This is a genomic window from Pseudoflavonifractor sp. An176, from assembly GCF_002160435.1.
Taxonomy (GTDB): Bacteria; Bacillota; Clostridia; order Oscillospirales; family Oscillospiraceae; genus Enterenecus; species Enterenecus faecium.
This window is the reverse complement of record NZ_NFKO01000016.1, coordinates 1-49262: the sequence shown is the minus strand read 5'-3', so window position 1 is coordinate 49262 and position 49262 is coordinate 1. Positions and strand designations below refer to the sequence as shown.

The window sequence follows — 49262 nt, the reverse complement described above, 5'->3', positions numbered from 1 at the left end:
ACGCCATCTATGTGACCCTACCAGACTAAGGGCCGAACCGAGAACGATGCACCTTCCACCCAGTACCGCGGGGTGGATTCCACAAGGCGGGGGAAGGCCCCGCCTTTGGCGATTCTTTCCCCTCTTTCTCATCGCTGAGAAAGGGGGCCCAGCGGAGCGTATCCTCTGGCTGGCAAGCCTGAACGATGCCGTTTAGAAGAACAACCCCTTGCACAGGGGGAGCCTTTGGGCATGGCAAAAGCCCCTTCTCTCCACCCTGGGGCAGAGAGAAGGGGCTTATCTTACAGAACTTTGGACAAAAACTCAATGGTACGGGGATGCTTGGGGTTGGCAAAAAACTCCTGGGGCTCGTTCTCCTCCAGGATGTGTCCGCCGTCCATGAACAGCACCCGGCTGCCCACTTCCCGGGCAAAGCCCATCTCGTGGGTGACCACCACCATGGTCATGCCGTCGTCGGCCAGCTGCTTCATGACGTCCAGCACCTCGCCCACCATCTCAGGGTCCAAAGCGGAGGTGGGCTCGTCAAAGAGCATCACCTTGGGCCGCATGGCCAGGGCCCGCACAATGGCAATCCGCTGCTTCTGGCCGCCAGAGAGCTGGTTGGGGTAGGCGTCCGCCTTCTCCTCCAGGCCCACTCGGCGCAACAGCTGGGTGGCGGTGTCGTCCGCCTCCTGCTGGCTCATGCGACGGGTGCGCACCGGAGCCAGGGTGATGTTCTTGCGGATGGTCATGTTGGGGAACAGGTTGAAGTGCTGGAACACCATGCCCATGTGCTGCCGCACCTGGTCGATGTCGCACTTGGGGTCGGTGATGTCGGTGCCGTCAAAGGTGATGGTGCCGGCGGAAGGGGTCTCCAACAGGTTCAAGCAGCGCAGGAAGGTGGACTTGCCCGAGCCGGAGGGGCCCAGCACCACCACTTTTTCACCGGGATAGATATGCTGGTTCAAATTATCCAGCACCAGGTGGTTGCCAAAGGACTTGGATAAGTTTTTAACGTCGATCACTTTGACGCAGCCTCCTTTCCAGTTTACCCTGGAGCCAGGTGAGCACCACCACAATACACAGATACATCACGGCAATGCCGATGTAGGGGGGCATGTAGTCGAAGGTACGGCCTCCGATGGTGCTGGCATAGTACACCAGCTCCATGCCTCCGATGGCCTGGACCAGGGAGGTGTCCTTGAACAAGGTAATCAGCTCGTTGCCCAGAGAGGGCAGAATGTTCTTAAATGCCTGGGGAACCACGATAAAACGCATGGTATCCAGATAGCCCAGGCCCAGAGAGCGGCCGGCCTCCATCTGGCCTCCGTCCACGCTCATCAGGCCGCCCCGGACGATCTCCGCCACATAGGCGCCGGAGTTGATGCCCAGGCCGATGATACCCACCAGAATCTTGTCCCGGATGCTGGGGAAGATGACAAAGGTCCAGATGAGCAGCTGCACCATCATGGGGGTGCCCCGGATGACGGTGGTGTAGATCTTACAAATGAAGTTTAAAATGGCCAGCAGGGGATTTTTCCGCCGTCCGGCCCGCTGTTGGTCGTGGGCAGCTCGTATCACGGCCACCACCACGCCCAGGATGACGCCCATGACCAGGGCCACCAAGGTCATCTCCAGGGTGCGGCCCAGGCCCTGCAAATAAAGCTTCCAGCGGTCTGCTTCGAGAAAGGCTGTGTAAAAACGTGGTCCCAGCTCATTGAGCCAGTCAATCAGCCTATATAACATAAAACCTGCTCCTTTCCTCAAGAAGGAAAGAAGGGCGGCACAGGGGGCCGCCCTTCTTCAATTTCTCTCGTTCTTACTCTGCGGTGATGTACTTGTCCACGATGGACTGAACGGTGCCGTCGGCAATGAGCTCCTTCAGCGCGCCGTTGATGGCATCCAGCAGCTGGGTGTTGCCCTTGTCCACGCCGATGGCGTAGTCCTCCACGGCGAACTCGGTGTCCAGAATCTTCAGACCCTCATTGGCCTCCACAAAGGCCTTGGCGGGCTCGTTGTCGATGACCACGGCGTCCACCTGGTCGTTCATCAGAGCCATGACAGCCAGAGCGCCGCTGTCATAGCCGGTGACATGGTCCTCACCGTAGCCGTCCTCTTCCACAGGAGCAGAGCAGTAAATGTATCCGGTGGTACCCTTCTGGGTGCCGATCATCTTGGCGTTAGCCAGGTCGTCCACGGTCTGAATGGGGGAGCCCTCCTTGACGATGACCACCTGTACGCCGGTGGCATAGCTGTCAGAGAAGTCCATGACCTTCAGACGGTCGTCGTTGACGGTGATACCAGCCATAGCCATATCGCTCTGGCCGGTCTGGACGGCGGTGAGGGCGGCATCAAAGCCCATGTCATCCACCACCAGCTCCAGGCCCAGCTTCTCGGCGATGGCCTGGGCCACCTCCACGTCAATGCCCTCGAAGCCGCCGTCGTCGGTGGTCATCTCATAGGGGGGGAACTGGGCGTTGGTGGACATGTGCAGCTTGCCGCTCTCCACGGTCTTCAGGCCGTTGTCGTCGCCCTCCTGCTTGCTGCTGGTGTTGCCGCAGGCGGCCAGAGAGGCCACCATGCCAATGGCCATGGCCATGGCTGCAATCTTTTTCCAAACTTTCATATTCATCCGTCTCCTCAAATCCATTTCATGTCTTAGCTGCCCCATCCGGGGGAAGTGATTGCCATGATTATATCGCCGAAATGAATATAATGCAAGAGGAAACCGGAATATTCCTGTATTTTATCCAAAATGACCGGATAGATATGAATGTATATTCATTTTTATGCAAGTTTCCTGCACAACCCTCAGTCCAGGGCCAGTCCCAGGTAGCCCCGGCGGGTCTGCTGCCAGAGGGCGGGGGGCTCGGTGAGCCACCGGATGGCCCCAAAGGGGGCCCCTTCCGCCCGGCCGGCGGGGGTGCGCAGCTCGCCCGGGCCGTGGCACAGGTGGGCGACCCGGCGGCCACCCTCCTCCTCGTCTCCGGGCAGGCAGAGCAGCTCCTTGACGATGTGGAACTTCCCCCAGTTCTCCACCACGGCGCAGCCCGGGCCGTGGGTCAAGTCCAGGCGGTAGAGGGCGCCGTGGAGCTGGCCTTCAAAGGCGGCCTGGCCGGGGGTGTGGACGATGTGGGGGATGCCCCCCAGCAGCTCCTCCCGCAGGGCCACATACTCCTGGGGAGTCAGCTCCTGCCACGGCCCCTCCTGGGGGGCGGGGAGGGGAGTGCGCAGGTGGTAAAAGGCGGGCTCAAAGCTGTTTTTGCCGAAAAACTGAAAAAGAGAGGGGGCGGCGGGGACGGTGCACACAAAGTCCATCCCCTGGTCGGCGGTCCACTGGGCGGCGGCGTCCATGAGTTGGGCGGCGTACCCCTTGCCCCGGCTCTGGGGGTTGGTGGCCAGGGCGTACAGATAGGTCCCTTGGCAGGGGGCGACTGCGGGACAGGCCAGGGACACGGGGGTGAGCACCAGCATGCTCTCCACCTGTCCCTCCTCCACCAGCACCAGGGGGCCCTGGGGGGCGCACAGGTCATAGAAGGCCTCTTGGGCCTGGGGCTCGTCCCCGAACACCTTGCGCCACAGCTGGTGGGTCTGTTCCCGCTCCTGGGGCCGGGCGTGTCTGCACTCAGCCATGACTCTGCTCCCGCACGGTGTACTTCTCCAGGAGAAGTTCAGGGTAATAGGACAGCTTGGCCTTCCGCAGCCCCTCCAGGCCCATGTCGTCCTCCCGGTTGAGCCACTTCACCTCCGGGTGGCGCTCCCGCACCATCCGGGCCATCTCCCGGGCGATGGTGGGGTAGGAGCCCTGGATGTCGGCAAAGGCCTTTTCAAAGTGGACGTTGAAGCACTCCGGGGTGGTGAGGCTGCCCAGGGAGAAGGCCACGGGACGGCCTCCGGCGGTGATGACGCCGCCCTCCATCTCCAGGGCGTCCATCTGGTACAGGGCCTCGATGATGGCCACCGTCTCGGCGCTGAGGCTCTTGTCCTCATTGGCGTCCTTGAGGTTGGCCCACTCCTTCTCCATCTCCAGGCACAGGTGCATGTTCTCCTTGGTGATGGGGTGGAACATCCAGTCCGGGTTGTTGTCGTCAAAGCGGCGGATGTGGTTGCGCTTCTGGTGCAGCTTCTTGCCGGGCAGGTCCGCCATCTTGTTCACGTCATACAGGTAGTCGAAGCTGTCCCGGTCCTCCTCAAAGGTGAAGCGGCCGGGGAACTCCGTCTCCAGCTGCTCTTTCTGGTCGGGGGTGACGCACACCATCACCAGGGGCACCCCCAGGGATTTGGCGTTGTCCTCCATCACCTCCAGGGCAGGGGCCAGAGGGCCTGTCCCAGGGGGAAAGAGGAAGCTCTCCCCCAGGCCGCCCAGCAGGCGCACCACCACCCGGTCGCCCACCCGGCAATACTGCTGGGGATAGGCGCCACTCCACAGATACATGCTGTTGAAGTTGTACTGACAGCCCATGCTGCCGGTTTTCTGGAACAGGGGGGCCGCCCACTGGCGGTCCTCCAATTTCGGTGCCACAAATTTACACTCGCAACTCATACAAAAATTACCTCGTTTGTCCGCGTTCAGCGGAGATTTTTCCATTTTCAATATCATAGCATACTTCTAGGAAAAACGCAACCCCACCCGGAGGGATTGTACTCCGCCAACCTCTCAGGTGTAGACCTGCGCCCCCGGTGGGGACGCTCCGCTTATGCCCGATTTCTCCCCGATGAGAAATCGGGGAAAGAATCGCTTAGGGCGTTCCCCCCTAAGGACCTCCCTGGGGTACGAGGCTGGACCTGCGGTAGTTCTCAGGCCGGGCCGAAAGCCAATGCCATACCAAGAAAGAACAACGCTCTATTTTTCTCCATTCCTGCTGGGAGAGTGCACGTTTCTCCAGATTTCGGCCCTTTCTGGTCCACCCGGCCCACGGCGGCCGGGAATCGGCCGCACACCACCCAGACTTGAGGCCCTGGCGATGGAAGGGAGATCTGCCAGCGGAGTAGGACACCCCAGAGATGTTATGTGCCATCTATGTGACCCCACCGGGACCAGGGCCGACTACGGCCCCACCGCACAAAACAACATAAAATCATTGGGGTTTCAAAAGGGGCGGGCCCCTTTTGTGGCTTTTCGTCCATTTTGGCCACTCAAAATGGACCCCCAGCGGGGAGCGCGTCCCCTGGGCTGGCAAGCCCGCACCAGAGAAAAATCAATCGTATGCTTTCCCATATCCATGAAAAAAGTACGGCCAGATTTCTCTGACCGTACTTTTTTACTTGATTGGGAATTAGCTGCGACGGCGGCGCATCGTCACCACAGCAGCCAGTCCGGCGGCGGACAGCACCAGGACGCTGAACACCAGACCCAGCTGGGCATGGTCCCCGGTCTGGGGCACGCCCTCCGGCTTCTGGGTGGCCTGGGGCTTGTCGGTGGTCTCAGGAGCGCCACCGGCGGTGAGGCCGTTCATGGCGGCGTTCAGAGCGGCCACGGCGTTGTCCACGGTGGTCTGGTCGTCCTCGCTCAGGGAGTTGTCCGCCAGCACAGCCTGGGCCTCGCTGAGGGCCTTCTGGAAGGCGGCCACGGACTGGGCGGTGTAGCCGCTGAGGTCCATGCCCTGGGCCTTGCCGATCAGGTCTTCCAGGATGGACTTGTCCGCCTTGAAGCGCTGGGCCAGGATGGCGTCCAGCAGGGCCTGGGCCACAGGCTGGATGTCCTCTTCCATGGCGTCACCGTCCGCGGCCACGTCCTTGGCGTTGGCCAGAGCGTCCACCAGCTGCGGCCAGTGGTCGGCCACATACTTGGTCTCGTCCATGGCCTCGGCTTTGGAAATGAGCAGGTTCAGCTCAGCCTTGTCGCCCTGCACCAGGCCCAGTCCCCAGATGCCCTCCAGCAGGGCGTCCCAAGCGGCGTTCACCTCAGCCTGGGAGGGGTTCTCCTTGGCCAGCACGGCCTGGGCGTTGCTGAGGGCAGTCTCGAAGGCTGCCACAGCGGAGTCGGTGACCCCCTCGGTGGACAGGGTCAGGGCGTAGGCCACCGTCTTCTCCAGCAGGGTGGTGTCCACGTCGGTGGTCTGGTTCTCGTCCACGTTGACCCACACGGGGTTGGCGTAGAAGGACAGGTGAGAGTAGTTGTAGTCGTTGATGTAGTCAAAGCGGGCGGGGCGGTCGTTGGTCACGTCCCGCTCATGGGTGACGGGGTCGCCGTTCTCGTCCACCTCAGAGCTGGACAGACCACGGACACGGAAGTACAGATCGTCGTCGGCCTGGGTGGTGAAGGTGAGGGTGTAGGTGCCGTCCTCGCCCAGAGCGGCCTGGAGCTCCTCACGGGAGAAGGTCTTGACGATGGAGGCGTCGGTGTTGGCGGTGCTGTTGTAGTCGGCCTCGTCCACCTTGCCGGTGACGTGGCCCATAATCAGGTCCACGTGGTCCAGGTCGGGGGTGTTGTCCACGTCAATACCAGTGTCGGTGCCGTAGAGGGTGGCGTAGTTGTTGTGCTCGGGCACCTGGAAGCGGATGGTGACGGTGACGGTCTCGTCGGGGGCTACGGTGAGGTCCTGGCCCATGCCGGCGGTGTTGGCGTCGTCGGAGACGGTGAAGGTCAGGTCAGAGATCAGCTCGCCGTTGACGGAGTAGCTGTTGCCCGAGCGCATGCCCTCCACCACGTCGGCAAAGTCAAACAGGCCATCCTCGCCGGGCTCCACATAGGTCCAGTTGCGGGAGAACTCTCCGGCCCAGTAGCCGCTGGAGTAGTTGCCGTTGGAGCTGATTTTGAAGTGGAAGTCGGAGTTGGCGAAGGTGTAGAAGCGGCGGCCCTCGGAGAGCATGGCGTCCCACACGCCGCCGGTGACCGAGATCATCTCGTCAGCCCCGGACCGGATGTCGTCCATGGGCAGCTCGCAGGAGGGGTCCAGCTGGTTGCCGGGCATGCCCTCGAAGCCAAAGACCACGTTGGGGGCCAGGTCGTTCATGATGCGCAGGTTCTCAAGGGCCACCTCGCCCTGGTCCACCTGGTCGTCCCCATCGTTGTGGCGGGAGGGGTGATTGGGCAGGATGAAGCTGTCGGGGTAGTTCTCTTCCACCCACTCCACGGCGGCGTAGGTGTCGTTGACATCGTTTTTGTCGTTCTGACGGGGGCCGTAGACCTCCTCCTCGTCACCGTAGAAGCGGTCGGTGGAGGTGTCGTAGCTGAACAGCCACTCAAATTCGTGGATGCCCTCCACAGGCACCAGGTTGGAGCCGGAGTCAATGAGGGCCACGGTGGCGTGGTCCAGGGCCATCATGTCCCACTCAAAGCCGGAGTAGATGATCTTGCCGTCGTACTTGCCCTGGATTTGCAGCTTCTCAATCTCCCGCTGCTGGGCGGCAATGGCACTCCACCGGGCGGTGTCGTTGCTGGTGCCGTCGGGGTTACGGGGGGAGTTGCGCAGGTGGTCGGCCAGCATGATGTAGTCAAAGGCCTGGCCGTAGGTGATGTTCTCCACCCGAGCGCCGGACACGTCCTCCAGCTGGTCCATGTCCTCCCGGAAGGGCACGTTGAGGGCGTTCTCCACGGTCATGTAGCTCTCGGAGGCGTCGTTGGACTGGTTGGTGTGGGTGTGGTACTCGCCGGTCATCCACTGGCCCTCGGTCTGGACTTCAGCGGGCTCGTTGGCCATACCGGCAAAGCGGGTGTCAAAGTCGATATTTATCTCTCCCTCGTGGCCGGGGCCGGTGAGGAAGTTCACATCGAAGAAGGTCTTCTCGCTCTCAGGCAGAGAGGCGGCGTAGGGGGAGTAGACGGAGTAGTAGATCTTGTCGGCGCTCTCGTCAAACTCCAGATAGCGGAACCAGCCGTTGCCGCCGTTGTAGGAGAACTGCAGGTCGGTGAGAATGGAGATCACGTCCTGGCCAGCGTCATTCTGGAGCACCTCCACGCCGGAACCGTGGCTGTGGCCGCCCACCATCATGAACACCTGGGGATACTTCTTGACGATGTTCCACAGCTTGGTGCCCTCCGAGCTGAGCTTGATGGAGCTGGGCTGGGTGTCCGAGCAGTTCTGAATGTCGTGGCGGGTGACGATGGTGGGACAGTTGGGGTACTTCTGGAGCATCTCCTCCAGCCATTCCACCTCTCCGGTGGTGGGGTTCCAGCTGGTCTTGCCGCCCTCACAGGCCAGGGAGATGATCATGTAGGTGTAGCTGCCCGCCTCCACGAACATGGCGCCGCTCCAGGCCTTGGGGGTGAGGTAGGAGCTGGTGAGGGACATGTACTCCTTGCTGTCGGCACCGAAGTAGTGCCAGTAGCTGGAGCCGTTGCCCGCCCAGTTGTCGTGGTTGCCGGGCTGGACCAGGAACTTCACCCCGGCCTCGGGCAGCTGGTAGAAGATGTCCTTGGCGTTGTTGTACTGGGTGGCATCGCCGGAGTCGTCCACCACGTCGCCCAGGTGGATGACGCCCTTGATGTTCAGCTCATCCACGCTGTCAATGAGCTCGTCCACGGCGGTGTCCATCACGTCGGGGCGGTATTCCACGGTGTTCTGGGTGTCGGGGATGAGCACGAAGTTGTAGTTGTCCTCGTCCCGCAGCGCATAGGTCTCGTGGCTGCCGAACTCGCCCACATAGTCCTCGGGGTTGGGGACCAGCCACTGGCTCTTGTCCAGGGCGTCCCCGGTGATGCGCACCTGCTGGAGGTTGCCCTGGAGGAACTTGTCCAGGCCGTTCCACCAGCTGGAGCCGATGCGGAAGCGGCCGTCGGCGGGGTCGGCGTACATACCCACCATGTCGTCGGACACGTAGTCCCGGAAGGCCTCACAGCCGTTGACATAGGTGGCGATCTCGTGGCCGTCGGAGACGATGGCGATGTGGTACCACACGCCGCCCTGGTCCATGGACACGGACCAGGCCGCCGAGGACATGGAGTGGTCGCCGTCGGCGTTGCCGGTGACGAACTGAATTTCCTTACAATTGGACACCGAGGCGTACATGGTGCCCTGCTCCCCCTCGGGGTTGCCGCCGCCGGAGCCCTGGCGGCCGATGAGGCTCATCCAGCTGTCTGCGGCGGTCCAGTCCTCGGGGAACTGATAGATAAATTCCAAGGTATAGCCGTCCTGGAACTCCTCGCGGTTGATGGCGGCCCCGGTCTGGGTGATGAAGTCGGCGCCGGTTTTCCCGGTGCTGTCGCCGTCAAAGACCAGGCTGCCCCCGGCTCCGGTCATGGAGTCGGCGGAGAAGGACAGGTAGTCCTCCCAGTTGCCCTGCCCGTAGGTCTCCATCACCAGGTTGTTGCCGTTGCCGCTCTGGTCCTCAATGACCAGGTTGCCTGCGGCGATGGAGCCCTGGGTGTACTGCTGCTCGAACTTCCAGTCGGCCACCACGGGGATGTCAGACTGGGTGGAAGTCTGGGCGTGGACGGTGGGCATCAGGCCCAGCATCATGGTCCCGGCCAGCGCCGCAGCGCCCCAGCGGCGAGCCAGGGCCTTGGGTTTGTGGAACGTCATTTGGTTTCCTCCCTCTTTGTTATGCGGGGCGATGCAAGCCCCATCTCTCAGATTTCTTCAGACGCTTCCACAGTATAACGACAGGTGAGGATACCTTTCCATCAAAGTCCCATCAAGGGAATGTAAAATTTTCATATGTTGGGGGCAACAGCCCCCAACTTCTCCCGTATGTGCGGCGCAGCCTTGCTCCCCTGGAGAGGGGAGACGCGCTCCGCTGGGGTCCATTTTGACTGGCCAAAATGGACGAAAAGCCACTTAGGGCGTTCCCCCCTAAGGACCTCCCTGGGGTACGAGGCTGGACCTGCGTCAAGTCTAAATTCGGCCCGTCACCCTTGCTGCGGCCCCTGTTTGTGCCACCACACCAGGCCACTCTGGGCAGCTGGCCCTATAACTTGGCGGTTTCTACCTCCGGGCCTACCCTGGAGAAGCGGCGTTCCCACCGCCGGGAGTTTTGCCGCACTTCCTGTGGTGCTGTGGTAGGGGCCGTGGCTTGCCCGGCCCGTGGCTACCCTGGAATTGCCCTGGGGAATTCGGGAGGGGCAAGCCCCTCCCCTACGCCCAGCAACGCAAGAAATGCGCAATTTTTATGGGTTTTTTGTGCCAAGCCCTCCAAGAACTGCGCTGCCAAGCTTCCGACCGCTGGGAACAGCGGCTCACCGGGGTAAGGCCCTGGGGTTAGAAGTACATTCAGCCAGAGAAGGAGGCATCTCCGGTAGGATTCCCAATCCATCTATGTGACCCCACCGGGCCAAGGGCCGAACATAGAAGAACGCACCTTCCACCCAGTACCGCGGGGTGGATTCCACAAGGCGGGGGAAGGCCCCGCCTTTGGCGATTCTTTCCCCGATTTCTCATCGGGGAGAAATCGGGCCCAGCGGAGCGTCCCCACCAGGCCGGAGGGCTGGAACGGAAAAAAGAGGAGGGCAATCTATCATAATAGGACACAAAAAAGCCGCCGCAGCGATACGCTGCGGCGGCAAATGGGTCTCTATTATTTGGCGTACTCGATGGCCTTGGTCTCCCGGATCAGGTTGACCTTGATCTGGCCGGGGTACTCCAGCTCGTCCTCGATCTTCTTGGCGATCTCCCGGGCGAGAATGACCATGCGGTCCTCGGAGACTTCCTCGGGCTTGATCATCACCCGCACCTCGCGTCCGGCCTGGATGGCGTAAGCCTTGTCCACTCCGGGGAAGGAGGAGGACAGCTCTTCCAGCTTCTCCAGACGCTTGATGTAGTACTCCACATTCTCTTTCCGGGCGCCGGGACGGGCGGCGGAAATGGCGTCGGCCGCCTGCACCAGGCAGGCCACAATGGTCTTGGCCTCCACGTCGCCGTGGTGGGCCTCGATGGCGTGAATGACGGCCTCGCTCTCCCGGTACTTCCGGGCCAGCTCCACGCCGATCTGCACGTGGGAGCCCTCCACCTCGTGGTCAATGGACTTGCCCAGGTCGTGGAGCAGGCCAGCCCGCTTGGCCTGGTTGACGTCGGCGCCGATCTCGGCGGCCAGCAGACCAGCCAGCAGAGCCACCTCGATGGAGTGGTTGAGCACGTTCTGGCCGTAGCTGGTGCGGTAGCGCTGGCGGCCCAGCAGCTTCACCAGCTCGGGGGACAGGCCGTGGACATTGGTCTCGAACACGGCGCGCTCGCCCTCGGCCTTGATGGTGGCGTCCACCTCGCGCTTGGCCTTCTCCACCATCTCCTCGATGCGAGTGGGGTGGATGCGGCCGTCCAGAATCAGCTTCTCCAGGGCCAGCCGGGCAATCTCCCGGCGCACCGGGTCGAAGCAGGACACGGTGATGGCCTCGGGGGTGTCGTCGATGATGAGATCCACCCCGGTCATGGTCTCCAGGGTACGGATGTTGCGGCCCTCACGGCCAATGATACGGCCCTTCATCTCGTCGTTGGGCAGGGGCACCACGGACACGGTGGCCTCCGCCACGTGGTCAGCGGCGCAGCGCTGGATGGCCAGGGCGATCTGCTCCCGGGCGTAGGTGTCGGCCTCCTCCTTGAAGCGGGCCTGAATCTCCTTGATCTTCAGGGCCTCCTCGTGGGTGACCTCCTCCTCCAGCTGTTCAATGAGGTAGCGCTTGGCCTCCTCGCACGTCAGGCCGGAGATCTGCTCCAGCAGCTGGGTCTGACGCTCCTTGATGGTGTCCAGTTCCGCACGGTCCTGGTCCAGCTCGGCGCTGCGAGCGGCCAGCACGTCCTCCTTGCGCTCCAGGTTCTCCATCTTGCGGTCCAGATTTTCCTCTTTCTGGTTGACCCGGTTCTCCTGGCGCTGGAGTTCATTGCGGCGGTCCTTGACTTCCTGCTCGAACTCGTTGCGGGCCTTGAGGATTTCCTCTTTGGCCTCCACGGTGGCCTCACGCTTCTTGCTCTCTGCGCTCTTGATGGCCTCGTTGATGACACGACGGGCCTCCTCCTCCGCAGAGCCGATCTCACGCTCGGCCACGGCCTTGCGCCGGTTATAGCCCACAGCGATGCCAACGCCTCCGCCAATGACCAGAGCCACCAGCACCGCAATCACAACAACAACAATGTTTACGTTCATGAATGTTCCCACACCTCCTTGTTTTTAGATTTTTTACAACAAAAAGCCAAAATAAGACGCGATGCACCCGCAGGGCACACCGCGATAATCGAAAAACCGCCCACCCAATTTGGGCGCAGTATTTGAGTGTCATATAGCTTGCCAACGTACATATATGAAAGCACCCGAATCCAACAGGGTGCAGCAATTCCTCAAACAGGCGATGACTCGCCCGGTTTTCCAAAATTATCTCCTGTTATTGTAAATGGAACTGTGCAATCTGTCAAGAGGAATTCTGTCCCTTTGTCTCCCCTCGGGGAGACAAAGGGACAATGAATAATGATAAATGAATAATGAAGAATGCAGGCCCTCAAGCTTCTGCTTCGAATGATAATCTGTGCCGCTATGCGGCACACCATAATTATTCACTATTCATTTTTCATTTGCGTAATGTGCGCAGTTTTTATTCTTCGTCCAGTTTCAGCACCGCCATAAACGCCTCCGAGGGCATTTGGACCGTGCCAAGGCTCCGCATTTTCTTTTTGCCTTCCTTCTGCTTCTCCAGCAGCTTCTTCTTTCGGGTGATGTCGCCGCCGTAGCACTTGGCCAGCACGTCCTTGCGCAGGGCCTTGATGGTCTCACGGGCGATGACCTTGCCGCCGATGGCGGCCTGGATGGGAATCTCGAACATCTGGCGGGGGATGTTCTCCTTGAGCTTCTCGCAGATCCGACGGGCCCGCTTATAGGCCTTGTCCCGGTGGGCAATGAAGGACAGGGCGTCCACCTGGTCGCCGTTGAGGAGCAGGTCCACCTTCACCAGGTCGGAGGGCCGGTAGTCGGCCAGCTCGTAGTCCAGGGAGGCGTAGCCCTTGGTGCGGGCCTTGAGGGTGTCGAAGAAGTCGTAGATGATCTCGTTGAGGGGCATCAGGTAGTGGATTTCCACCAGGTTGGTGTCCAAATACTGCATGTCCTTGTACTCGCCCCGGCGGTCCTGGCACAGGGGCATGATGTTGCCCACATAGTCGGGGGGCGCAATGATGGACACGTTGACGTAGGGCTCCCGGGCCTCGGCGATGGTGCCGGGGTTGGGGTAGTTGTGGGGGTTGTCCACCCGCACCACGGTGCCGTCGGTCTTGGTGACCTCGTAGATGACGGAGGGCAGGGTGGTGATGAGGTCCAAATCAAACTCCCGCTCCAGACGCTCCTGGATGATCTCCATGTGGAGCATGCCCAAAAAGCCGCAGCGGAAGCCAAAGCCCAGGGCGATGGAGGACTCCGGCTCAAAGGACAGGGAGGCGTCGTTGAGCTGCAGCTTGTCCAGGGCGTCCCGGAGGTCGGGGTACTTGGAGCCGTCCTCGGTGTACACACCGCAGTACACCATGGGCTGCACCGGGCGGTAGCCGGGCAGAGCCTCGGCGGTGGGGTTGGTGGCCTCGGTGATGGTGTCGCCCACCCGGGTATCCTTCACGTTCTTAATGGAGGCGGTGAAGTAGCCGACCTCTCCGGCGGACAGCTCCTTGGCGGCCTCCATCCCCAGGGGACGCAGGTAGCCGCACTCCAGCACGGTGTGCTCCACCCCGGAGGCCATCAGCCGCACCTTCATCCCCGGGCGGATGGTGCCCTCCATGACACGGAAGTACACGATGACGCCCAGATAGGGGTCATACTGGCTGTCGAAAATGAGGGCCTTCAGCGGGGCCTTGGGGTCGCCGGTGGGGGCGGGGACGTTGTGGACAATGTCCTCCAGCACGGACCGGATGTTCAGGCCCATCTTGGCGGAGATTTCGGGGGCGTCCATGGCGGGCAGGCCGATGATGTCCTCAATCTCCTGCTTGACCCGGTGGGGGTCGGCGGCGGGCAGGTCGATTTTATTGAGCACCGGGCGAATCTCCAAGTCGTGGTCCAGGGCCAGATAGGTGTTGGCCAGAGTCTGGGCCTCCACGCCCTGGGCGGCGTCCACCACCAGCACCGCACCTTCACAGGCGGCCAGAGAGCGGGAGACCTCGTAGTTGAAGTCCACGTGGCCCGGGGTGTCAATGAGGTTGAGGCAGTAGGTCTCTCCGTTGTCGGCGGTGTAGTCCATGCGCACGGCACGGGCCTTGATGGTGATGCCGCGCTCCCGCTCCAGGTCCATGTTGTCCAGCAGCTGGGACTCCATCTGCCGCTGCTCCACCGCGCCGCAGATCTCAATCATGCGGTCCGACAGGGTGGATTTGCCGTGGTCAATGTGGGCGATGATGGAAAAATTGCGAATGTGATCTTGTTTGGTCATATTGGTATCGCTCCTCCCTGGGATGACAGGCCGCCCCCGTGGGCGGTGCTGACAAAACGAATTATTTTACCCGATCTCGGTGGCTCTTCATGTCGCCGTTGAGCCGTTCGCCACAGGCGTGGATGATTTGCAGCAGGGACTGATAGGTGCCCGGATAGTTGTCCATCATCTGGTCGTGGGACATGTCGGGGAATTTGTGCTTGCCCTTGCTCTGGGTCAGGGCCTCCAGGTAATCCGCCTCGTTGAGAATCAGGTCCACCCGGGGCAGACCGGCCATGAACTGCTCCTTGGGCACCGAGAACAGGCTGTCTCCGCTGTCTGAGCCGGTGCGGCGCAGGTGGCGGAAGAGGATATACACCGAGGTGGACAAAAAGTTGGTGGCCGCCCGAATGGCCTTCTTGTTGTCCAGCTTACCCAGCAGGTCAAAGAGCACTCCCACCGAGTTCACCACCAGCTTTTTGGACAGGGTGGCCATCACCGAGCCCTTGAGTAGATTGTCGGGTTGGGCGGAGGCGTCAAAGAGGGTATCCACGTCCAGAATGGTGGTACCGTCCCGGCTCAGGGTACGGCCCAGTAAAAAGTCGGCGGACACATTGTAAAAATCACAGGCCCGCACCACAAAGGCCAGTCCCGGCTCCCGTACCCCGTTTTCGTAGTGGGACAGCAGCGCCTGGGAGATGCCCAGCGCTCCGGCGGCCTGCCGCTGGGAGATTCCCTTTTCCTGCCGTAACAGGGACAAAGAACGTGCAAAATCAGCATGGATCATGTTATACCCTCTCTTTTCGTTCTCCAATCGCATTATTTATAGTATACCCAAGTGATTACAAGATGTAAATAATGTGTTCCCACGGAAGGAGGAAAATTGCACAGAGTATTTTTGTACTTTTCCACCATATGGATGGTGGGACGACAAATTTCATTGTTTGAGATTTTTTTAACAAAGATTGTCAGAATATCCGGGCAAAACCCTGCAAATGCTTTACATTTCTCTTTCCAGACCCTTGCAATCTGACTGGGATGGTGCTACATTAATAGGCGATATGACTCGGAACACAATTTGTATTGTATGGAGGGAACCCAACTCATGTTTGGTCAATTGATTGAAAAACTGAAAGCCAGCCCCAAGACCATCGTCTTCACCGAGGGCACCGACGCCCGTATTCTGGAGGCCTCTGCCCGTCTGCTGTCCTCCACCTTCCTCAAGCCCATTCTGATTGGCAACGAGCAAGAGGTGCAGGCTGCCGCAGAGAAGACCGGCTTCAACATCAACGGCGCTATCATCATGGACCCCACCAAGTACGACAAGATGGAGGAAATGGTGGCTGCCATGGTGGAGCTGCGCAAGGGTAAGATGACCCCCGAGCAGTGCCGGGAGCTGCTGCTCCAGGGCAACTACTTCGGCACCATGCTGGTGAAGATGGGCGTGGCCGACTGCCTGCTGGGCGGCGCCACCTACTCCACCGCCGACACCGTGCGCCCCGCCCTTCAGCTGATTAAGACCAAGCCCGGCAACAAGATCGTGTCCTCCTGCTTTATCATGGTGCGGGCTGCCGCCACCGGCTCCAACGAGGTGCTGGCCATGGGCGACTGCGCCATCAACATCGACCCCAGCGAGGACGATCTGGTGGAGATTGCCCGGGAGTGCGCCCACTGCGCCCGGGTGTTTGGCATCGACCCCAAGGTGGCTCTGCTGAGCTACTCCACCAAGGGCTCCGGCAAGGGTCCCGACGTGGACAAGATGCGCAACGCCACCGAGAAGCTGCTGGCCACCAACCCCGACTTCGCCGTGGACGGCGAGCTGCAGTTTGACGCCGCCGTGTCCCCCGCCGTGGGCGGCCTGAAGTGCCCCGACTCCCCCGTGGCTGGCTACGCCAACACCTTCATCTTCCCCAACATCTCCGCCGGCAACATCGGCTACAAGATGGTGCAGCGCCTTGGGAATTTTGACGCCTACGGCCCCATCCTGCTGGGCCTGAACGCCCCCATCAACGACCTGTCCCGTGGCTGCAACGCCATGGAGGTCTATTCCATGGCCATCATCACCGCCGCTCTGGCCTAACCCAGATACATAAAAATCCCCTTGGTGCACGCCACCAAGGGGATTTTTTGTATCTGGGTGAGTGAATAGGTAATAGTGAATAGGGAAGAAGTAAGGTGTGCCGCAAAAGCGGCACGTTTTTTGTCTTATAGCTCCTCCAAATCCGCCACCAACTGTGCCACCTGCGCATCGGTGGTGCACCAGCTGGTGCAAAAGCGCACGGCGGTGTGGTCTGCGTCCACCTTCTCCCAGAAGGACCAGACGTGGCGGTCTGCCAGCTTGGCCAGATGGGCATCGGGCAGAACGGGGAAAAGCTGATTGGTGGGGGAGTCGTAGCGCATTGGGTAGCCCTTGGCCTGGAAGGCCTGGGACAGCTTGCGGGCCTGTTCCACGCCGTTTTCTCCCAGGCGGAAATAGAGGCCGTCCTCCAGCAGGGTCTCAAACTGGACCCCCAGCAGGCGGCCCTTGGCCAGCATCCCGCCCCGCTGCTTGATGAGATAGCGGAAGTCCCGGGCCAGGGCGGGGTTGGAGATCACCACCGCCTCCCCGAACAGCGCCCCCACCTTGGTGCCGCCCAGGTAGAACACGTCGCACAGCTCATAGAGCAGGGGGAGGGTGACGCTCTTCTCGGCCGCCAGGCCGTAGGCCAGCCGGGCCCCGTCCACAAAGAGGGGGAGGCCAAACTCCCGGCACACCTGGGAGATAGCGGTGAGCTCCTGGGCGGTGTACACGGTGCCCTGCTCGGTGGGGTGGGAGAGGTACACCATGCCCGGCTGCACCACATGCTCGTGGGTGGCATCCTGCCAGTGGGCCTCCACCGCTGCCCGCACCTGCTGGGCGGTGATTTTCCCGTCCTCCGAGGGGAGCGGGAGCACCTTGTGGCCGGTAGACTCGATGGCTCCGGTCTCGTGGCAGTTGATGTGGCCGGTGTGGGCGCACAGCACCCCCTGGTGGGGCCGCAGAGCGGCGGCGATGACGGTGGTGTTGGTCTGGGTGCCCCCCACCAAAAACTCCACCGTGGCCTCCGGGGCCTGGCACAAGTCCCGGATGAGCCCCCGGGCCCGGTCACAGTGCGCGTCCACCCCGTAGCCGGGGGTCTGCTCCATGTTGGTGCGGGTCAGGGCGTCCAGAAGGGCGGGGTGGCACCCCTCGGCGTAGTCACATTCCCATCGAATCACGGCAAGACACTCCTTTTGAGAAACATAAAAGCCGTCTGCATAGCAGACGGCTTTTTGTGCTTTGGTTTCAGCGATCAGACGCCACTTGCTCAGGCCAGCTTGTTGAGCTTCACAGTCATGGCGCTCTTTTTGTGAGCGGCATTGTTCTTGTGCAGCAGACCCTTGGCAGCAGCCTGATCCACGGCCTTAACGGCCACCTTATAAGCGGCATCGGCCTCGCTGCGGTTGCCTTCGGCCACCGCGGCCTCAAACTTCTTCAGGTCGGTCTTCAGCGCGGACTTCTGAGCCTTGTTCTGAGCCGCCTTGGTAGCATTCACCAGAACACGCTTTTTGGCAGACTTGATATTGGGCAAACCAAACACCTCCTCCGATGTGATTTTATGTTTTTGCGCAGTTTCCCGTCGCAGATATGTATTCTAGCATGAAACTCCGAAAAAAGCAACACTTAATTTACTATTTGTATAAAATTTTTTTCCAGGGCAAAAAATAGGGAGACATGTTCCCATTTTGCACAACATGTAGTGGAAGGAGAGAGGGTATGACAGGCATTCGCACGGATTTGGCCCTGGAGGCCCACCAGCTCCACCGGGATGTGGAGGGGGTGGAGTGCCGGGACGAGACCTGCCATGGGTACGAGGCCCACGTGGTGCAGGTGCGCACGCCAAAGGCGGCCCAGGTGCTGGGCAAGCCGATAGGCACCTATGTGACGGTGGAGCTGGACGGGCTGCTGAGAAGGGAAGAGGCGGGGTTTTCCCGGGCGGTGGAGGCCATCGCCGGGCTGTTGACCCCCATGCTTCCAGCTGAGGGGCTGGCCCTGGTGGTGGGGCTGGGCAATCGGGCCATGACTCCGGACCTGGTGGGGCCAAGGGCGGTGGATTTCACCCTGGTGACCCGGCACCTGGTGGAGGCCCTGCCCCAGTTTTCCCACCTGCGAGCGGTGGCGGCCCTGGCCGCCGGGGTGCTGGGCACCACGGGGGTGGAGAGCGGGGTGCTGGTCCAGGCGGTGGTGGACAAGCTCCACCCCAGCTGTGTCATCGCCGTGGATGCCCTGGCCTCCCGGTCGGTGGAGCGGCTGTGCCGCACGGTGCAGCTGTCCGATGTGGGCATCGTCCCCGGTTCCGGGGTGGGAAATCACCGCTACGCCCTCAGCCGGGACACCTTGGGGGTGCCGGTGCTGAGTCTGGGGGTGCCCACGGTGGTGGACGGAGCCACCCTCATCCAGGACCTGCTGGGAGAGCGTGCTCCAGAGGAGACACCGGGGCGGGAACTGTTTGTCACCCCTCGGGAGGTGGACAGCCGGGTGGCAGATTTGTCCCGGGTGCTGGGGTATGCGGTGAGTTTGGCTTTGAATCCGTCTCTGAGCGTGGAGGAATTGAATATGCTCGTAGAATAATGATGAATGAAGAATGAATAATGAATAATGAAAAATGCAGGACCTATGGTGCGGTGGTGATGACCGGCGGCGGGAACGCCGCTGGGGCAGGGTAGGCCCGGAGGTGGAAACCACCCAGCCATAGGGCCAGCTGCCCAGGGTAGCCTGGTGTGGTGGCACAAACAGGGGCCACAACAAAGGGTGACGGGCCGAACCTAGACTTGACGCAGGGACAGCCTCGTACCCCAGGGAGGTCCTTAGGGGGGAACGCCCTAAGCGATTCTTTCCCCAATTTCTCATCGGGGAGAAATTGGGCCCAGCGGAGCGTCCCCGGTGGGGGCGCTGGTTTCCGCCTGAGAAATCGGAGAAGAGCAAGCCCGCTCCTCTCTAGCCCGGACGAGCGGCCGCCTTCCCCAGAGCAAGACAGCCTCTGGGACAAAATTCCCGTTGTCCTGCCTTTTCATCTTGTGTTATACTGAGAAGTAGTTTTTTCGGTACAAAAGGAGGTGACTTGCCGTGAAACGCCTGTGGGAGAATGCTCGGCAGGTTCCGCCCGTGGGATTTGTGGCAGACGTGGTGGAGCTGTATTTTGTCCACCGGGTCAGCCGCTCCGCCGCCGAACTGGCCTATTTTCTGCTTCTGACCTTTTTCCCCATTCTCATCTGCGTCTCTGCCTTCGTCTCCAAGCTCAACCTGGAGATGTCCGCGCTGCTGGAGGAGGCCAGCTACGTGCTGCCCCAGGAGGTTTTGGCCATTTTCCAGGATTATTTGCACTATCTGGACACCCACCAGTCCGACGCCATGCTGGTGGCGGGCGTGTTTATGTCCGCCCTGTTTGCCTCCGCTGCCGTGCGGGGATTGATGAACATCATGCACGAAATTTACGGCAGAGCCACCTTCCAGGGGATTTTTCAGCTCATTGCCAGTCTCATCTTTTCCGTGCTGCTGCTCATTACCATCTACCTGTCCATCACCGTGGTGGTCACCGGAAACTGGTTTTTCCGCGTGGTGGGACAGCTGCTGAAACTGGAGGACCTGGTGGCCAAGGTGGACACCTGGCAGTGGTCCAAGTATCTGATGCTCATTGCACTGGTGTTTTTGTTTATCCTGCTGCTGTACCGGTTTTCTGCCCCATTGGGCCACCCCCGGCCCCCGGTGATTCCCGGTGCGTTGGTGGCGGCGGTGGCGCTGACCGTGGCCTCCATGATTTTCTCCGCCTTTATGGAACACTCCACCCGGTACTCCCTGGTGTACGGGTCTTTGACCTCGGTGATCATCCTGTTGGTGTGGCTGTACCTGTGCGGCAACATCCTCATTGTGGGCAGCCTCATCAACTACGTCATTCACCAGAGAAAACACAGATAAGGGTATAATTTTCCCCCAAACAGCCATTCTAAGGGCAGATCATCCGGGAGGTGGCGGACATGTGGCAAGTGGGCGTGTGGGAGCCGGAGGAGCCGGTGAGCCCCCTGCTGGTGGAGCTGGCAGAGGGGGCAGGCTGCCTCGTTCGGGCCTGCTGCGCCCCCCATCCCACCTGGAATACCCCTCTGGACCTGCTGGTGGTGGCCCCCCACGGGCCCCGGGCGGTGTGTCTGCCCCGATGCCGGGCCGCCCTGGTGCCCGGGGACGTGGCACCGCCCCAGTGCTCCGCCCCGCCCCCCATCTGGGTCAGCTACGGCTGTGCCAGCTGCAACACCCTCACCCTGTCCAGCCTCACCGCCCACTCCGCCGCCGTGGCGGTGCAGCGGGAATTTCCACACCTGGGGGGCGGCATTGTGGAACGTCAGGAGCTGGTGCTCCCCTATTCCGGCCCCGCCCCGCTGCCTTTTTTGGCCCAGGTGGGGACGGCGCTGCTGTTGGGTCTGCTGCCCTGAGAGGGGGAGCATTTTTTCTTCCGGGCTTTACGTCTCCAAAATCATATGATATAATTTTCGGCATAAGATTGGAGCTGATACTGCCATGGAAGAACTGGTAGAATTAAAAGAAAATATCACATCCCAACGGCCGGACAGCTGGGACCGCCTGCCGGACATTCCCCTCTATATGGACCAGGTGGTGTCCTACCTCACCCGTCAGATGGTGTGTTTTGAGGAGGGGGACGGTCTGACCTCCGCCATGATCAACAACTACATCAAGGACGGTCTGCTGGCCCGGGCCAACGGCAAGAAGTACGGCAAGGAGCATTTGGCCTATCTCACCGCCATCAGCGACCTCAAGCAGGTGCTCAGCGTGCGGGAGATGCGCACCCTGGTGGCCATTGGAAAGAATGTGGGCACCAGCCAGGAGCAGTACGACTATTTTTGCCGGGTGCTGGACCAGGCTCTGGACCAGGCCGCCGGACAGCTCAACGAAGAGGCAGCGGAGGAGAAGCTGCCCGGTATGGTGCTCACCTACGCCTTGCAGAGTTACGCCCACGGGCTGGTGTGTCGGCGATTGCTGGAGATCATGGCCCAGAAGTCGGGGTGTTCCGACCTGTTGAAGGGCGGGAAAAAGAAGTAACCACATAAAGGAGGAATTATCTCATGTCAAACTACGTCATTGTCACCGATTCGTCCTGCGACCTGCCCGCCCACCTGGTGGAGGAGCTGGAATTACATACCGTGCCCTTGGCCTTCCTCTTTGGGGAGAAGACCTACTACAACTACCCCGACAACCGGGAGATGAGCCCCAAGGCCTTCTATGACCGCCTGCGAGGGGGGGAGATGGCCACCACCAACGCCATCAACGTGGGACAGGTGACGGATTTCCTCACCCCCTTCCTGGAGGAGGGCAAGGACATTCTGATTTTGAGCTTCTCCTCCGGCCTGTCTACCTCCTTTAACTCCTACACCATCTCCGCCCAGGACCTGGCCGAGCAGTACCCGGACCGCACCATCCGGGTCATCGACACCCTGTGCGCCTCTCTGGGCCAGGGTATGCTGGTGTACCAGGCCGCCCAGCTGCGCCAGGCGGGGAAGCGCCTGGACGAGGTGGCCCAGTGGGTGGAGGACAACAAGCTGCGCCAGTGCCACTGGTTCACCGTGGACGACCTGTTCTTCCTCAAGCGGGGCGGGCGGGTGTCTGCCGCCACCGCCGTGGTGGGCACCATGCTGCAAATTAAGCCGGTGCTCCACGTGGACAACGAGGGCCACCTCATCAGCGTGGCCAAGGCCCGGGGCCGCAAGGCGTCCCTGCAGGCTCTGGTGGACAAGGTGGGCCAGCTGGGGGAGGACGTGGCCAATCAGACCATGTTCATCAGCCACAGCGACTGTGAAGCGGACGCCCAGTTTGTGGCCGACCAGATCAAGCAGAAGTATGGCACCAAGGAGATCATCCTCAACGATATCGGGCCCGTCATCGGCGCCCACACCGGACCCGGCTGCGTGGCCCTGTTCTTCATGGGCAAGCACCGGTAAGGGCAATGAAGAATGAATAGTGAAAAATGAAGAATGAAGGAGTGCCGCTTGGGCGGCACGACTCAAAAGAAAAACCGGCGCATATGCGCCGGTTTTTTGCTTTGAAATCGGTGCTGCTCAAAGCAGCACACCATACTTCTTCACTATTCACTATTACTTATTCACTAGCAGCTAAACGGCTGCTTTTTGGCAGCCGTTTAGCTGCTCTGCCGCTCCACCAGTTCCCAGGGCGCCACCATGGACTCCCCCTTCTTGCCGTGGAACAAATCCACCAGCAGCTGGGCGGCCATCTGGCCCACGTTGTAGGTGCCGTGGGACAGGGAGGTGATGGGCACGGGGGCCAGCTGGCTGTAGGCGCTGTTGTCGAAGCTCACCACCGCCACGTCCTGGGGCACCCGTTTGCCCCGCTGGACCAGGATGCTCACCAGGCGGGAGGCCACCTCGTCGTTGTAGCACACCGCCGCCGTGCACCCCTCCAGGGTCTTGAGCACCTGCTCCCAGGGCTCGTCCTCTTGCAGCAGGTCGGTCTTGGTCTCGGTGTTGTACCAGAACACGTGCTGCTGGTCCAGGGGCAGCCCCAGGTCCCGCAGCCCTTCCAGGTAGCCGGAATACCGCTGCAAGCCCTGGATGTCGTCGTTTTTGAACAGGCCCATAATGGCCCGGTGTCCCTTATTATAGAGGTACTCCACCAGCATCCGCCCGCCCCGGTAGTTGTCGTCCAGCACCGACAGGCAGTCGGGCATCTCCCGGTAGTAGCCGTGGAGGAACACCATGGGAATGCCCCGGGCCGTAATCTCCTGATACAAATCCAGGTTGGGGTTGGGCAGACCCGTCTTGATGCCCTCCACCAGAATGCCGTCGGGCACGTGCTCGTCCAGCAGGGAGGTGAGGATCTTCCGCTCGTTGGCCACCAGGTTCTGGGTGGCGTACAGGGTGAGGGCGCAGTTGTTGGCGGCCAGCACCGTCTCAATCTCCCGCAGAATGCTGGGGAAGATATAATTACTAATGTAAGTGGTGATAACGGCCACGGTGCGGCGGCCACCCTTGTCCCGCTTGGCCAGATGGGAGCCGCTGCCCTGACGGCGCTCAATGAGTCCCTCGGAGGCCAGCAGGCTCAGCGCCTGCCGCACGGTCTGGCGGCTGACCTGGAACTGGCCGCACAGAGCCTGCTCGGTGGGCAGAAGCATGGTTTCATCGTATTGTCCAGACTGGATTTCCCGGCGCAGGGTGTCTGCGACCGTTTGATATTTGGGGCGCACAATGTCCCCCCCTCTCTCGTAGTTCTCTGGGATTGGTCCGTTGGATTTGTGATCGAAAGTATACCATATTTGTACGTACGGTGCAACACATGTTCGGGATATTTGTTTTAAATTTTGCGAAATGGTATGTACCTTTTCAAAACAAGTCTCGGCAATATTCCAATACCACCAGTCAAATTCAGAAAATAAAAGCCCAGAATCCGGCAAAAGAATTCGCGGCTCGATGGATTTTGAAAAAATCCACCGGGGTGTTTTGGTGGGATTTGTGCACAATGCCCGTTTTCTGGAAGAGCGCTTTTTGCGTATATTGATTAAATATTCCAGGCGTTTCGGAAAAACTGGAACCGATTGGGAGTCTTTCTCGTGGTTATCACCAATTTCTCAGAATGTTTTCACAAATTTGTATTGTTGTAAACCTAGAAATGAATAGTTGTTCGTACATTTACTTGACATTTGAGATTTTGTTGGTATACTGAAATCACAAAGCACCGAACGGCAGCGGAACAAAACATCTGCCCCGGTGGAACAAGCGAAATATTTGAACGGAGGTCACTACAATGAAGAAGAAATTACTTGCACTGTCCTTGTCCCTGGCCATGGCGTTCTCCCTGGCAGCTTGCGGCGGCAACGGAGGCACCGCAAACTCCAATACTCCCGCTGGCGACGGCTCTGACGATGGGCCGATTCAGGTGGGCTTCGCTCAGGTGGGACACGAGTCCGACTGGCGCACCGCTTCCACCAAGTCCGCTCAGGACGTGTTCTCCGAGGAGAACGGCTACGAGCTGTCCTTTGTGGACTGCGACAACGACTCCGCTGTTCAGCTGGATGCTGTGCGTAACTTTATCCAGCAGGGCATGGACTACATCATCATTGACCCCATCGTGGATACCGGCTGGGACGCAGTGCTCACCGAGTGTGAGGACGCTGGCATTCCCGTCATCATCATCGACCGTACCATCACCGACTCCGACAAGTACACCGCCTGGGTTGGCTCTGACTTCAAGGTTGAGGGCCTGGCCTGCGGCGAGTGGCTGAAGGCATTCGCTGCCGATAAGGGGATTGAGGAGATCAATGCCCTGGTGATCGAGGGCTCCACCGGTGCTTCCGCCACCATCGGCCGTACCGATGGCTTCAAGGAGATCGCCGACCGTGAGGGCTGGACCATTCTGGATTCTCAGAGCGGTGACTTCACCGAGGCTGGCGGCCAGGAGGTCATGGAGTCCTACTGCCAGAGCTACAAGGGCCAGTTCAACGTGGTGATCTGCCAGAACGATAACGAGGCTGCCGGTGCCATGACCGCCATGGATGCCGCTGGCGTCAGCTACGGCGTGGACGGCGATGTGATTCTGGTTTCCTTCGATGCCAACAAGCCCTATGTCCAGCTGGTTATGGACGGCAAGATCAACGCCAACTTCGAGTGCAACCCCATGGCCGCACCCATGGTGGATGAGATCATCAAGCAGCTGGAGAACAACGAGACTCCTGAGAAGGAAGTGTACGTCACCGAGTCTTGGTTCGCCGCTGAGGACAACATCAAGACCATCACCGTCAACGGTGAGGAGCAGGAGATGGTCCACGTGACCCAGGAAGTCTTGGACGCTCGTCCCTACTAAGGATTTTCCGGAAAAACTCCATAGAAAATAAACATCCAGGGGGACCCCGGCACTTCCCGGGGTCCTCTTTTCAACCCAAAACTCTGTGAGGTGAACCACTTTGGAAGGTAATATCGTACTCACTGCCCGAGGCATCACCATGACCTTTCCCGGCGTTAAGGCGCTGGACGGGGTGGACTTGACCCTGCGTAAGGGTGAGATCCACGCCCTGATGGGAGAAAACGGTGCAGGAAAATCCACCCTCATCAAGTGCCTGACCGGCATCAACGATTTTGAGGCCGGAGAGATCCGCATTGACGGCATTGACGGGCCGGTGAAGAACCACTCTACTTTGGATGCCCAGAAGGTGGGCATCTCCACCGTGTATCAGGAGGTCAACCTGTGCCCCAACCTCAGCGTGGCCGAGAACCTGTACATTGGCCGTGAGCCCAAGACTTTCATCGGTACCATTGACCGCAAGAAGATGTACCGGAAGGCCGAGGAACTGGTCAAGCGTCTGGAAATTGACGTGGATGTGTACCAGAACCTGGAGAACTACTCCCTGGCCATCCAGCAGATGATCGCCATCGCCCGTGCGGTGGATATGGATTGTAAGGTTTTGATTTTGGACGAGCCCACCTCTTCTCTGGACGACGTGGAAGTGGACAAGCTCTTTGTTATGATGAACCAGCTCAAGCAAAATGGCGTGAGCATCGTCTTCGTCACTCACTTCCTGGAGCAGGTATACGCCGTGTGTGACCGGATTACCGTGCTGCGCAACGGTACCTTTGTGGGTGAGTACCCTGTGGACGAGCTGCCCCGGGTCAAGCTGGTGGCTGCCATGATGGGTAAAGATTTCGATGATTTGGCCAGCATTAAGCCGGAAGGATTTGATACCCTCAAGGACGCTCCCATGCAGATTGAGGCACAGGGGCTGAGTCACAAGGGTACCATCAAGCCCTTCGATTTGAACCTGCGCAAGGGAGAGGTGATTGGCCTGACCGGCCTGCTGGGTTCCGGCCGTTCCGAGCTGGCCCGTGTGATCTACGGCGCGGACAAGGCCCAGACCGGTACCTTGAAGGTGGCGGGCAAAGAGGCCAAGATCAACCAGCCCATTGATGCCATGCAGATGGGCATGGGCTTGCTGCCCGACGACCGCAAGGCTGAGGGTATCATCGGCGACCTGTCTGTGCGTGAGAACATCATCTTGGCCCTTCAGGCCAAGCGTGGTATGTTCCACCTGATTCCCCGGGCACAGCAGGACAAAATGGCCGACCACTACATCAAGATGCTCCAGATTAAGACCGCCTCTCGGGAGACTCCCATCAAGCAGCTGTCCGGCGGCAACCAGCAGAAGGTGATTTTGGGCCGCTGGCTGGCCACCGACCCGGATTTCCTCATTCTGGACGAGCCCACCCGTGGTATCGACGTGGGCACCAAGACCGAGATTCAAAAGCTCATCATCCACCTGGCCCAAGAGGGCAAGAGCATTATGTTTATCTCCTCTGAGATCGAAGAGATGCTGCGTACCTGTAACCGCATGGCGGTGCTCCGTGACGGTGCCAAGGTGGGCGAGCTGGAGGGCGAACTGACCCAGGAGCGGGTTATGAGTGCCATTGCAGGAGGTTTTGACGAATGACAACTCTCAAGAAATTTTCCCGCCAGCAGCTGTTCCTTCCAATCGTGTGCGTGCTGCTGGTGCTGGCCGTAAACATCGTGTACGATGTGGCAAACGGCGATGTATTTTATAACTTTTTCAAGATTTCCATGACCAACGGCATTTTCCAGGGCCGTCTGGTAAACATCCTCAACCGTGGCAGTGAGGTTGCCATTCTGGCCATCGGTATGACGTTGGTGGTCTCCGCCTCCGCCGGTACGGATATTTCCGTGGGCTCGGTGATGAGCCTGTGCGCCTCCTTCTGCTGTATGCTCATTGCCGGATTCGGCGTTTCCTCTGTGGATTCCGTCACCCCCGCCTCTCTGGCTCTGGGCTTTGCCGGTGCCATCCTGATGGGCTGCCTGTGCGGTGCCTTCAACGGCGCTCTGGTGTCCTACTTGGGCATTCAGCCCATGGTGGCCACGCTGATTCTCTGGTCGGCGGCCCGTGCCATCGGCCTGCTGCTGTGCAACAACCTGATTGTGTATGTGCGTGTGCCTGAGTACGGCGTGCTGGGTGGCTACCTGTTCGGCATTCCCACCCCCCTCATCGTGGTGATCGTATGCGTGCTCATTACCACCCTGCTGCTGAAGTACACGGCCCTGGGTCTGTACATCCAGTCGGTGGGTATCAACAAGCGGGCCAGCCGCATCGCCGGCCTGAACTCCAAGCGCATCATCTTCCTGTGCTACCTGGTGTGCGGCCTGTGCGCTGCCATCGCTGGCCTGGTGGCTTCCTCCCGAATCACCAGTGCAGACTCCAACAACATCGGCTTGAACATGGAGCTGGACGCCATCCTGGCCGTGGCTCTGGGCGGCAACGCCCTGAGCGGCGGTAAGTTTAACCTGGCTGGCTCCATCATCGGTGCCTATACCATTCAGGCCATTACCACCACGATGTACAACCTGGGCGTGTCCACCGAGGTCACCCCTGTGTTCAAGGCTGTTGTGGTAATTATTATCGTGGCCATCCAGGCACCCCCTGTGAAGGCCTGGTTCAACAAGCGCAGTGCCGCTAAGGCCGCTGCCAAGAAGGAGGTGGCCAAGGTATGAGCAAGAAACCTGCCAATGCCTTGAAAAGCGTCAAAGAGATGAACAGCAACACCATGTTGCTGATGATCACCATTATTTTGTTCTTTGTGCTCTATGCTGGCGGCTGCGTGGCCTATGCCAGCAGAGGATTCCTCACCGTTCAGACCTTCCTCAACGTGCTGCGCAGCAGCGCCGGCCTGATCTGTGTGGCCAGCGGCATGACCTGCGTCATGCTCACCGGCGGCATTGACATCTCGGTGGGCTCTCTGGTGGCTCTGGACTGTATGATTCTGGCCTATGGCATGACCGAGATGAACATGAGCGCTCCTGTGGCTGTGATTCTGGTGCTGGTGCTGGGCCTGGTCTTTGGCCTGGTGCAGGGCTTCTTCATCGGATACCTGCAGATTCAGCCCTTCATCGTCACCATGGCTGGTATGTTCTTCGCCCGCGGCATGGTGGCTGTCATCTCCACCGCCCAGCTGTCCATCACCAGCGGTGCCTTCTATGATCTGGCTACCTTCCGCATCTACCTGCCCTTCGGCGGCACCATCAACCGGGCTGGAAAGATGATTATGCCCTACTTCGGCGTGGGTGTTATCATCGCTGTGGTGGTGCTGATCCTGGTGTTCCTGATGCTGCGTTACACCAAGTTTGGCCGCTCCCTGTACGCGGTAGGCGGCAATGAGCAGTCCGCTGCCATGATGGGTCTGAACGTGAAGCGGACCAAGATGATGGCCTATGTGCTCTGCTCTCTGCTGTGCTCCATCGGCGGCATTTGCTACTTCCTCAATACCACCAGCGCCAGCGTCAACCAGGCCACCGGCTTGGAGATGGACGCCATCGCCTCCGCGGTTATCGGTGGTACGCTGCTGACCGGTGGTGTTGGTAACGTCATCGGCACCCTGTTCGGCGTGCTCATCAACGGTACCATCGCCAGCATCGTGCAGTTCAACGGTAAGCTGGCCAGCTCCTGGCCCAACATTCTCACCGCTGCCTTGCTGTGCTTCTTCATCGTGCTGCAGAGTGTGTTTGCCCTGCTGAAAAACCGCAAGAAATAAGTTTGAAATTTCTCACAGGAGGGTTGCTCCATGGATATGAAAGAATTTCTCGCAAACGGTCAGGCCTGTCTGGGCATCGAGCTGGGCTCCACCCGCATCAAGGCGGTGCTCATCGGCCCTGACCACGCCCCCATCGCCTCCGGCGACCACAGCTGGGAGAACCGCTATGAGGGCGGCTACTGGACCTACTCCCTGGAGGACGTGTGGGCCGGGCTGCAAGACGCCTACGCCCACCTGTCCGCCGATGTGGAAGCCCGCTACGGGGTGAAGCTGACCCGTGTGGCCTCCATGGGCTTCTCCGCCATGATGCACGGCTACCTCCCCTTCGGCCATGAGGGCCAGCTGCTGGCCCCCTTCCGCACCTGGCGCAACACCACCACCGGGCAGGCCGCTGAGATTCTCAGCGAGCGGTTCAACTTCAACATTCCCCAGCGCTGGTCCATTGCCCACCTGTACCAGGCCATCCTCAACGGCGAGGACCACGTGCCCGATGTGGCCTTTATCACCACTCTGGCAGGCTACGTGCACTGGAAGCTCACCGGGGAGAATGTCCTGGGTGTGGGCGACGCCAGCGGCGTGTTCCCCATTGACTCCAACACCTGCGACTACGACCAGGCCATGGTGGACAGCTTTGACGCCCTGGTGGCCGACAAGGGTTACTCCTGGAAGCTCCGGGATATCCTGCCCCGGGTGGCGGTGGCTGGCGACAACGCCGGAACCCTCACCGCCGAGGGCGCCAAGCTGCTGGACCCCACCGGGACCTTGCAGCCCGGCGCCATCCTCTGCCCCCCCGAGGGGGACGCTGGCACCGGCATGGCCGCCACCAACGCCGTGGCCAAGCGCACCGGCAACGTGTCGGCGGGTACCTCGGTGTTCTCCATGATCGTGCTGGAGAAGCCCCTGAGCCGCCGCTACGAGGAGATCGACATGGTCACCACCCCCGACGGGGCTCCCGTGGCCATGGTCCACTGCAACAACTGCACCAATGAGATCAACGCCTGGGCGGAGGTCTTCTCCGGCCTGCTCACCGCCCTGGGCCATGAGGTGGACAAAAACGCCCTGTACACCGCCATGTTTACCTCCGCCCTGGAGGGCAAGGCGGACGGGGACGGGCTCCTGCTCTATAACTACCTGTCCGGCGAGCCGGTCACCGGCCTCAGCGACGGCCGGCCCCTGCTGGTGCGTGGCCCCGAGGCGCACCTGAACTTTGCAAACTTCATGCGCACCCAGCTCTATTCCGCCCTGGCCACCTTGAAGGTGGGCCTGGACATTCTGGGTGAGGAGCATGTGGCGGTGGACCGCCTCATGGGCCACGGCGGTTTCTTCAAGACCCCCGTGGTGGGCCAGCGCATTCTGGCCGCCGCCGCCAACAGCCCCGTAGCCACCATGGAGACCGCCGGAGAGGGCGGACCCTGGGGCATGGCCCTGCTGGCCGCCTATGCGGTACATAAGGCCGATGGCCAGTCCCTCCAGGACTACCTGAACACCCAGGTCTTTGGCGACCAGAAGGTGTCTGTGGTGGAGCCTCAGGCCGAGGACGTGGAGGGCTTCACCAACTTTATGGTGCACTACAAGGCGGGCCTGGCTGTGGAGCGGGCCGCCGTGGAACACGTATAATAAAAACTTGACATAACGGAGGTTATGAACATGAACAACAAAGAATTTTGGTTTGTTGTGGGCAGCCAGTTCCTGTATGGCCCCGAAGTGCTGGAGATCGTGGATCGCCGTGCCGCCGAGATGGTGGACACCCTCAACGCCACCGGAAACCTGCCCTGCAAGCTGGTATACAAGGTCACTGCCAAGACCAACAAGGAGATCGCCGACGTGGTGAAGGCTGCCAACTATGACGACAACTGCTGCGGTATCGTCACCTGGTGCCACACCTTCTCCCCCTCCAAGATGTGGATCAACGGCTTTGTCAACCTGCAAAAGCCCTACTGCCACCTGGCCACCCAGTACAACCTGGAGATCCCCAACGAGGAGATCGACATGGACTTCATGAACCTCAACCAGGCTGCCCACGGCGACCGGGAGCACGGCTTCATCGCCGCCCGCCTGCGCATGCCCCGCAAGGTCATCGCCGGCTACTGGAAGGACGAAGAGGTCCAGAAGCGTCTGGGCCGCTGGATGCGCACCTGCCTGGGCGTGGACTTCTCCCGCAACCTGAAGGTCATGCGCTTCGGCGACAACATGCGGGAAGTGGCCGTCACCGAGGGCGACAAGGTGGAAGTGCAGGCCAAGCTGGGCTGGCAGGTGAACACCTGGGCCGTGGGCGATCTGGTGGAAGTGATGAACCAGGTCACCGACGCCGAGATCGACGAGCTGATGGAGGTCTACAAGGCCAATTATGATATCGCCACCGACAACGTGGAGGCCATTCGCTACCAGGCTCGGGAAGAGATCGCCATGAAGAAGATGATGGATGCAGAAGGGTGCAAGGCCTTCTCCAACACCTTCCAGGATCTCTACGGCATGGAGCAGCTGCCCGGCCTGGCCAGCCAGCACCTGATGGCTCAGGGCTACGGCTACGGCGGCGAGGGCGACTGGAAGGTGTCCGCCATGACCGCCATCATGAAGGTCATGGGTGAGAACGGCAACGGCGCCTCCGGCTTCATGGAGGACTACACCTACCACCTGGTGCCCGGCCACCAGTACTCCCTGGGCGCCCACATGCTGGAGGTGTGCCCCTCTCTGGCCTCTGCCCGGCCCCGCATTGAGACCCACCACCTGGGCATCGGCATGAACCGCAAGGACCCCGCCCGCCTGGTGTTCGAGGGCAAGGAAGGGGACGGCATTGTGGTCTCCCTCATCGACATGGGCGGCCGCCTGCGCCTGATCTGCCAGGACATCCACTGCGTCAAGCCCATCATGGACATGCCCAACCTGCCCGTGGCCCGTGTCATGTGGACCGCTGAGCCCTCTCTCACCACCGGTGTGGAGTGCTGGATCACCGCTGGCGGCGCCCACCACACCGTCCTCAGCTACGACGTCACCGCCGAGCAGATGAAGGATTGGGCCAACATCATGGGCATCGAGTTTGTCCACATCAGCAAGGATACCACCGTGGAAGGCCTGGAGAAGGAGCTGTTCTGGAACGACCTGGCCTGGAAGCTGAAGTAATCAGCCATACGCAATCATACATGATTCCTTCCTCCCTCAAACCTGTGCCCCAGGGGTGTGCGTGGCACGCCCCTGGAGCCAATCCGGCAAAGAAGTCCACGGACTTCTTTACCAAAAGGATTGCATGAATTTGTCTATGCCCCAAGGGTGCGTCTGGCATACCTCTGGGGTTTTCTGATATGAAAAGGAGTTTGAAACTATGACCGCAGCTGAAAAAAAGCAACTGGCGGTGACCGCCTGCAAGGTGCGTATGGGTGTCATCGAGGGCGTCCACGCCGCCAAGGCCGGACATCCCGGCGGCTCTCTGTCCGCCGCCGACCTGTTTACCTATCTCTACTTTAAAGAAATGCGCATCGACCCCGCCAATCCCCGCTGGGAGGATCGGGACCGCTTTGTTCTCTCCAAGGGCCACACCGCCCCCGGCCTCTACGCCGCTCTGGCCAACCGGGGCTACTTCCCCGTGTCCGACCTGCTCACCCTGCGCCAGATTGGCAGCCACCTCCAGGGCCACCCCAACATGAACCTGACCCCCGGTGTGGATATGTCCACCGGGTCCCTGGGCCAGGGCCTGTCCGCTGCCGCTGGCATGGCCAAGGGCGCCAAGTTCCTGGGCAAGGACATCAACGTCTACAGCCTGCTGGGCGACGGCGAGCTGGCCGAGGGCCAGATCTGGGAGGCCACCATGTTTGCCGCCCACTATAAGCTGGACAACCTGTGCATCATCGTGGACATCAACGGCTTGCAAATTGACGGTCGCACCTGCGACGTGATGAACACCGAGCCTGTGGATGCCAAGTTCGCCGCCTTCGGCTGCGACGTGGTGAAGGTGAACGGCCACGACTTCCAGGAGCTGGAGGACGCCTTCGCCAAGTTCCACGCCAACCACGGCACCGGAAAGCCCACCGCCATCCTCATGAAGACAACCAAGGGCAAGGGCGTGTCCTATATGGAAAATCAGGCCGGGTGGCACGGCAAGGCCCCCAACGACCAGGAGTATGAGCAGGCCATGGGCGAGTTGAAGGCCCAGCTGGCAGAAGTGGAGGGGATGTAACATGGCAGACGTGAAGAAAATCGCAACCCGTGAGAGCTACGGCAACGCCCTCAAGGAGCTGGGCGAGACCCACGCCGATCTGGTGGTGCTGGACGCCGACCTGGCCGGGGCCACCAAGACGGGCATCTTCAAAAAGGCCTTCCCGGACCGCCACTTCGACTGCGGCATTGCCGAGGCCAACATGGTCAACGTGGCTGCGGGTCTGTCCACCATGGGCCTGGTGCCCTTCGCCGCCACCTTCGCCATGTTCGCCGCCGGGCGGGCCTATGAGCAGGTGCGCAACACCATCGGCTACCCCCATCTGAACGTGAAGATCGGCGCCACCCACGGCGGTATCTCCGTGGGCGAGGACGGCGCATCCCACCAGTGCTGTGAGGATTTCGCCCTCATGCGCACCATCCCCGGCATGACCGTCATGTCTCCCGCCGACGACGTGGAGGCCCGCAAGATGGTGAAGGCCGCCTACGAGATGGAAGGCCCCGTATATATGCGCTTTGGCCGTGCTGCGGTTCCCGTCATTCACGACGAGGACTATGAGTTCCAGATTGGCAAGGGCGAGGTGCTCACCGATGGCACCGACGTGGCCATCATCGCCAACGGCCTGCTGGTGGCTGAGGCTTTGGAGGCCGCCGAGACCCTGGCCCAGGCCGGTATCTCCGCCCGGGTCATCAACATGGCCACCATCAAGCCTCTGGACGAGGAGCTGGTGCGGAAGGCCGCAAAGGAGTGCGGCAAAATCATCACCTGTGAGGAGCACAACGTGCTGGGCGGCCTGGGCGAGGCCGTGTGCGGCGTGCTGGCCGAGCAGTGCCCCACCCCCGTGCGCCGCATCGGCGTCAACGACGAGTTTGGCCACTCCGGCCCCGCCGGAGCCCTCCTCAAGCAGTTCGGCCTGTGCGCCGACCACATTGTGGAGGTGGCCCGGGACTTCGTGGGTAAGTAAAAAATTGCTGCTACCATTTTCTCCCCTGCCTGCGGGCAGGGGAGATTTTTTGTTTTTCTCTCCTATGCCAAAATAGTTTTTAGTAAAAATATGCCTGACAAAAAACTGGAATTGGAAACATTTCCAATTGAATTTCAGCGATTTTTCAGAGTTTTAAAGAAAACATACCACTTTGTACAATTTCACATGGATGCGAAATGGAATCTCTTGTGTTTTCGCATAAAGCATGTTACACTTATCCTGCGTATTTGTGCAGAGGGGTGTTTTGCGCCCTTCGGCACGCCGGACCGGATTTTTACCGGGAATGAAAAGAAGGAGGAATATCATGTTCCAAAAGAAACGGCTGCTTGCAGGCGCTTTGGCCCTGGTGATGGGCGCAAACCTGGTAACGGTTGGCGCATTCGCCCGTGGCGAGAGTCGCTCGACCAGCACACAGACTTCCTCTCCTGAGGAGACGGTCTACGTCAACACCTACGGCGGGGACAGCCGCACTGTGGACTTCAATGACCACTGGCGGTTCAACCTGGGCAGCGGCGACGCAGACCCCAACTACAACGACTCCTCTTGGCGGGACGTGGATCTGCCCCACGACTACAGCATCGAGCAGGAGTACAGCAAGAGCGGCGAGGCTGAGAGCGGCTACTTGCTGGGCGGCACCGGCTGGTACCGCAAGACCTTCTCCATCACCCCTGAGTGGAAGAACAAGGTCGTATCTGTCAATTTCGGCGGCGTGTACATGAACGCCACCGTGTACCTCAATGGCCATGAGCTGGGCTTCCACCCCTATGGCTATACCTCTTTTGCCTTCGAGCTGCCCCAGGAGTACCTGAACTATGAGGGCGACAACGTGCTGGCCGTGAAGGTGGAGCACCAGACTCCCTCCAGCCGTTGGTATTCCGGCAGCGGTATCTACCGCTCCGTGCACCTGACCGTCACCGATCCCGTGCACGTGGACCGCAACGGTACTTACATCACCACCCCCAATCTGGCTGACAGCCAGGGCAAGGACGGCACCGTGAACGTGGTCACCACCGTGGCCAACCAGAGCGGTGAGGCCGCCAACGTGGTGGTGCGTCAGAGCATCTACGAGCTGGGCGGCGAGCAGTCCGTGGCTTCTGTCACCGGCGAGACCGTCACCGTGGACGCCAACTCCACCAAGGACGTGACCCTCACCACCAAGGTGGACAGCCCCAAGCTGTGGGACACCGACAACCCCAACCTGTACACCGCCGTCACCGAGGTGCTGGTGGACGATCAGGTGGTGGACACCTATACCACCGAGTTCGGTTTCCGCTGGACGGAGTTCAACAACACCACTGGTTTTGAGCTCAACGGCGAGCCCACCCGTCTCAAGGGCGTGTGTATGCACCACGACCAGGGCGCTCTGGGCTCCGAGGCCTGGTACCGCGCCATCGAGCGCCAGGTGGAGATTCTGAAGGAGATGGGCTGCAACGCCATCCGCGTCACCCATAACCCCGCCGCTCCTGAGCTGGTGGAGATCGCCAACCGCAAGGGCATCATGCTCATCGACGAGGCCTTCGACACCTGGACTCTGCCCAAGAACGGCAACACCCAGGACTACTCCAAGTGGTTCAACGTGACCATCGCCGAGGGCAACAACATCCTGGGCGGCGAGACTGGCATGACCTGGGCTGAGTTCGATGTGAAGGCCATGGCCAACCAGGACAAGAACGCCCCCTCCGTCATCATGTACTCCCTGGGCAATGAGATCTTCGAGGGCGTATCCTACGCTGGCTACAGCAACTATCCCACCATCGCCCAGAACCTCATTGACTGGATCAAAGAGGTGGACACCACCCGTCCTCCCACGTTTGGCGACAACAAGCTCAAGGAGAACTGGGACATCGCCAACAAGGTCGCCGCTGTGGTGGCCGAGAATGGCGGCATCATCGGCTACAACTACTCCACCGCTGCCCACCTGCAGACTGGTGTGAGCAAGGGCTGGCTGGTGTACCACTCTGAGACGGCCTCTGCCGTCACCAGCCGCGGCGTGTATGACCGCAAGGGCAACCGTGTGGATGTGGGCGGCGACCGCCTGCTGACCTCCTACGACAAGAGCACCGTGGGCTGGGGCGCCGTGGCGGCCGATGCCTGGTGGCGTGTGCTCCAGCTGGACGCCTCCATGGGCGAGTTTGTGTGGACTGGCTTTGACTACATCGGCGAGCCCACCCCCTGGAACGGCACCGGCACTGGCGCTGTGGGCGGCTGGCCCTCTCCCAAGTCCTCTTACTTCGGCATCATCGACACCAACGGCCTGCCCAAGGACAGCTACTATCTGTATCAGAGCCAGTGGAACGAGGACGTGACCACCCTCCATGTGCTGCCCACCTGGGACGAGGACGATGTGTCCAAGGACAGCAACAACAAGGTGGAAGTGGTTGTGTACTCCGACGCTCCTGTGGTGAAGGTCTACCTCAACGGTGAGGAAGTGGGCACTGCCACCTCCACCGTGACCACCACCGATGCCGGTTACACCTACCGCACCTTTACCTCCGGCACCGGCACCTATACCCAGAAGTCCGGCTATGAGAGCCTGTATGCCACCTTCATGGTGCCCTATGCCGCTGGTACTCTGGAAGTCAAGGCCTTTGACGAAAATGGCGACCAGATCACCGAGACCGAGGGCCGCAGCGTGGTGAAGACCACCTCCGGCGCCTCTCAGCTCACCCTCTCCGCTGACCGTGATTCCATCGTGGCCGACGGCGACGACCTGAGCTACATCACCATCGACATCAAGGACGCCAACGGCAACCTGGTCAACACCAACGACGTGAACGTCCAGCTCTCCATCGAGGGCGAGGGCACCATCGTGGGCGTGGACAACGGCCGTCAGATCGACCACACCTCTTATCAGAGCCTGTCCCGCAACGCTGCCGCTGGCCAGCTGGTGGCCATCGTGCAGTCCACCGACAAGGCCGGTGAGTTTACCGTCACCGCCACCGCCAACGGCGTGAAGGCTGGCTCCGTCACCGTCACTACCACTCCTGTGAAGGACGAGGGCGGCAACAACCCCGTCATCAGCTATGACATCTCCCGCTATCACTATGTGAAGGTGGGCAACGCCCCTGTTCTGCCCGACACCGTGGAGGTTACCTACAAGGACGGCTCCACCAAGGAGCTGGGCGTGACCTGGAACGCCTACAACGAGGACCTCATCCAGGAGGTTGGCGCCTTCACCATCAGCGGCGTCATCGATGAGGTGAACGTCACCACCACCGTCAACATCAACATGCTGGACCAGGTGGCTGCTCTGCTCAACTACTCCGCCGCCGTGCGTAAGGACGGACAGGTCACTCTGCCCGCGTCCCGTCCCGCTGTTCTGGCTGACGGCACCATCCTCAACGCCGAGTTCCCCGTGGAGTGGAACGTTCCCGAGGACCTCACCGCCACCGTGGGCACCAAGACCGTGCAGGGCACCAGCCAGGTGTTCGGCGAGGAGATCTCTGTCACTGCCTCCATCCGTGTGGCTGAGGGCGACGTGACCATCGGCAACAACGTGGCCGCCAACGCCGCCGAGCTGACCCAGGACATTCCTGCAGAGCTCCAGAGCGACACCCTGGAGGCCATCCGGGACGGCTCCACCGAGGTGGACCCCAACCTGGATGGTGGCCCCAACGAGAGCACCTGGAGCAACTACGACTCCGCTCAGGCTGGCAACAAGTCCGCTTCTATTGCTTTCCGCTATGACACCGCTCAGTTCCTGGGTCAGGTGGTGCTGTACTTTGCCACCGACAGCTTCTCCGCTGCTCTGCCCTCTGATGTGAAGATGGAAGTCAGTGGCAACGGCATTGAGTGGACCACTCTGGACATCACCAAGGGTGAGGCCACCAATCCCCACACCAACGTCACCCGCATCCCCTACACCTTCGAGCCCCAGGATGCCGTGAACTTCCGCATCACGGTCACCAACAAGGAGGGCGATCCCGCTTCCGCCGCTTCCTCTTACTGCGTCAGCCTCACCGAGGTGGAGCTGAACCTGGCTCAGACCAGCTTCCCCATCAACAGCTCTGACGCCCTCACCGGCATCACCGTCAACGGCAAGGCCTGGAACGACAGCCAGCTGGCTGCCCGCACCTATGACACCCAGGCTCTGCTGGTGGATACCCTGGAAGTGGACAACGGCAACAACGTTGCCTACACCGTCATCCCCGCCCACGACAACGTGGTGAAGATCCTCACCGAGTCTGAGGACCACGCCACCCGTGGCACCTACACCATCAATCTGGCCGTCAGCGGCTCCACCAACAACGATCCCACCGATGGCAGCCGTGACTACGACTACACCAAGACCACTGCCACCGCTGCCAGCCAGCAGCTGCCCCAGTCCGGCAGCGAGGGCCCTGTGGAGCTGGCTTTGGACAACAACTCCACCACCTTCTGGCACACCAAGTGGAGCGAGTATCTGGAGAACAGCCCGGAGAAGCGCTGGATTCAGCTGGAGCTGGCTGAGGCCACCGTGCTGGACGCTGTGCGTTACCTGCCTCGTCCCGCTGTGGCCAACGGTATTGTCACCGAGTACCGGGTGGAAGTGAGCATGACCGGCGAGGACGGCTCCTGGACCACCGTGGCCACCGGCACTTGGGGCCACAACACCGATTGGAAGATCGCCGTGTTCAATGAGCCCGTGGAAGCCAAGTTCGTGCGTCTGTACGGCGTGCAGACCCGCGGCGGCACTGGCGACGTGGCCAACCGCTTCATGTCCTGCGCCGAGCTGCGCGTGCGTGTGGCCGAGGAGAAGATCGACCTGTCCGACGCCACCGTCACTCTGGAGAAGGACGTGTTCGCCTACACTGGCTCCGCCATTGAGCCCATGCCCACCGTGGTTCTGGGCGACAAGACCCTGAAGTACGGCGTGGACTTCGCTGTGGACTACGCCAACAATGTGGAGCCCGGCACCGCCACCCTCACCGTGCGTGGTATCGTGGACTACTCCGGCACCGTGGAGAAGACCTTCACCATCACCAAGGACGTGGAGCCCACTCCCGAACCCACTGTGGAGCCCACTCCTGAGCCCACCGTGGAGCCTACTCCCGAACCCACTCCTGAGCCCACCCCCGAGCCCGGCGATGTCAACAAGACTCTGCTGGAGAAGACCGTGGCCTATGCCGACACCCTGTCCACCGACGGTGTCACCGACACCGCCAAGAAGGCCTTTGAGGACGCTCTGGCCAACGCCAAGACCGTTCTGGCCAAGACCGACGCCACCCAGGACGAGGTCAACGCCGCTTGGAACCAGCTGCTGGAAGGCATCTGGGGCCTGGGCCTGGTTCAGGGCGACAAGGACGAGCTGAACAAGCTCATCGCCAAGGCTGAGGACATGATGGCCAACGCCGACAAGTACGTGGAGACCAACTGGCAGCAGCTGGTGGACGCTCTGGCTGCCGCCAAGGAAGTGGCCGCTGACGGCGACGCCATGGACTCCGACATCAAGCCTGTGGCTCAGGCTCTGCTGGACGCCATCCTGGCTCAGCGCTTCAAGGCCAACAAGGACATCCTGGAGGATCTGCTGGCTGAGGCGGAGACCGTGGACACCACCGGGGCCAGCGAGGCCGCCGTGGCCGCCTTCCGCACCGCTCTGGCCAACGCCAAGGCCGTGATGGCCGATGCCACCCTGTCCGTGGACGACCAGGCCAAGGTGGACGAGGCCGTGGCAGCTCTGAAGTCCGCCATGGAGGGCCTCACCGCTGGTGGTGCTCCCGAGACCACCGACAAGCCTGAGGCTACCGATAATCCCCAGACCACTCAGAAGCCCGACGCCACTCAGAAGCCTGAGGGCGAGAAGCCCGCTCCGACCGGCGACACCAACAACGTGATGGTGCCCGTGATCGTGGTGGTTGTCTGCGTGGTGGCTCTGGTGGCTGTGGTTGTGGTTGCCCGTAAGCGCAAGCACTAATTCACAACCCGCTGAGCACAAAACCTCATAGGGAACCGAACACCCCCGGACCGATTGGTCCGGGGGTGTTTTTGCGTCTGGGGATACTCCGCTGCCCCCGGTGGATTCCAGGCCCAATGCCTCCCTTGTGTAAAGGGAGGTGGCCCGGCGTCAGCCGGGTCGGAGGGATTGACTTTCTCCGAGGACTCGGGTCCGGCTTGCCAGCCTGGCAGGGACGCTCCGCTGGGGTGACTTTCTGCCGCCAGAAAGTCACCAAAGACCGCCAAAGGCGGGGCCTTCCCCCGCCTTGTGGAATCCACCCCGCGGTACGGGGTGCCCCTGCGTCCTCCTCTTTTCGGCCCTTGGTTCGGCGGGGTCACATAGATGGCATGGCAGTTCTTTTGTAAGTGTCAGCTTCTACGACAAAGAAAACTTCTACTTCCAGGGCCTTACCCTGGTGTGCGGCGTTTCCGCCGCCGAAAGTCCGGCTTCCGGTGATTGCCAGACTCAAAGCCTCCCTTGTGTAAAGGGAGGTGGCCCGGCGTCAGCCGGGTCGGAGGGATTGACCTTCTCCGATTTCTCAGGCGCACCCTTGCGCCCTTGCCAGGGACGCTCCGCTTATGCCCGATTTCTCCCCGATGAGAAATCGGGGAAAGAATCGCCAAAGGCGGGGCCTTCCCCCGCCTTGTGGAATCCACCCCGCGGTACGGGGAGCCCCTGCGTCCTCCTCTTTTCGGCCCTTGGCCTGGTGGGGTCACATAGATAGCGTGGAAATCCTACAGATAGTACCTACTCCTCTGACAAACAATACGTCTATCACCAGGGCCTTACCCTGGTGAGCCGCTGTTTCCAGCTATCGGCGGTATGGCTCTCGGCGGCGGAAACGCCGCTTCTCCGGGGTGAGGCCCTGGAAGGAGAGGCACCATCTCACAGAGAAGGGGGCGCTTTCCATAGACTTGCCAGGCCACCCATGTGACCCCACCAGGGCCTGGGCCGACCATAGGATTGACGCAGTTCCAGCCTGGTACCCCAAGGGAGGTCCTTAGGGGGGAACGCCCTAAGCGGGTTTTGGTTCCTTTTGCCCGCCCAAAAGGAACCCCCAGCGGGGAGCGTCCCCACCAGGCTGGCAAGCCTGAACGAGGCCTGTTAGAAGAACAACCCCCTCAGTCTCGTCGGTGCGGACTGAGTATCCCTCGCCTCGCCCCTGGGAGGCGGGGCAAGTCTCGCTCACACCGTCGCACCTCCTCTCCCCACCAAACCCGCTTGCGCTGGGCTTTGGCGGGGACCCCATAATGCAGCCAGCTCCCCTTGCACAGGGGAGCCTTTGGGCATGGTATGGCCCCCAGCGGAGCGCGTCTCCCCTCGCCAGGGGAGCAACTTTGCACCAGAGAAATGGGAGAAGAACCATCTTCTCCGCTTGCCAGCGCCTTTTTCAGGCACAAATAAAAAAAGGCTCCGGGGCACCGCTGCCCCGGAGCAAAAAGAAAGAAGAAAAAGGAGAAATGAAATGAAAAGAAGAAATCACTCTTGCTTGCAAGAATAAGGATACCCGCAATTCATTACAAATATTCATGTCCAATTGTTACAAAAGAATGAAATATTTTCCTATCTCTTCATCCGCCGAATGTCGTCCCCGTAGAAGGTCAGCTCCTGGTAGGCACCCGCCAGCCGGGACACCACCTGTGGAGTGTACCGGGCGGAAATCTGCTCCATGGACAGATTGGTGGAGATGATGGTGTGTTTGCCCCCTTGCAGGCGACTGTTCACCACCTCGTACAGGGTGGACTGGGCCAGGGGAGTGGTGAGCTCGCTGCCCAAATCGTCCAGGATGAGCAAGTCACAGTTCAGATACCGCCGGGTGTCGTCCCGGGCCTGCCGCTCCTGGCCCAAATCCCGGGAAAACTTCTTGGCCTCAAAGGTGGAAAACAGGCTGATGGCGGTGTCGTACACCACCGAGTACCCACGCCCCGACACCTCCCGGGCGATGCACCCGGACAGGAAGGTCTTGCCCAGTCCGGTGCCGCCGGAGAGCAGCAGGTTGTGGAGGGGATAGTCGGGGAAGCGGCGGGCGAAGCCCTCGCACACCGTTACCACCCGCTTCATGTTCTCCCGGGGGGAGCGTTTCCCCTCCCAGGGCTGGTCGGAGTACACATCCAGGCGCAGGCGGTCGAAGTTCTGCTCGTCGGTGAGGTTCAGAAGGGCGGTGAGGGCCTTCATCTGCTCCTGGGCACACAGCTCCTTGAGACAGGTGCACATCTCCGCCCCTGCCCATCCACTGTCCCCGCATTTGGTGCAGGCGGGGGTGGGGTCCAGGGCGTCGGGCTCATAGCCCAGGGTGTGCAACAGCTCCGCCCGCTGGGCCTGGAGCTCCAAGTTGCGCCGCCGAATGTCGGCAATCTCCGGGCCGTCGGCCTGGATGGGCTTGCCGGAGATGGCCAGCCCCGCCAACTCCGCCATGGTGCCCCCAATGGCCCGGTCCAGCTCCCTCAGCCGGGGCTGGCGGCGGTAGAGCTCCTGTTCCAGGTCCCAGCGGCGGCGCTCCCGAATCTCCTTCCGCCGGGCCAGCCGGGCAGAGGCCCGCTGGACAATGGCTGCATCGTAGGACATTTAGTTCCCACCTTTCTCCTGTTCCTGCAAGAATTGGTCCAGCCAGTCCGCCTGCTGCTGGATGCGGCTGGCGCTGGGCTGGTAGTTCTCCTGGGGCCTGGCCCCCTGGGTCTGGGGCTGGGCCTTGCGGGTCTGCCCGCCCCGCTCCTGCTCCACCTGCTGGGGGGTGGTATAGCCGGACTTTTTCCAGGACTCCAGAATTTTATTCACATAGGGCCAATTCATTTTCCCCTTGCGGTAGATGGTGCGCTCATAGGCCAGGTGAATCATCTCATCCGAGAAGCCCCACTGGACCCAGCGGTGGATGTACTCCCGCTCCTTGTCGATGGCAGGCCGCTGCTGGGTGACCCCCACGGCGGACAGCACCCCCCATTCCCGCTGGTCGATGCTCTCCTGGTCGCGCAGGTATTCCTCCGCCCGCTCCACCGTGGTGATGCCCAGCCGCTTCCACCGGAAGGCCTCTCGCTTCACCTCGGTCATCCGGGGCAGGGGGGAGGCGTCCCCCTTTTGGCGGCGGCTGGCGCGGACGACGTACCCGGCCAGCATGAAGATGACCTCCACAGGCAGGGCCAGATAGTCGTAGATGGTGTACAGGCTCTTCAAGTCGGTGTCCGAGAACACCCGGCCCAGCAGCCGCTCCATCTCCCGGGACAGCCCATAAAAGCTCTGTTCCCGCTCCAGGGCGTCGGCGATGTCCCCGCGGGTGTATTCCGGGGGGCGGTCGTCCTGCACCGGGGCGGCCTGAGGGGCAGGGGAGACACCGGGGCAACTGCCCTGGGCCAGCCCCATGGCGGTGAGCCGGGCAAAGGCGGCGCTCATGCGGCCGGGGTCCCACCCCAGCTGGGTGGCGGCCTGGTCCGGGTTGCTCCCCGCCTGGAGCAGGGCCAGATATAGAAGGGCGCAGTCCCCGTCCCCTGCATCCACCAGACGGCGGGCGGCCTGGGCGGTCATGGACAGCACCTCATTGGGCAACAATAGCACGGACATGGGACTCACCTCCTTGTTTTTTCTCGTGTACCGTCTATTTTACATGAAATCCCCGAACCTGACAACAGAAAAATCCCGGCAAGTCCAGAGACTGCCGGGATTTCATGGGACCAGTTACAAAAACTGTGCAAACACCGAGGCGGACACCACGGTGAGCACCCCCGCCACCGCAATGGCCAGGCTGCTCATGGCGCCCTCCACCTCCCCCAGCTCCATGGCCTTGGCGGTGCCAATGGCGTGGGCGGAGTTGCCCAGGGCCAGGCCTTTGGCGATGGGGTGTTTGATGCGGAAGATAGAGAAGATGAAATCGCCAATGACATTGCCCAAAATTCCCGTGACAATGATGACGGCGGTGGTGATGGCCACCACGCCCCCCAGCTCCCGGGACAGCTCCATGCCGATGGCGGTGGTCACCGACTTGGGCAGCAGGGTCACATACAGCTGGTGGTCAAGGCCAAAGAGCACCGACAGGGCCAGAATGCCCAGCCCTCCGGCGATGATGCCCGCCCCCAGGCCGCAGAGAATGGCCAGCCAGTGGGTTTTCAGCAGCTTCAGCTGCCGATACAGGGGCACCGCCAGGGCCACCGTGGCGGGCGTGAGCAGGTAGGACAGGTACTGAGCTCCCTCGTAGTAGTCGTCATAGGGAATATTCAGGGCCTTGTTGAACAGGATGACACAGCAGATGGCAATGAGCAGGGGATTGAGGATGGCCAGGGCGAACTTGCGCCGCAGCAGCAGCCCCACCTCATAGGCGATGAGGCTCACACCCACCCCGAAAAACAGGGAATTACCCAGAAACTCAGTCATGCTTCTCCCTCCATTTCATGACAAACTGGGTCACATGACCCGTGACCACCATCACCAGCACCGTGGTGAGCACCATGATGACCAGCATGGGCACCAGCACGCCGCGCAGCTGCTCCCAGCTCTCGGTGAGCCCCACGGCGGCGGGCACGAACATCACCGGCATGATCTCAATGAGAAAGTCCGAGGCCCGCTCCACCTGGTCCAGGCGGAGAATCCCGGTGCACAGGCACAGAAGCATCAGCACCAGGCCGTACACGCTGGCCGGAACCGGCAGAGGCAGCAGGGCGTGGAGCCCTTCCCCCACCAGGGACAGCAGCAGAATGATGAGAAATTGACGCAATAGTTTCAAGGAGACCCCTCCAAGCATGGAAATATACGTTCCAAATAGTAGCCTTCCCGGCCCAAGTTGTCAATCTTCAAAGTGTATAAAACCCCAACGCTTCGGTTCCATCTTTCTTGCCAGATTCCCCCGATTCCACCTTGACAGGGGAGGTGGAGGTGTGTATACTTGTATTAAGTCAATAATACAAGGAGGTGGACGGATGGGTTGGAATGTAGAGGGCAGCGGCCCCATCTGGATGCAGCTGCACCGGCAGCTGATGCAGCGGATTTCCTCGGGAGTGTATCCCCGGGGGAGCAAAATTCCCACCGTTCGGGAGCTGGCCGCCGAGGCTGGGGTGAATCCCAACACCATGCAGCGGGCGCTTTCTCAGCTGGAGGCGGACGGACTGGTGGTGACCAACCGGACGGCGGGACGCACCGTCACCGAGGACGGGGAAGTGCTGGCCAGAATGTGCCGCCAGCTGGCCCGAGAGCAGATTCAGGCCTATTTTGACGGCATGAAGCGGCTGGGATTTACCACTCAGCAGGCCAAAGAGTTTGTGCAAACCTGGAAGGAGGAAGAGAGATGAACCAAGATCTGATTGTATGTCAAGGGCTGGGCAAGACCTTTTCCCACACCAAGGCCCTCACCGATGTGAATCTGAACATCGGGCGAGGAAAGCTGGTGGGGCTGCTGGGGCCCAACGGCTCGGGCAAGACCACCCTTATCAAGCTCATGTGCGGGCTGTTGCAGCCCAGCTTTGGGGAGCTGACCATCAACGGCTACACCCCCGGGGTGGAGACCAAGGCCCATGTGAGCTATCTGCCCGACCGGATGTACTTTGCCGACTGGATGAAAACCCGGGATTTGGTGGACTTTTTCACCGACTTTTACCCGGATTTTGACTGGAAGAAGGCCAACGAGATGTGTAAGAGCCTAAAAATTGCCCCCACCGACCGCATCAAGTCCATGTCCAAGGGCACCAAGGAGAAGTTGCAGCTGTGTCTGGCCATGAGCCGCCAGTCCTACCTGTATCTGTTGGATGAGCCCATCGCCGGGGTGGACCCGGCAGCCCGGGACTTTATTCTCAACACCATTCTGACCAATTATAACCCCGAGGCCACCGTGCTCATCTCCACCCACCTCATTGGAGACGTGGAGCGGGTGCTGGACGAGGTGGTGTTCCTCCAGCAGGGCCGGGTGTTGGGCCACGAGGCCGTAGACGACATCCGGGCCCGGGAGGGCAAGAGCGTGGACGACGTGTTCCGGGACATGTTCCGGGCCAATCCTCAGGGAGGTGACTACTATGCTGGCTAAACTGCTGAAATATGACTTCAAAGCCATGTTCAAGATTTTCCTGCCCCTGTGGGGGGTGCTGCTGGTGGTGTCCGGGGTCAATCGGCTCATTTCCGGCTCCCCTCTGGCCGAGGGGGGCGGCATGGGCATCTTCACCTCGCTGTTGGGTGTGATGTATGTGCTGCTCATCATGGCGGTGATGGTGGTGACCACCGTCATCATCATTGCCCGGTTCTACCAGGGCCTGTTGAAGGATGAGGGCTACCTCATGTTCACCATTCCGGTGAAGCCCTGGCAGCTGCTGGCCTCCAAGCTCATCAGCGCCATGGTGATCTCCATCATCAGCGGCGTTGTGGCCCTGGCCTCGGTGGCCATCATCGCCTATTTCCCGGAGATGGGCCAGGTGCTGGCGGAACTTTGGAAGATGGGCATGAAAAATGTTCCCAACTTCCTGCCCCTGGTCATTTTGTTGGTGGTCTCCCTCTTTGTGGGTATCATCTGCTCGGTGTCTCAGGTGTATGCCTCCATGGCTCTGGGCCATCTGGCGGGCAGCCACCGGGTGGGCTTTGCCGTGCTGGCCTTCATTGTGCTCAGTGTCATCTGGTCCACCGTGGGCTCCGTCATCGGCCTGTTTGGCTATCCTGATCTGACCTCCACCATGATTAGCATCAATGAGATTGAGGTGTCGGTGGATGTGGCCGGGATTTCCAATGTTCTGTTGACAGCCACGGTGTGGGGCCTGATCCTGGACGTGGTGCGCTGCGTGGTCCACCTGGGCATCACCAACTACATCCTCAGCCGTCGGCTGAACTTGGAGTAAACCATCCGAGAGAGGAGTTTTCCCCATGCAGTTGATTCTTGACCAAATTTGCAAGTCCTTCGGCACCAAAGAGGTGCTGAAAAACGCCAGCTTTACCTTTGAACAGGGAAAGATTTACGGCCTGTTGGGCCGCAACGGTTCGGGCAAAACCACCCTGTTCAACTGCCTGTCCGCCGAGTTCCCCGCCGACGGGGGCACGGTGTCCCTGGTGGACGAGTACGGCCAGACCCGCACCCCCAAGCAGGGGGACATCGGCTATGTGCTGTCCACCCCGGTGGTGCCGGAATTTCTCACCGGCACCGAGTTTGTCAAGTTCTTTCAGGAGATTTCCCAGGACAAGAGCGGCCGCACCCCGGACCAGTGGCTGGAGCTGGTGGGGCTGGAGCCCGACGACCGAAACCGGCTCATGCGGGGCTACTCCCACGGCATGAAGCACAAGATTCAGATGCTGTGCTTCCTCATCGGCAGACCTCCGGTGATCTTGCTGGATGAGCCCCTCACCAGCTTTGACGTGGTGGCGGCTCTGGAGATGAAAAACCTGCTGCGGGAGATGAAAGGGGACCATATCATCCTCTTTTCCACCCACATTCTCCAGCTGGCCCAGGATTTGTGCGATGAAATTGTCCTGCTCCACCAGGGAGAGCTGGAGGGGGTGGACAACGCCAAAATCCATACTCCGGAGTTTGAGTCCTACATCGTGGACCTGCTCACCCAGGAGGAGGACGGGGAGGAGGTGGCACCGTGAACCTCACCTGTGCCTCCCAGATCTACCGCATCCGCTCAGCCATAGCGGGCAATCGGCTGGTGTACTGGCTGGGCCGGGTGCCCCTCTTGAAGCGGATTTTCACCGACAAGCTGTACGCCGCCACCGAGGGCAAGCTGGTGCTCTCCATCCTGGTGTCCCTCTATCGGGGAGTCACCGCCCTGCTGGGTAAGGCCATCTACCTGGCCCTCATTTGGCTGGTGCCTATGTCTCTGGCGGATGTGAAGTTCTTGTCTCCCGACGGGTTTGCCATGTCGGTGTGGATTTTCTTCTGGCTCAGCTTTGTGGCGGGTACCATGATACAGCCCATATCCGTGGAGCCCTCCCAGCTGAAGTACACCTGCGTGCGCCAGATGGGCATGGACGCCACCCAGTACCAGACCACCGAGATGGTCACCCACCACCTGGCCATGTTTGCGGGCTTCACCCCCTTCCTCCTGCTGTGGGGCGGGCTCACCGGGGCGGGGGTGCTCCGGGGGCTGCTGCTCTCTCTGGCCCTGGCCGGGGTGCGTATGATGGCCGAGTGGTTCCACCTCATGCTGTACGCCAAGTTCCACGCTCTGCCCAGCGGCAAGGTGGGGTACATCCTGGCCTTGACGGTGGCCTGCCTGGCCCTGGCCTATCTGCCCATGCCCTTCGGGGTTATCCCGGCCCTGGACCAGGTGCTGCTCTATCCCGCCACGGTGACCCTGCTGTTTGCCCTGGGCAGCCTGTGCGCCCGGGCCATCTCCCGCTACCCCTGCCACTATGAGCTGATTTTGGAGACCTGTCGGGCGGACAAGATCCCCGGTCAGGCCGCCGTGAAAAATGCCAACCAGGCCCAGTTTGAGCAGGTGAAGCTGCGGGACAGCGATTTGGACACCCGTGTGGACTTCTCTCACCTCCACGGCTGGCGGTATCTCCAGGCGGTGTTTTTCCGCCGCCACCGCCGGATGCTCCTCAAGCCCTTCTTTGTGGTCCTGGCCATTTTGGGAGGACTCACCGTGGTGGGATGTGTTGGAATCGTGTGGTTTCGGCTCCAGGGGCAAGAGCAGGAGATGGGGGAGGTGCTCTCCTATGTGACCAAGTCTTTGCCCATCTGTGTGTTCCTGCTGTACCTCATGGACAACACCGTGGGGGAGCGCATCTGCAAGGCCATGTTCTATAACTGCGACCTGGCGCTGCTGCGCTACGGCTGGTACCGGGAGCGGGACGCCATTTTGAAGAACTTCTTCCTCCGCTGGCGAATGCTGTGCGGGGTGAACCTGCTGCTCAGCGGTGCCGTGTGCGTGATGTTTGTCCTCCTCACCTTCCTGGGCGGGGGGCGGCCTCCGGTGGGAGAGTTTATCCTGTTTTTGCTGGCCCTTCTGTCCCTGGGTGTGTTTTTTGCCACCCACTCCCTGGGCTTGTACTACCTCTTCCAGCCCTACACCTCGGATTTGGACACGAAAAACCCCATATTCAAATTGTTGAACATCGCCATGTATGCGGTGTGCTGGGCGCCCTCACAGATCAAGAGCACGCCTACCTGGTTTGCCCTGCTGGTGTTCGGGGTGACCGCCGTGTACTCGGTGGGGATGCTGGCGCTGGTGCTGCGCCGGGCACCCAAGACCTTTAGAGTGAAATAACAGCCTGCCGGAGAGATGCTGCGTGCGTCTCTCCGGCGGTTTTTTATATCCCTTGGGCAAAGGAAGGGGGGTGTCCGTCTAACCACCCAAGGTTCCGGCTTGCCAGCCTGGCGGGGACGCTTCCCGCTGGGGGTTTCTTTTGAGCGGGCAAAAGAAACCAAAACCCGCTTAGGGCGTTCCCCCCTAAGGACCTCCCTGGGGTACGAGGCTGTCCATGCGTC

Annotated in this window: 36 protein-coding genes; 20 read left to right on the top strand and 16 right to left on the bottom strand. The window is 60.7% G+C overall.

Annotation, left to right across the window (positions count from 1 at the left end; all coding sequences use genetic code 11):
- Window positions 1–281: 281 nt before the first annotated feature.
- The 9 genes from B5F12_RS08015 to B5F12_RS07975 all read right to left on the bottom strand — a co-directional run bounded on the left by B5F12_RS08015 (window position 282) and on the right by B5F12_RS07975 (window position 15011).
- Entirely contained in the window at window positions 282–1004 is a 723-nt protein-coding gene (locus B5F12_RS08015; protein ID WP_087232931.1) for an amino acid ABC transporter ATP-binding protein, read from the bottom strand.
- Window positions 991–1725 (bottom strand): amino acid ABC transporter permease, encoded by a 735-nt coding sequence (locus B5F12_RS08010; protein WP_087232928.1) that lies wholly within the window; start codon window positions 1723–1725, stop codon window positions 991–993. The genes B5F12_RS08015 and B5F12_RS08010 overlap by 14 nt, the downstream gene beginning before the upstream one ends.
- Window positions 1726–1798: 73 nt before the next feature.
- Complete coding sequence (locus B5F12_RS08005) at window positions 1799–2605, bottom strand: transporter substrate-binding domain-containing protein (protein ID WP_087232925.1); 807 nt, start codon at window positions 2603–2605, stop codon at window positions 1799–1801.
- A 185-nt stretch (window positions 2606–2790) separates the two neighbouring features.
- The gene (locus B5F12_RS08000; RefSeq protein WP_087232922.1) at window positions 2791–3612 is read right to left on the bottom strand and encodes a GNAT family N-acetyltransferase; all 822 of its coding nucleotides are present in this window, start codon (window positions 3610–3612) and stop codon (window positions 2791–2793) included.
- Window positions 3605–4522, bottom strand: a complete 918-nt coding sequence (locus tag B5F12_RS07995) for a phosphatidylglycerol lysyltransferase domain-containing protein (protein ID WP_158096780.1) — start codon at window positions 4520–4522, stop codon at window positions 3605–3607. The genes B5F12_RS08000 and B5F12_RS07995 overlap by 8 nt, the downstream gene beginning before the upstream one ends.
- 733 nt (window positions 4523–5255) lie before the next feature.
- Window positions 5256–9443, bottom strand: coding sequence for a LamG-like jellyroll fold domain-containing protein (locus B5F12_RS07990; protein ID WP_087232916.1), 4188 nt, complete (start codon window positions 9441–9443; stop codon window positions 5256–5258).
- Between the two features lie 991 nt (window positions 9444–10434).
- Window positions 10435–11994 (bottom strand): ribonuclease Y, encoded by a 1560-nt coding sequence (gene rny, locus B5F12_RS07985; RefSeq protein WP_087232913.1) that lies wholly within the window; start codon window positions 11992–11994, stop codon window positions 10435–10437.
- A gap of 442 nt (window positions 11995–12436) precedes the next feature.
- A complete protein-coding gene (gene lepA, locus B5F12_RS07980; RefSeq protein ID WP_087232910.1) occupies window positions 12437–14245 on the bottom strand; it encodes a translation elongation factor 4 in 1809 nt (602 codons plus the stop codon).
- 61 nt (window positions 14246–14306) lie between these two features.
- Window positions 14307–15011: a helix-turn-helix transcriptional regulator gene (locus B5F12_RS07975; protein WP_206020599.1), complete on the bottom strand. Its 705-nt coding sequence runs from the start codon at window positions 15009–15011 to the stop codon at window positions 14307–14309.
- Between the two features lie 318 nt (window positions 15012–15329).
- Between B5F12_RS07975 and pta the strand changes: the two genes are divergently transcribed.
- Window positions 15330–16304, top strand: coding sequence for a phosphate acetyltransferase (pta, locus tag B5F12_RS07970; RefSeq protein WP_087232907.1), 975 nt, complete (start codon window positions 15330–15332; stop codon window positions 16302–16304).
- A gap of 125 nt (window positions 16305–16429) precedes the next feature.
- Here pta and B5F12_RS07965 read toward each other — a convergent pair whose 3' ends face one another.
- A complete protein-coding gene (locus B5F12_RS07965) occupies window positions 16430–17461 on the bottom strand; it encodes an aminotransferase class I/II-fold pyridoxal phosphate-dependent enzyme (RefSeq protein WP_087232904.1) in 1032 nt (343 codons plus the stop codon).
- An 89-nt stretch (window positions 17462–17550) separates the two neighbouring features.
- Window positions 17551–17814 carry a 30S ribosomal protein S20 gene (rpsT, locus tag B5F12_RS07960; protein ID WP_087232901.1) on the bottom strand — a complete coding sequence of 88 codons (264 nt, stop codon included), beginning with the start codon at window positions 17812–17814 and terminating at the stop codon, window positions 17551–17553.
- Between the two features lie 185 nt (window positions 17815–17999).
- On the opposite strand from rpsT, the gene gpr reads away from it, so the two are divergent.
- The 5 genes from gpr (at window position 18000) to B5F12_RS07935 (ending at window position 22228) form a co-directional block, all read left to right on the top strand.
- On the top strand, window positions 18000–18854 hold the full coding sequence (gene gpr / locus B5F12_RS07955; RefSeq protein ID WP_087232898.1) for a GPR endopeptidase: 855 nt from the start codon (window positions 18000–18002) through the stop codon (window positions 18852–18854).
- A 495-nt stretch (window positions 18855–19349) separates the two neighbouring features.
- Window positions 19350–20198, top strand: coding sequence for a YihY/virulence factor BrkB family protein (locus B5F12_RS07950; protein ID WP_204221511.1), 849 nt, complete (start codon window positions 19350–19352; stop codon window positions 20196–20198).
- A gap of 59 nt (window positions 20199–20257) precedes the next feature.
- Window positions 20258–20707, top strand: coding sequence for a hypothetical protein (locus B5F12_RS07945; protein ID WP_087232895.1), 450 nt, complete (start codon window positions 20258–20260; stop codon window positions 20705–20707).
- Between the two features lie 85 nt (window positions 20708–20792).
- Complete coding sequence (locus tag B5F12_RS07940; RefSeq protein ID WP_087232892.1) at window positions 20793–21332, top strand: DUF1836 domain-containing protein; 540 nt, start codon at window positions 20793–20795, stop codon at window positions 21330–21332.
- A 23-nt stretch (window positions 21333–21355) separates the two neighbouring features.
- Window positions 21356–22228: a DegV family protein gene (locus tag B5F12_RS07935; protein ID WP_087232889.1), complete on the top strand. Its 873-nt coding sequence runs from the start codon at window positions 21356–21358 to the stop codon at window positions 22226–22228.
- A gap of 197 nt (window positions 22229–22425) precedes the next feature.
- Here B5F12_RS07935 and B5F12_RS07930 read toward each other — a convergent pair whose 3' ends face one another.
- Window positions 22426–23487: a GntR family transcriptional regulator gene (locus tag B5F12_RS07930; protein ID WP_242954923.1), complete on the bottom strand. Its 1062-nt coding sequence runs from the start codon at window positions 23485–23487 to the stop codon at window positions 22426–22428.
- A 557-nt stretch (window positions 23488–24044) separates the two neighbouring features.
- On the opposite strand from B5F12_RS07930, the gene B5F12_RS07925 reads away from it, so the two are divergent.
- The 9 genes from B5F12_RS07925 to B5F12_RS07885 all read left to right on the top strand — a co-directional run bounded on the left by B5F12_RS07925 (window position 24045) and on the right by B5F12_RS07885 (window position 39853).
- The gene (locus tag B5F12_RS07925; RefSeq protein WP_087232886.1) at window positions 24045–25100 is read left to right on the top strand and encodes an ABC transporter substrate-binding protein; all 1056 of its coding nucleotides are present in this window, start codon (window positions 24045–24047) and stop codon (window positions 25098–25100) included.
- A gap of 139 nt (window positions 25101–25239) precedes the next feature.
- Window positions 25240–26718: a sugar ABC transporter ATP-binding protein gene (locus tag B5F12_RS07920; protein ID WP_343219395.1), complete on the top strand. Its 1479-nt coding sequence runs from the start codon at window positions 25240–25242 to the stop codon at window positions 26716–26718.
- Window positions 26715–27788 carry an ABC transporter permease gene (locus B5F12_RS07915; protein WP_087232880.1) on the top strand — a complete coding sequence of 358 codons (1074 nt, stop codon included), beginning with the start codon at window positions 26715–26717 and terminating at the stop codon, window positions 27786–27788. Before B5F12_RS07920 ends, B5F12_RS07915 begins: the two co-directional genes overlap by 4 nt.
- Window positions 27785–28825: a sugar ABC transporter permease YjfF gene (locus B5F12_RS07910; RefSeq protein WP_087232877.1), complete on the top strand. Its 1041-nt coding sequence runs from the start codon at window positions 27785–27787 to the stop codon at window positions 28823–28825. The genes B5F12_RS07915 and B5F12_RS07910 overlap by 4 nt, the downstream gene beginning before the upstream one ends.
- Before the next feature lie 30 nt (window positions 28826–28855).
- Window positions 28856–30442 (top strand): FGGY-family carbohydrate kinase, encoded by a 1587-nt coding sequence (locus B5F12_RS07905; protein WP_087232874.1) that lies wholly within the window; start codon window positions 28856–28858, stop codon window positions 30440–30442.
- A gap of 24 nt (window positions 30443–30466) precedes the next feature.
- Window positions 30467–31945, top strand: a complete 1479-nt coding sequence (araA, locus tag B5F12_RS07900) for an L-arabinose isomerase (RefSeq protein WP_204210583.1) — start codon at window positions 30467–30469, stop codon at window positions 31943–31945.
- A gap of 199 nt (window positions 31946–32144) precedes the next feature.
- Window positions 32145–32996 carry a transketolase gene (locus B5F12_RS07895; protein WP_087232867.1) on the top strand — a complete coding sequence of 284 codons (852 nt, stop codon included), beginning with the start codon at window positions 32145–32147 and terminating at the stop codon, window positions 32994–32996.
- A 1-nt stretch (window position 32997) separates the two neighbouring features.
- Window positions 32998–33939: a transketolase family protein gene (locus tag B5F12_RS07890; protein WP_087232864.1), complete on the top strand. Its 942-nt coding sequence runs from the start codon at window positions 32998–33000 to the stop codon at window positions 33937–33939.
- A gap of 325 nt (window positions 33940–34264) precedes the next feature.
- A complete protein-coding gene (locus B5F12_RS07885) occupies window positions 34265–39853 on the top strand; it encodes a discoidin domain-containing protein (RefSeq protein WP_158096779.1) in 5589 nt (1862 codons plus the stop codon).
- Window positions 39854–41437: 1584 nt separating this feature from the next.
- On the opposite strand, the gene B5F12_RS07880 is transcribed toward B5F12_RS07885, so the two are convergent.
- The 4 genes from B5F12_RS07880 to B5F12_RS07865 form a co-directional block, all read right to left on the bottom strand.
- Entirely contained in the window at window positions 41438–42439 is a 1002-nt protein-coding gene (locus B5F12_RS07880) for an ATP-binding protein (RefSeq protein ID WP_087232858.1), read from the bottom strand.
- Complete coding sequence (locus B5F12_RS07875) at window positions 42440–43426, bottom strand: DnaD domain protein (protein ID WP_087232855.1); 987 nt, start codon at window positions 43424–43426, stop codon at window positions 42440–42442.
- A 114-nt stretch (window positions 43427–43540) separates the two neighbouring features.
- Complete coding sequence (locus B5F12_RS07870; RefSeq protein ID WP_087232852.1) at window positions 43541–44233, bottom strand: LrgB family protein; 693 nt, start codon at window positions 44231–44233, stop codon at window positions 43541–43543.
- On the bottom strand, window positions 44226–44582 hold the full coding sequence (locus B5F12_RS07865) for a CidA/LrgA family protein (protein WP_087232849.1): 357 nt from the start codon (window positions 44580–44582) through the stop codon (window positions 44226–44228). The genes B5F12_RS07870 and B5F12_RS07865 overlap by 8 nt, the downstream gene beginning before the upstream one ends.
- Before the next feature lie 193 nt (window positions 44583–44775).
- Here B5F12_RS07865 and B5F12_RS07860 point away from each other — a divergent pair, with 193 nt between their 5' ends.
- The 5 genes from B5F12_RS07860 to B5F12_RS07840 are packed head-to-tail and all read left to right on the top strand — an operon-like array spanning window position 44776 to window position 49041.
- Complete coding sequence (locus B5F12_RS07860) at window positions 44776–45144, top strand: GntR family transcriptional regulator (protein WP_087232845.1); 369 nt, start codon at window positions 44776–44778, stop codon at window positions 45142–45144.
- A complete protein-coding gene (locus tag B5F12_RS07855; RefSeq protein WP_087232842.1) occupies window positions 45141–45872 on the top strand; it encodes an ABC transporter ATP-binding protein in 732 nt (243 codons plus the stop codon). Before B5F12_RS07860 ends, B5F12_RS07855 begins: the two co-directional genes overlap by 4 nt.
- On the top strand, window positions 45862–46671 hold the full coding sequence (locus B5F12_RS07850) for a hypothetical protein (protein ID WP_087232839.1): 810 nt from the start codon (window positions 45862–45864) through the stop codon (window positions 46669–46671). The genes B5F12_RS07855 and B5F12_RS07850 overlap by 11 nt, the downstream gene beginning before the upstream one ends.
- Window positions 46672–46696: 25 nt before the next feature.
- Window positions 46697–47416 carry an ABC transporter ATP-binding protein gene (locus tag B5F12_RS07845; RefSeq protein WP_087232836.1) on the top strand — a complete coding sequence of 240 codons (720 nt, stop codon included), beginning with the start codon at window positions 46697–46699 and terminating at the stop codon, window positions 47414–47416.
- Entirely contained in the window at window positions 47413–49041 is a 1629-nt protein-coding gene (locus tag B5F12_RS07840; RefSeq protein WP_087232833.1) for a hypothetical protein, read from the top strand. Before B5F12_RS07845 ends, B5F12_RS07840 begins: the two co-directional genes overlap by 4 nt.
- Window positions 49042–49262 lie beyond the last annotated feature (221 nt).

Coding starts and splice junctions, on each gene's coding strand:
- B5F12_RS08005 (WP_087232925.1), bottom strand. CDS start 2,605: ATGAAAGTTTGGAAAAAGATTGCAGCCATGGCCATGGCCATTGGCATG.
- B5F12_RS07915 (WP_087232880.1), top strand. CDS start 26,715: ATGACAACTCTCAAGAAATTTTCCCGCCAGCAGCTGTTCCTTCCAATC.
- B5F12_RS07990 (WP_087232916.1), bottom strand. CDS start 9,443: ATGACGTTCCACAAACCCAAGGCCCTGGCTCGCCGCTGGGGCGCTGCG.
- B5F12_RS08010 (WP_087232928.1), bottom strand. CDS start 1,725: ATGTTATATAGGCTGATTGACTGGCTCAATGAGCTGGGACCACGTTTT.
- B5F12_RS07910 (WP_087232877.1), top strand. CDS start 27,785: ATGAGCAAGAAACCTGCCAATGCCTTGAAAAGCGTCAAAGAGATGAAC.
- B5F12_RS07845 (WP_087232836.1), top strand. CDS start 46,697: ATGCAGTTGATTCTTGACCAAATTTGCAAGTCCTTCGGCACCAAAGAG.
- B5F12_RS07870 (WP_087232852.1), bottom strand. CDS start 44,233: ATGACTGAGTTTCTGGGTAATTCCCTGTTTTTCGGGGTGGGTGTGAGC.
- B5F12_RS07975 (WP_206020599.1), bottom strand. CDS start 15,011: ATGATCCATGCTGATTTTGCACGTTCTTTGTCCCTGTTACGGCAGGAA.
- B5F12_RS07995 (WP_158096780.1), bottom strand. CDS start 4,522: ATGAGTTGCGAGTGTAAATTTGTGGCACCGAAATTGGAGGACCGCCAG.
- B5F12_RS07880 (WP_087232858.1), bottom strand. CDS start 42,439: ATGTCCTACGATGCAGCCATTGTCCAGCGGGCCTCTGCCCGGCTGGCC.
- B5F12_RS07860 (WP_087232845.1), top strand. CDS start 44,776: ATGGGTTGGAATGTAGAGGGCAGCGGCCCCATCTGGATGCAGCTGCAC.
- rny (WP_087232913.1), bottom strand. CDS start 11,994: ATGAACGTAAACATTGTTGTTGTTGTGATTGCGGTGCTGGTGGCTCTG.
- B5F12_RS07895 (WP_087232867.1), top strand. CDS start 32,145: ATGACCGCAGCTGAAAAAAAGCAACTGGCGGTGACCGCCTGCAAGGTG.
- B5F12_RS07940 (WP_087232892.1), top strand. CDS start 20,793: ATGGAAGAACTGGTAGAATTAAAAGAAAATATCACATCCCAACGGCCG.
- lepA (WP_087232910.1), bottom strand. CDS start 14,245: ATGACCAAACAAGATCACATTCGCAATTTTTCCATCATCGCCCACATT.
- gpr (WP_087232898.1), top strand. CDS start 18,000: ATGACAGGCATTCGCACGGATTTGGCCCTGGAGGCCCACCAGCTCCAC.
- B5F12_RS07885 (WP_158096779.1), top strand. CDS start 34,265: ATGTTCCAAAAGAAACGGCTGCTTGCAGGCGCTTTGGCCCTGGTGATG.
- B5F12_RS07875 (WP_087232855.1), bottom strand. CDS start 43,426: ATGTCCGTGCTATTGTTGCCCAATGAGGTGCTGTCCATGACCGCCCAG.
- B5F12_RS07935 (WP_087232889.1), top strand. CDS start 21,356: ATGTCAAACTACGTCATTGTCACCGATTCGTCCTGCGACCTGCCCGCC.
- B5F12_RS07850 (WP_087232839.1), top strand. CDS start 45,862: ATGCTGGCTAAACTGCTGAAATATGACTTCAAAGCCATGTTCAAGATT.
- B5F12_RS07920 (WP_343219395.1), top strand. CDS start 25,240: ATGACCTTTCCCGGCGTTAAGGCGCTGGACGGGGTGGACTTGACCCTG.
- B5F12_RS07890 (WP_087232864.1), top strand. CDS start 32,998: ATGGCAGACGTGAAGAAAATCGCAACCCGTGAGAGCTACGGCAACGCC.
- B5F12_RS08000 (WP_087232922.1), bottom strand. CDS start 3,612: ATGGCTGAGTGCAGACACGCCCGGCCCCAGGAGCGGGAACAGACCCAC.
- B5F12_RS07905 (WP_087232874.1), top strand. CDS start 28,856: ATGGATATGAAAGAATTTCTCGCAAACGGTCAGGCCTGTCTGGGCATC.
- pta (WP_087232907.1), top strand. CDS start 15,330: ATGTTTGGTCAATTGATTGAAAAACTGAAAGCCAGCCCCAAGACCATC.
- araA (WP_204210583.1), top strand. CDS start 30,467: ATGAACATGAACAACAAAGAATTTTGGTTTGTTGTGGGCAGCCAGTTC.
- B5F12_RS07855 (WP_087232842.1), top strand. CDS start 45,141: ATGAACCAAGATCTGATTGTATGTCAAGGGCTGGGCAAGACCTTTTCC.
- B5F12_RS07945 (WP_087232895.1), top strand. CDS start 20,258: ATGTGGCAAGTGGGCGTGTGGGAGCCGGAGGAGCCGGTGAGCCCCCTG.
- B5F12_RS07925 (WP_087232886.1), top strand. CDS start 24,045: ATGAAGAAGAAATTACTTGCACTGTCCTTGTCCCTGGCCATGGCGTTC.